At 71.3% G+C, this 47264-nt stretch carries 38 protein-coding genes and 1 riboswitch (1 of these 39 only partly in view); of the genes, 25 read left to right on the forward strand and 13 right to left on the reverse strand.

Annotated elements, in window-relative coordinates; translation table 11 throughout:
- The 8 genes from TsocGM_RS13025 to mce form a co-directional block, all read left to right on the forward strand.
- Positions 1-1549 carry the 3' portion of a methylmalonyl-CoA mutase family protein gene (locus tag TsocGM_RS13025; protein WP_126725808.1) on the forward strand. The gene continues 602 nt to the left of window position 1, outside the view, so the window shows 1549 of its 2151 coding nt (coding positions 603-2151); its start codon lies beyond the left edge, outside the window; the stop codon is at positions 1547-1549.
- Positions 1546-3750 (forward strand): methylmalonyl-CoA mutase, encoded by a 2205-nt coding sequence (gene scpA / locus TsocGM_RS13030; protein WP_126725809.1) that lies wholly within the window; start codon positions 1546-1548, stop codon positions 3748-3750. The genes TsocGM_RS13025 and scpA overlap by 4 nt, the downstream gene beginning before the upstream one ends.
- 7 nt (positions 3751-3757) lie before the next feature.
- On the forward strand, positions 3758-4816 hold the full coding sequence (gene meaB / locus TsocGM_RS13035) for a methylmalonyl Co-A mutase-associated GTPase MeaB (protein ID WP_126725810.1): 1059 nt from the start codon (positions 3758-3760) through the stop codon (positions 4814-4816).
- A gap of 85 nt (positions 4817-4901) precedes the next feature.
- Positions 4902-6416: a methylmalonyl-CoA carboxytransferase subunit 5S gene (locus TsocGM_RS13040; RefSeq protein ID WP_126725811.1), complete on the forward strand. Its 1515-nt coding sequence runs from the start codon at positions 4902-4904 to the stop codon at positions 6414-6416.
- A gap of 27 nt (positions 6417-6443) precedes the next feature.
- Complete coding sequence (locus TsocGM_RS13045; protein WP_233578824.1) at positions 6444-8015, forward strand: acyl-CoA carboxylase subunit beta; 1572 nt, start codon at positions 6444-6446, stop codon at positions 8013-8015.
- Positions 8016-8075: 60 nt separating this feature from the next.
- The gene (locus TsocGM_RS13050) at positions 8076-8369 is read left to right on the forward strand and encodes a hypothetical protein (protein ID WP_126725812.1); all 294 of its coding nucleotides are present in this window, start codon (positions 8076-8078) and stop codon (positions 8367-8369) included.
- Positions 8370-8513: 144 nt separating this feature from the next.
- A complete protein-coding gene (locus tag TsocGM_RS13055) occupies positions 8514-8915 on the forward strand; it encodes a biotin/lipoyl-containing protein (RefSeq protein ID WP_126725813.1) in 402 nt (133 codons plus the stop codon).
- Positions 8916-8992: 77 nt separating this feature from the next.
- Positions 8993-9409 carry a methylmalonyl-CoA epimerase gene (gene mce / locus TsocGM_RS13060; RefSeq protein ID WP_126725814.1) on the forward strand — a complete coding sequence of 139 codons (417 nt, stop codon included), beginning with the start codon at positions 8993-8995 and terminating at the stop codon, positions 9407-9409.
- A gap of 118 nt (positions 9410-9527) precedes the next feature.
- Here mce and TsocGM_RS13065 read toward each other — a convergent pair whose 3' ends face one another.
- Positions 9528-10382 carry a tetratricopeptide repeat protein gene (locus tag TsocGM_RS13065; protein WP_158633531.1) on the reverse strand — a complete coding sequence of 285 codons (855 nt, stop codon included), beginning with the start codon at positions 10380-10382 and terminating at the stop codon, positions 9528-9530.
- A gap of 217 nt (positions 10383-10599) precedes the next feature.
- Positions 10600-10828, forward strand: a riboswitch (cobalamin riboswitch).
- A 175-nt stretch (positions 10829-11003) separates the two neighbouring features.
- On the opposite strand from TsocGM_RS13065, the gene TsocGM_RS13070 reads away from it, so the two are divergent.
- The 4 genes from TsocGM_RS13070 to TsocGM_RS13085 all read left to right on the forward strand — a co-directional run bounded on the left by TsocGM_RS13070 (position 11004) and on the right by TsocGM_RS13085 (position 15026).
- Entirely contained in the window at positions 11004-11828 is an 825-nt protein-coding gene (locus TsocGM_RS13070; protein ID WP_126725816.1) for a DUF1559 domain-containing protein, read from the forward strand.
- Between the two features lie 70 nt (positions 11829-11898).
- Positions 11899-12777: a DUF4465 domain-containing protein gene (locus TsocGM_RS13075; RefSeq protein WP_126725817.1), complete on the forward strand. Its 879-nt coding sequence runs from the start codon at positions 11899-11901 to the stop codon at positions 12775-12777.
- A 199-nt stretch (positions 12778-12976) separates the two neighbouring features.
- On the forward strand, positions 12977-13921 hold the full coding sequence (locus tag TsocGM_RS13080) for a DUF4465 domain-containing protein (protein ID WP_158633532.1): 945 nt from the start codon (positions 12977-12979) through the stop codon (positions 13919-13921).
- Positions 13922-14000: 79 nt separating this feature from the next.
- On the forward strand, positions 14001-15026 hold the full coding sequence (locus TsocGM_RS13085) for a PEP-CTERM sorting domain-containing protein (RefSeq protein ID WP_126725820.1): 1026 nt from the start codon (positions 14001-14003) through the stop codon (positions 15024-15026).
- A gap of 10 nt (positions 15027-15036) precedes the next feature.
- Here the strand turns inward: TsocGM_RS13085 and trpS are convergent, their stop codons facing one another.
- The gene (gene trpS / locus TsocGM_RS13090; RefSeq protein WP_126725822.1) at positions 15037-16008 is read right to left on the reverse strand and encodes a tryptophan--tRNA ligase; all 972 of its coding nucleotides are present in this window, start codon (positions 16006-16008) and stop codon (positions 15037-15039) included.
- A gap of 236 nt (positions 16009-16244) precedes the next feature.
- Between trpS and TsocGM_RS13095 the strand changes: the two genes are divergently transcribed.
- The 3 genes from TsocGM_RS13095 (at position 16245) to TsocGM_RS13105 (ending at position 17885) form a co-directional block, all read left to right on the forward strand.
- Positions 16245-16433, forward strand: a complete 189-nt coding sequence (locus tag TsocGM_RS13095; RefSeq protein WP_126725823.1) for a hypothetical protein — start codon at positions 16245-16247, stop codon at positions 16431-16433.
- The gene (locus TsocGM_RS13100; protein ID WP_199756777.1) at positions 16430-17332 is read left to right on the forward strand and encodes an SDR family oxidoreductase; all 903 of its coding nucleotides are present in this window, start codon (positions 16430-16432) and stop codon (positions 17330-17332) included. The genes TsocGM_RS13095 and TsocGM_RS13100 overlap by 4 nt, the downstream gene beginning before the upstream one ends.
- A 121-nt stretch (positions 17333-17453) precedes the next feature.
- Entirely contained in the window at positions 17454-17885 is a 432-nt protein-coding gene (locus TsocGM_RS13105) for a hypothetical protein (protein WP_199756778.1), read from the forward strand.
- A gap of 198 nt (positions 17886-18083) precedes the next feature.
- On the opposite strand, the gene TsocGM_RS13110 is transcribed toward TsocGM_RS13105, so the two are convergent.
- Together TsocGM_RS13110 and TsocGM_RS13115 are read right to left on the reverse strand one after the other, a co-directional pair.
- Complete coding sequence (locus TsocGM_RS13110; RefSeq protein ID WP_158633533.1) at positions 18084-21515, reverse strand: ComEC/Rec2 family competence protein; 3432 nt, start codon at positions 21513-21515, stop codon at positions 18084-18086.
- Positions 21516-21829: 314 nt separating this feature from the next.
- A complete protein-coding gene (locus tag TsocGM_RS13115; RefSeq protein ID WP_126725828.1) occupies positions 21830-23245 on the reverse strand; it encodes a hypothetical protein in 1416 nt (471 codons plus the stop codon).
- A gap of 258 nt (positions 23246-23503) precedes the next feature.
- Here TsocGM_RS13115 and TsocGM_RS13120 point away from each other — a divergent pair, with 258 nt between their 5' ends.
- The 6 genes from TsocGM_RS13120 to TsocGM_RS13145 all read left to right on the forward strand — a co-directional run bounded on the left by TsocGM_RS13120 (position 23504) and on the right by TsocGM_RS13145 (position 29120).
- The gene (locus tag TsocGM_RS13120) at positions 23504-23743 is read left to right on the forward strand and encodes a ferredoxin (RefSeq protein WP_126725830.1); all 240 of its coding nucleotides are present in this window, start codon (positions 23504-23506) and stop codon (positions 23741-23743) included.
- A gap of 113 nt (positions 23744-23856) precedes the next feature.
- Positions 23857-24636: a phytanoyl-CoA dioxygenase family protein gene (locus TsocGM_RS13125; protein ID WP_126725831.1), complete on the forward strand. Its 780-nt coding sequence runs from the start codon at positions 23857-23859 to the stop codon at positions 24634-24636.
- Between the two features lie 3 nt (positions 24637-24639).
- Positions 24640-25482 (forward strand): diaminopimelate epimerase, encoded by an 843-nt coding sequence (gene dapF, locus TsocGM_RS13130; RefSeq protein ID WP_126725833.1) that lies wholly within the window; start codon positions 24640-24642, stop codon positions 25480-25482.
- A gap of 189 nt (positions 25483-25671) precedes the next feature.
- On the forward strand, positions 25672-26433 hold the full coding sequence (gene bioD, locus TsocGM_RS13135; protein WP_126725835.1) for a dethiobiotin synthase: 762 nt from the start codon (positions 25672-25674) through the stop codon (positions 26431-26433).
- 158 nt (positions 26434-26591) lie between these two features.
- Positions 26592-27713: a hypothetical protein gene (locus TsocGM_RS13140; protein WP_126725837.1), complete on the forward strand. Its 1122-nt coding sequence runs from the start codon at positions 26592-26594 to the stop codon at positions 27711-27713.
- A gap of 423 nt (positions 27714-28136) precedes the next feature.
- A complete protein-coding gene (locus TsocGM_RS13145; RefSeq protein ID WP_126725839.1) occupies positions 28137-29120 on the forward strand; it encodes an endonuclease/exonuclease/phosphatase family protein in 984 nt (327 codons plus the stop codon).
- Here TsocGM_RS13145 and TsocGM_RS13150 read toward each other — a convergent pair.
- The 5 genes from TsocGM_RS13150 to glgA all read right to left on the reverse strand — a co-directional run bounded on the left by TsocGM_RS13150 (position 29027) and on the right by glgA (position 36191).
- Positions 29027-29599, reverse strand: coding sequence for a hypothetical protein (locus tag TsocGM_RS13150; protein WP_126725841.1), 573 nt, complete (start codon positions 29597-29599; stop codon positions 29027-29029). The genes TsocGM_RS13145 and TsocGM_RS13150 overlap by 94 nt on opposite strands.
- Entirely contained in the window at positions 29596-30531 is a 936-nt protein-coding gene (locus TsocGM_RS13155; protein WP_126725843.1) for a DUF58 domain-containing protein, read from the reverse strand. The genes TsocGM_RS13150 and TsocGM_RS13155 overlap by 4 nt, the downstream gene beginning before the upstream one ends.
- Positions 30532-30562: 31 nt before the next feature.
- Complete coding sequence (locus TsocGM_RS13160) at positions 30563-31243, reverse strand: Uma2 family endonuclease (protein WP_158633534.1); 681 nt, start codon at positions 31241-31243, stop codon at positions 30563-30565.
- Positions 31244-31274: 31 nt separating this feature from the next.
- Positions 31275-33512 (reverse strand): alpha-amylase/4-alpha-glucanotransferase domain-containing protein, encoded by a 2238-nt coding sequence (locus TsocGM_RS13165; protein WP_126725845.1) that lies wholly within the window; start codon positions 33510-33512, stop codon positions 31275-31277.
- A 1188-nt stretch (positions 33513-34700) separates the two neighbouring features.
- The gene (gene glgA / locus TsocGM_RS13175) at positions 34701-36191 is read right to left on the reverse strand and encodes a glycogen synthase GlgA (protein ID WP_126725848.1); all 1491 of its coding nucleotides are present in this window, start codon (positions 36189-36191) and stop codon (positions 34701-34703) included.
- Positions 36192-36482: 291 nt separating this feature from the next.
- Here glgA and TsocGM_RS13180 point away from each other — a divergent pair, with 291 nt between their 5' ends.
- Both TsocGM_RS13180 and TsocGM_RS13185 read left to right on the forward strand, forming a co-directional pair.
- Positions 36483-37712 (forward strand): DUF1559 family PulG-like putative transporter, encoded by a 1230-nt coding sequence (locus TsocGM_RS13180; RefSeq protein WP_126725874.1) that lies wholly within the window; start codon positions 36483-36485, stop codon positions 37710-37712.
- 282 nt (positions 37713-37994) lie between these two features.
- Positions 37995-40838: a serine/threonine-protein kinase gene (locus TsocGM_RS13185; protein ID WP_126725850.1), complete on the forward strand. Its 2844-nt coding sequence runs from the start codon at positions 37995-37997 to the stop codon at positions 40836-40838.
- A 180-nt stretch (positions 40839-41018) separates the two neighbouring features.
- Here TsocGM_RS13185 and TsocGM_RS13190 read toward each other — a convergent pair whose 3' ends face one another.
- Entirely contained in the window at positions 41019-42131 is a 1113-nt protein-coding gene (locus TsocGM_RS13190; protein ID WP_233578826.1) for an acyl-CoA dehydrogenase family protein, read from the reverse strand.
- Positions 42132-42284: 153 nt separating this feature from the next.
- Between TsocGM_RS13190 and TsocGM_RS13195 the strand changes: the two genes are divergently transcribed.
- Both TsocGM_RS13195 and TsocGM_RS13200 read left to right on the forward strand, forming a co-directional pair.
- Complete coding sequence (locus tag TsocGM_RS13195; protein ID WP_126725852.1) at positions 42285-42941, forward strand: NUDIX domain-containing protein; 657 nt, start codon at positions 42285-42287, stop codon at positions 42939-42941.
- Positions 42942-43132: 191 nt separating this feature from the next.
- Positions 43133-43810, forward strand: a complete 678-nt coding sequence (locus tag TsocGM_RS13200; protein ID WP_126725854.1) for a hypothetical protein — start codon at positions 43133-43135, stop codon at positions 43808-43810.
- 235 nt (positions 43811-44045) lie between these two features.
- On the opposite strand, the gene TsocGM_RS13205 is transcribed toward TsocGM_RS13200, so the two are convergent.
- The 3 genes from TsocGM_RS13205 to TsocGM_RS13215 form a co-directional block, all read right to left on the reverse strand.
- Positions 44046-44594 carry an Ig-like domain-containing protein gene (locus TsocGM_RS13205; protein ID WP_126725856.1) on the reverse strand — a complete coding sequence of 183 codons (549 nt, stop codon included), beginning with the start codon at positions 44592-44594 and terminating at the stop codon, positions 44046-44048.
- A gap of 103 nt (positions 44595-44697) precedes the next feature.
- Positions 44698-45483: a class I SAM-dependent methyltransferase gene (locus tag TsocGM_RS13210; protein WP_233578828.1), complete on the reverse strand. Its 786-nt coding sequence runs from the start codon at positions 45481-45483 to the stop codon at positions 44698-44700.
- 63 nt (positions 45484-45546) lie between these two features.
- Complete coding sequence (locus TsocGM_RS13215) at positions 45547-46923, reverse strand: DUF1501 domain-containing protein (protein ID WP_126725858.1); 1377 nt, start codon at positions 46921-46923, stop codon at positions 45547-45549.
- Positions 46924-47264: the final 341 nt, after the last annotated feature.

Here is a 47264-nt window from a genome sequence, read left to right on the forward strand (position 1 = left end):
GATCGGCGCCCTGATGCGGGAGGGCCGCCTGGGCGTGCCGATCGACTCGGCGATGGCGGAGCTGGCCGACCTGGCGGCCTGGACCGCCTCTCGGTACCCGGAGGCGACCTCGGTGGAGGTCGGCACGGGGCCGTACCACCACGCCGGGGCGACCAGCACGCAGGATCTGGCGTTCGCCGTGGCCACCGGGCTGGAATACTTGCGGGCGATGACCGCCGCCGGCCTGGACGTGAACACGGCGGCCCGGCAGATCGCCTTCGGCGTGAGCCTGGGCACGCAATTCTTCCGGGCGATCGCCAAGCTGAGGGCGCTTCGGCTGATGTGGTCGAAGGTCGTCTCGGAATGCGGCGGAGACCCGGATTCGGGAAGGACGATGCGCCTGCGGGCCCGGACGAGCCGTCGGGTGCTGACGAGCGTCGACCCGTGGGTGAACCTGCTGCGGAACACCGTCTGCTGCTTCGCCGGCGCCGTGGGGGGGGCCGATTCGATCACGACGGCACCCATGGACGCCGCCATCGGTCTGAGCGACCACTTCTCCCGGCGCCTGGCGAGGAACACGCAGATCATCCTCCAGGAGGAATCGTACCTGAACCGGGTGATCGACCCGGCGGGAGGCTCCTGGTTCATCGAGAGCCTGACGGATCGGCTGGCCGAGGAGGCGTGGCGGATCGTGCGGGAGGTCGAGGCCCAAGGCGGGATGATCGCGGCCGCGGTTGGCGGCTGGGTTGGCGAGCGGATCGCGCAGGTCGAAGAGGAGAGAGAGAAGCAGATCGCGACTCGGAAGCTGGTCGTGACGGGAGTGAGCGAGCACCCTGACGTGCGCGAGGAGCGGCTGGTGCGTCCGAAGCCGGATCTCGCCCGGCTTCGGGCCGAGGCCTCGGCCCGGCTGGTCGCCTGGCGACGGGACCACAAGGGGAAAGACGCCCTGCGGTCGCTGGCCGAGTCGGCGCGCAACCCAGGCCGAGCCCCCGGCTCGCTGACCGGGATCGCGGTGCGGGCGGCCCGGGAGGGAGCGACGATCGGGCAGATGGCCAAGGCGCTGGCCGAAGCGGCGGCGGGCCGGCCGCCGGCCCAGGCGACCGCGCTGGCGGTCCACCCCTACGCCGCCGCGTTCGAGGAGCTGCGCGCGGCCGCCGACCTCCTCGCCGAGAAGACGGGGAGGAGGCCGAAAGTCTTCCTCGCGAACCTGGGCTCGCCGGCCGAGTTCATCGCGCGATCGACCTACGCCCTGAACTTCTTCGAGGCCGGCGGATTCGAGGAGGTAAACAACGACGGCTTCGCCGATCCGGAGGCGGTCGCCCGCGCCTTCGCCAGCAGCGGAGCCGCCATCGCCGTGCTCTGCTCGAGCGACGCGATGTACGAGCGGATGGCCGAGCCCTCGGCCCGAGCCCTGAAGGCCGCCGGCGCCCGGACGGTGGTGCTGGCGGGCAACCCCGGGGCGAACGAGGCGAGATATCGCGCGGCGGGAGTGGATCGATTCATCTTCATTCGGTGCGACGTCCTGGGGACGCTCCGGGACCTGCTGCGCGAGGAAGGGGCCCTGCGATGAGCGCGATCCCAAACTTCAAGGACGTGGGCTGGAACGGCGGCCCGAGGCCCTCGGCCGACCTGGGCCGCTGGCGGGCCGCCGCCGAGGCCGAGGCGGGGCGCCCTGCCGATCAGCTTGCCCGGCTGACGCCGGAGCGCATCCCCATCCGACCGCTCTACTCGGCCGCCGACCTCGACGGCCTGGCCCACCTCCAGACGATGCCGGGGATGCCGCCGTTTCTGCGCGGGCCGTACACGACGATGTACGTCGGCCGGCCCTGGACCGTCCGCCAGTACGCGGGGTTCTCGACCGCCGAGGAGTCGAACGCCTTCTACCGCCGCAACCTCGCGGCGGGGCAGAAGGGGCTCTCGGTGGCGTTCGACCTGCCGACGCACCGGGGGTACGACTCGGACAACCCCCGGGTGGTCGCCGACGTGGGGATGGCCGGGGTGGCGATCGACAGCATCCTGGACATGCGGATCCTCTTCGACGGGATCCCCCTGGGGGAGATCAGCGTCTCGATGACGATGAACGGGGCCGTCCTCCCGGTGATGGCGCTGTACATCGTGGCGGCGGAGGAACAAGGGGTCGAGCAGGAACGGCTCTCGGGGACGATCCAGAACGACATCCTCAAGGAGTTCATGGTCCGAAATACGTACATTTACCCTCCCGAGCCGAGCATGCGGGTGATCTCGGACATCATCCGCTACACGGCGGCGTACATGCCGAAGTTCAACAGCATCAGCATCAGCGGCTACCACATGCAGGAGGCCGGGGCGACGGCCGACCTGGAGCTGGGGTACACGATCGCCGACGGACTGGAGTACCTGCGCTGCGGCATCCGGGCGGGCCTGAACATCGACGACTTCGCCCCCCGCCTGTCGTTCTTCTGGGCCGTCGGCAAGGATCTCTTCATGGAGATCGCCAAGCTTCGGGCGGCCCGGCTGCTCTGGGCGAAGGTGGTCAAGGGATTCGCCCCGAAGAACCCCAAGAGCATGTCGCTGCGGACGCACACCCAGACGAGCGGCTGGAGCCTAACGGCACAAGATGTGTACAACAACGTGATCCGAACGTGCATCGAGGCGATGGGAGCCACGCAGGGGCACACGCAAAGCCTGCACACGAACTCCCTGGACGAGGCGCTGGCCTTGCCGACGGACTTCTCGGCCCGGATCGCCCGGAACACGCAACTCTTCCTTCAGGAGGAGACGGACACCGACCTGGTGATCGACCCGTGGGGAGGCAGCTACTTCATCGAGCGGCTGACGCACGAGCTGGCCCACCAGGCGTGGGCGCACCTGTACGAGGTGGAGCAGCTCGGCGGGATGGCCAAGGCGCTGGAGGCGGGCATCCCGAAGCGTCGGATCGAGGAGGCGGCGGCCCGGACGCAGGCGGACATCGACTCGGGCGTGCAGACGATCGTGGGCGTGAACAAGTATGTGCTCGAGCGTGAGGAACCGGTCAAGGTTCTGAAGGTGGACAACCGAGCCGTCCGGGAGGCGCAGGTCCGTCGCCTGGCCGAGCTGCGGGCCAGTCGTGACCAGGCGGCGGTCGATTCGGCACTGGAGGCGCTCACCGAGGCGGCCCGGACGGGAGAGGGGAACCTGCTGGAGCTGGCGATCGACGCGGCTCGGAAACGGGCGACGGTGGGGGAGATCAGCTTGGCCCTGGAGAAGGTGTATGGCCGGCATCGAGCGGAGCTGGTGGAGGTGACCGGGGTGTATGCCCGGCAGTTCGGCCAGGGCAAGGAGGCGATCGCCGCGGTCCAGCGCCGGGTCGAGCGGTTCCTGGAGCGGGAGGGTCGTCGCCCTCGGATCCTGATCGCCAAGCTCGGGCAGGACGGGCACGACCGAGGCCAGCAGGTCGTGGCGTCGGCGTTCGCCGATTTCGGGTTCGACGTGGACGTGGGCTCGCTCTTCCAAACACCGGAGGAGGCGGCTCGGGAGGCGATCGACAATGATGTGCACGTGGTCGGGGTCAGCTCGCTGGCCGCGGGACACTTGACGCTGGTGCCGGCGATCCGCAAGGCGCTGGACGACCAGGGAAGGGGAGACATCCTCGTGGTGGTCGGCGGTGTGATCCCGCCGCAGGACTACGACGAGCTGTACCGGTCGGGGGCCGTCGCCGTGTTCGGGCCGGGGACGGTGATCACCGACGCCGCGCTGAAGCTGCTGGACCTGCTCGACCCCGAGGGGGGCGAAGAGCCGGCGGGCGCCGCCTGAGGGAACCATGCCGAACCGACCCGGATCGCCGACCCCGCCGCCTCCCCGCCGCCGGCTTGGTGTGGAGCAATACGTCGAAGGAGTGCTTGCCCGAGATCGGGGTGTGCTCGCCCGGGTGATCACCCTGATCGAGTCGCGCCGGCCCGACGACCGGGAGACGGCCCGCCGGGTGCTCGACGCGCTGGTGCCGCACTCGGGCCGGTCGATTCGGCTGGGAATCACCGGGGTGCCTGGGGCGGGCAAGAGCACGCTGATCGAGGCGATGGGGATGAACCTGCTGGACGCCGGGCGTCGGGTGGCGGTGCTGGCGATCGACCCCTCCAGCCGGCTGACCGGCGGCAGCATCCTCGGGGACAAGACCCGGATGCCCCGACTGAGCACTCGGGACGACGCCTACATCCGCCCCTCGCCCACCGGGTCGACCCTCGGCGGCGTGGCCGGCCACACGAGGGAGGCGATGATCGCCTGTGAGGCCGCGGGGTTCGACGTGGTGATCGTGGAGACGGTGGGTGTGGGGCAGTCGGAGACAACGGTGGCGGACATGGTCGACACGTTTCTCGCCGTGCTCATCGCGGGGGCGGGGGACGAGCTGCAGGGCATCAAGCGGGGGCTGGTCGAGATGGTCGACCTGCTGGCGATCAACAAGGCCGACGGCGAGAACCGTCGCCCGGTTGAACGCGCCGTCGCCCAGTACCGCAACGCGATCCGGCTGTTGCACCCGCCGGAGAGTCCCTGGATCCCTCCCGTGCTGCCGTGCAGCGCTCGGGAGGGCTCGGGCCTGGACGCCCTCTGGGAGCAGGTGCTGGCGCACCGGCAGGCGCTGGAGCGGGCGGGGCTGCTGTCGGAGAAGCGGCGGTCGCAGGCGGTCCGGTGGATGTGGGATCTGGTGGACGATTCCGTGCGTCGGATGCTCCGGGAGGGCCCCGGGCTTCGGGACCTGGCGGAGGGCCTGGAGGCCCGGGTTCGGGACGGCGAGCTGACGGCCTCGACGGCGGCCGACCGGCTCCTCTCCGCCCTGGGCCTGTCGGCCGACCGCTCCGCCGTGCCGGCCTTCCCGCCGTCGTGACCGTCCCCAGTCGTTTCGAAGCATCGACAAAATCCGTTTTCTGGATGATTCTTCTCGTTTCTTTTTTCCGCCGGAGCACGATCTCATGGCACGCACGGTCGAGGTCACGGAACTGGCCCTCCGGGATGCCCACCAGAGCCTCCTGGCGACCCGGATGGCGCTGGAGGACATGGTCCCGGCCTGCGAGGACATCGACCAGGCCGGCTACTGGAGTGTCGAGTGCTGGGGAGGGGCGACGTACGACGCCTGCATCCGGTTCCTCAACGAAGATCCGTGGGAGCGGCTGCGGACCTTCCGCGCGCTGATGCCGAACACTCGGTTGCAGATGCTCCTGCGCGGGCAGAACCTGCTCGGATACCGGCACTACGAGGACTCGGTGGTCGACCGCTTCGTGGACAAGGCGGCCGAGAACGGCATGGACGTCTTCCGCGTCTTCGACGCGCTGAACGACATCCGCAACCTGCGTCGGGCGCTGGAGGCGGTCAAGCGGACGGGGAAGCACGCCGAGGGGACGATCTGCTACACGATCTCGCCCCTGCACACCGTCGACACGTTCGTCGAGATGGCGAAGCGGTTGCAGGACCTGGGCTGCCACTCGATCTGCATCAAGGACATGGCGGCGCTGCTCCGCCCGCAGCCGGCGTTCGAGATCGTCAAGGGGATCAAGCAGACGTGCGGCGAGGAAACCCTGGTGCACGTGCATGTGCATTCGACGACGGGAGTGACGCTGGTCAGCCTGATGAAGGCGATCGAGGCGGGGGCGGATCTCGTCGACACGTCGATCTCGTCGTTGAGCCTGGGGCCGGGGCACAACCCGACCGAGGCGCTGGTGGAGATGCTGGAGGGGACCGGCTTCGAGACCCGGCTCGACAAAAGCCGCCTGCTGAAGATCAAGGACCACTTCGCTCGGATCCGGCCGAGGTACGCGGAGTTCGAGTCGAAGTTCGTGGGGGTCGAGACGGAGATCTTCGACAGCCAGATCCCCGGCGGGATGATCTCGAACATGGAGAGCCAGCTCAAGCAGCAAGGGGCCGGCGATCGGGTGAAGGAGGTGCTGGCCGAGGTGCCGAAGGTGCGGCAGGTGGCCGGGTACCCGCCGCTGGTGACGCCCTCGAGCCAGATCGTGGGGACGCAGGCGGTCTTCAACGTGCTGATGGGCCCGTACAAGGTGCTCACGGGAGAGTTCGCCGACCTGATGCTCGGCTACTACGGCGAGACGATCGGCCCGCGCGATCCCGAGGTGACTCGCCTCGCCGCCGAGCACAACAAGAAGCCGCCGATCACGGACCGGCCGGCCGACCACCTGACTCCGGAGTGGGACGACCTGGTGGCGAAGGCCGCCGCGCTGGACGGGTGCAATGGGTCGGATGAAGATGTGCTGACCTACGCCATGTTCCCGCAGGTGGCGCCCAAGTTCTTCGCGAAGCGGTCGGAGGGGCCGAAGAACCTGGGCAAGGACCCGGTGACGGCCGCGGCCGCCGCCGCGGCGGCCAACCCGGCCGTGAAGGCCATCGACAGCCGAGGGCCCGTCACCAGCCCCATCACCTATACGGTCCGGATCGGCGACACGTCGCGCACGGTGACCGTCGAACCCGCGTGATCCGATCGAGAAAGGACAGGCGACGCGATGAGCGCCGACGCGAATGCGAAGAAGAAGTCGATGGACGATCTGGTCGCCGAGCTGCGCCAGAAGAAAGAGCACCTGCGCCAGGGAGGCGGCCCCGACCGCCTCGCCAAGCAGAAGGAGCAGGGGAAGCTCACCGCCCGGGAGCGGATCGACACGCTCCTCGACCCCGGCACGTTCGAGGAGTTCGGTCTGTTCGCCCAGCACCGGCAGGTTCACTTCGGCATGGCCGGCAAGGAGGTGCCGGCCGATGGCGTCGTCACCGGCGCCGGCTCGATCGACGGCCGACTGGTGCACCTGGCGAGCCAGGACTTCACGGTACTCGGCGGCTCGGCGGGGGAGATTCACTCGCACAAGGTCGCCGACGTGATGGAGATGGCCCTGCGGACGGGCACGCCGTTCATCTTCATCAACGACTCGGGGGGGGCCCGGGTGCAAGAGGGGATCGACTCGCTGTCCGGGTACGGTCGGGTCTTCTACACAAATGTGGAACTGTCGGGGGCGGTGCCGCAGATCTCGCTGATCTGCGGGCCGTGCGCCGGAGGGGCGGCGTACTCGCCGGCCCTGACGGACTTCATCATCCAGACGAAGCGGTCGCAGATGTTCATCACCGGCCCTCAGGTCATCCGGCAGGTGACCGGAGAGCAGATCACGGCCGAGGCGCTCGGCGGGGCCGAGGCGCACATGGGGCTCTCGGGCGTGAATCACTTCGTCGCCGAGAATGACGAGGAGGCGCTCTACCTCTGCCGCCGCCTGCTCAGCTTCCTGCCGGCGAACAACCTGGAGGACCCTCCCCGAGTCCCGTTCGACAACAACGTCGACCCGAATCCCGAGCTGGGGAAGATCGTCCCGGTCGAGCCGAAGCAGGGATACGACATCCGGGACGTGATCGGCGGCATCGTCGACCAGGGGGACTTCCTGGAGGTGCAGCAGGGGTACGCCCGGAACATCGTGGTCGGCTTCGCCCGGATCCTGGGACGGTCGGTGGGGATCATCGCGAACCAGCCGAGCGTGCTCTCGGGAGTGCTGGACGTGAACGCCTCGACGAAGGCGAGCCGGTTCATCCGGTTCTGCAACGCCTTCAACATCTCGCTCGTCACCTTCGTGGACGTGCCGGGGTTCCTGCCCGGCGTGGCGCAGGAGCACGGGGGGATCATCCGCCACGGGGCGAAGATGCTCTTCGCCTACTCGGCGGCCACGGTGCCGAAGATCCAGGTGATCCTCCGCAAGTCCTACGGCGGGGCGCACCTGGCGATGTGCTCGAAGGACCTGGGCGCCGACCGCGTCTTCGCCTGGCCGACGGCCGAGGTCGCCGTGATGGGGGCCGAAGGCGCCGTCGAGATCGTCTTCCGCAAGGAGATGGAGGCGGCCCAGGACAAGGCGGCGAAGCGGGCAGAGCTGATCGACCAGTACCGATCGACGTTCTCCACGCCGTATGTCGCCGCCGGCCGGAGACTGGTGGACGACATCATCGAGCCGGCCGACACGAGGAGGCACCTGGCCCAGGCGCTGGAGTACCTCCAGGCCAAGCGAGAGGTCCGGCCGCCGAAGAAGCACGGGCTGATCCCGCTCTGATCCTCGCGGTCGTTCTCCCCGAACCGTCTGGCCCCCGACCTGAGCGGAGGAAACGCCCCCATGCCCCCCGAGTCGAACGACCTGGCCCGACTGGCCGAGGCGGTCGAGGCACTGCGCCGAGAGGTCGCGCGGCTGTCCGATCGTGTGGCCGCGATCGAATCGGCCTCCTCCGGCGCCTCCCCGGATCCGGTGAGCCAGGAGCTGGTTTACGTGATCTCGGCCGCGGTGGCGGCCTTCCTGGGTAAGCGGGCTCACGTGAGGCAGATCCGCCTGCTCGGCTCGGCCGCCTGGGCGCAGCAGGGCCGGGTGACGGTGCAGGCGTCCCACCGGCTGGGAGGGCCGCACGGAGCCTAGCGGACGGTCGATGCCGAAGACCGATGCCGGAGGACGGGGGGGAGAAGGGCGACCCCGGGCCCTTCCCGCCCGACCCGATCCCTCCCCCCGACCAGCGGCCAAATCGAACCGAACCGGGCGGGCGAGGCCCTCGAGGAGCGAGCGTTGAAACTCAAGATCACCGTCGATGGCAAGGTGTACGAGGTCGATGTCGAGGTCGCCGAGCCGGAGCCGTACCGGCCGGCGTATGTGCCCGCCTCGGGCCACGCGCGGCTGCCGGCCGCCCCCTCGGCGGCGGCGGCGGCCTCGCCGCCGGCCTCCCCGACGCCGGCATCCGAGCCGGTCGCCGACGAGGGGAAGGTCTGCCGGAGCCCGCTGACCGGCGTCGTCTCCCGGGTCGAGGTGACGCCGGGCCAGGCGATCCAGGTCAACGACGTCCTCATCGTCCTGGAGGCGATGAAGATGGAAACCGTCATCACCGCCCCGGTGGCCGGCACCGTGGCCAAGGTCAACGCGAGCGTCGGCGACGGCGTTCAGCAGGGGCAGGTCCTCGTCGAATTCGAGTGACGGCGGCCCGCCCCGTGATGTTCGCCCCTCGCGTTCCCGACCGCTCCACCGCTCGATCGTTCCTGGGAGGCTCGACCATGACCCCAGTCAAGGCGCTCAATCATATCGGCATCGCCGTGCGGTCCATCGAAGACCACCGACCGTACTACGAGGAAACCCTCGGCGCCGAGTTCGAGGGGATCGAGGAGGTGGCCGACCAGAAGGTCCGCGTCGGCTTCTTCCGCATCGGCGACGTGCGCTTCGAGCTGCTGGAGCCGATCGACGAGTCGAGCACCATCGCCGGCTTCCTCGACAAGCGGGGGGAGGGGATGCACCACGTCGCCTTCACGGTCGAGGGGATCGAGGACCGCATCGCCGAGTGGAAGGCGGGGGGCCTCCGCATGATCGACGAGGCTCCCCGCAAGGGAGCGCACCACATGCGGATCGCCTTCGCGCACCCGAAGAGCACGCACGGCGTGCTCACCGAGCTGTGCGAGCCGGCCGGCGAGGAGTGACCCGACCCGGCCGGGGATCGGGGAGGCCGGCCCGGGTCTCCCACGATGGAGACGGTGGCTGAGTTGCGGGGCCCCGGGAAGACGGCGGCCTCGGCTCGAGGGCCCGGGCGCCGAGGGATCAGCGGCGGAGCAGGTCGGCCTGATCCCTGGCCGGTTCGGGGAGCGGGGGGAGTCCGGCGGCCTCGGCGCCGTCGGTGGGACCGTTGGGCTGCCCGGAGGCGATCGCCAGCAGCAGGGCGAGGTCGTCTCGACCGGGGAGCCGCTCGGAGGCGAAGCGGAGGTCGTCGACGGCGCCGTCGGTCAGGCCGAGGGCGAGGCGGGCCTGGCCGCGTCGGGCTCGGGCCTCGGGGTCGTCGGGGGAGAGCTCGACGAGGTGGTCGAGCCGGGCGAGGGCCGACTCGGGCTGGCTGCGCTCGAGGTGGATGGAGGCGACTCGCATCAGGGCCTCGGGGGTGTCGGGCTCGATGCGGAGCACGCGGAAGTAGGAGGCCAGCGCGTCGTCGGTCTGGCCGAGGGCTTCGAGGGCCCGGGCTCGGCCGAGGTGGGCGTCGAGGCGGCCGGGGTCGACCTCGATGGCGGCGTCGAGGTGGGCGAGGGCCTTGTCGAGGCGGCCGAGGTCGGCCTCGATGCGGGCCAGGCCGACGAGGGCGTCGACGTCGTCGGGGTCGCGAGCCAGGGCGTCGCGGAAGGCCTCGGCCGCCGCTTGAGGACGGCCCAGCTCGGCGAGGATCAGGCCCATGCGCGAGGGAGCCTCGGCCGATCGAGGGTCGGCCTCGGCCAGTCGGCCGAGCAGGTTGAGGGCTCGGCCGAAGTCGCGGGATTGGCTCGCCTGCCGGGCGGCCCGGGAGAGCTCCCGGCGCTGCTCCCAGGTCCGGGAGTCGGGCCAGAGTCCGAGCGTTGTCGGCCGGTCCATCGCCGCGCAGCCGGCGGAGAGGGCTGCGAGCAACCCGGCCAGGAAGGCCCGTCGCCCCATGCCTCCTCCCGAGGTCCCCGGCCCGCAGTGCCCGTTCGCGCCACCCGGGTCGGGCGGCGGCAGACTCACGCCATTCGGCGTCATCGGCCGTTCAGGCGACCGGCCTTGAGGATTTTCTCGATGATTCTTGGAGAATCGTCTGGGGGGCTCCTGAGATCGAACGAGCGAACGAGCGCGGGGGATTGACGCCGGAGGGGAGTCGTCGTTACCATCCGGCTTCCGTTGACAGGCGCCAGGTGGCCGGCTCCCGCGACCTGCGGGGGTCGGTGAACAGGGAACCCGGTGAGAATCCGGGACGGCCCCGCCGCTGTGACCGGGCGAGTTCAACGGGCCCCTCCCCTCCTGCAGCCATTGTTGAGTCTTCGGCCTGCGGCGCCGGGGCTCGATGAGAAGGCTCGGGGCCCGTGCCCGGGAGTCAGAAGACCTACCTGACGTCGCTTCCGGCCATGCTCTGCGAGGGACGAGCACGCCGGGCGGAATGCGTCGAGACGCTGACTTCGACCCCCGTTCCGAGGACCCGCCGGGGCGCGATCGCCGGTCGCCCACCCCTCCCTGCCCCGCTCTGATCGGCGTGGGGAGGCCGGGAGGGCCGAGCGCGTCCGTGTCCCGAGCCGCACGACCATGAGTTCACCCGACCCCCGCCGGGGCGCCCGAAGGCGCCCGAGCCGGGCCGTCGGCTTCACGCTGATCGAGCTGCTGGTGGTCATCGCGATCATCGGCGTGCTCGTCGCGCTGTTGCTGCCGGCCGTCCAGTCGGCCCGGGAGGCGGCCCGCCGCTCTCGATGCCTGAACAACCTGCGCCAGATGGGCATCGCCCTGCACGGCTACCACGACTCGGCCCGATCGTTTCCCCCCGGCGGCTGGCTACGCCGGCCGGGGGAACCGACGATGCGATGGCTCGCCTGGTCGGCGCTGCTGCTGCCGAACCTCGAGCAGTCGGCCCTCTACAACGGCCTCAACCTGGCCGTCCCCTTTAACCACCACGCGAACACCACGGCCGCCGCCACGGTGCTCGAGGTGTACCTCTGCCCCAGCTCCCGGCGCGAGGACGATCGCGTCGACGGCCGGGGGGCCTGCGACTACGGCGGGATGTACGGCGAGCGGATCACCTCGCCGAACAACCCGCCCAAGGGGGCGATGCTCTACGACCGGGCCTTCCCCATCGCGGCGATCCGGGACGGGACGTCGCAGACGATCTTCATCGCCGAGGATTCCGCCTGGGGGGACGGCCAGTGGCTCTACGCCCGCAACGTCTTCGACCAGGCGTTCGCCATCAACCGGGCCCCCGGCTTCGAGAACGACCTGCGCAGCGACCACCCCGGGGGGGCCCAGGCCCTCTTCGGCGACGGCTCGGCGCGGTTCCTCCGCGAGACCATCGCGCTGCGCCCGCTGGCCGCTCTGTGCACTCGGGCCGGCGGCGAGATCGTCTCGGCCGACCAGTACTGAACCTGACCCGACCGACCTGATCGGGGGAGGCCCCCCCGATCGCTTCGATCAGCACCAGGAGAGCCTGCCCATGACCGCCCGTCTAATCCTCGCCGCCTCGGCGATCCTCGCCGCCGGCCCGATCGCCGCCCGCGCCGATGTCGTCGTCGACTTCGAGGACCTGGCCCTGCCCCCGAACTCGTTTCACAACGGAATGCCCGATGCCCCGGTGGTGGGCGTGACCTACGACGGCTCATTCACCTCCGGCGGCGCCACCTTCAACAACACCTGGAGGCGCAGCCAGTTCGGCTCGTTCACGTTCGACTCGTGGTCGGGCTGGTCGTACTCGAATCTCGGGTCGACGATCACCGACCCGGGCGGCCTGACCGAATATTCCCGCTTCCAGTACCACAGCGCCACCGGGGGCGGGTTCGGAGGCTCGGGCAACTTCGGCGTGGCGTTCGGATCGTCGGCGATCATCGACCTCCCGTCCCTGGCGGCCGGGGCGGCGGCGATGAGCGTGCGGATCACGAATACGACCTATGCCGTGATGTCGATGCTCAACGGCGACCAGTTCGCCAAGAAGTTTGGCGGCGCCTCGGGGAACGACCCTGACTTCTTCGAGTTGACGATCATCGGGTTCGACGGCCTCGGCGCCACGGGCTCGATCATCGGCGAGGTGCCGTTCCTGCTGGCCGACTACCGGTTCGCCGACAACAGCCTCGACTATGTGGTCCGAGACTGGCGGCTGGTCGACCTGACGAGTCTGCTCGGCTCCCGAAGTCTGGGCTTCCGGCTGCGGTCGTCGGACGAGGGAGTGTTCGGAATGAACACGCCGGCGTATTTCGCGCTGGACGAATTGACGATCGTTCCCTTCTCGGCCGTGCCGGAGCCGGCGAGTATCCTGGCGCTGGCCGTGGGCCTCGCTGGTGTTTGGGTCGCCGCTTCGCGGCGATGTCACGACCTCTGATCGGCTGTGGTCCGGCCGGTCTTGGCTCGGCCGGATGCCAACATCGAGACGACTCGATTCTCCGTCTGACACACGGGGTGCCTGCTGTCGGGTACCCCGAGGTCCCTCGTCCGTCCGGTGCCCGTCCCGTCGACTCTGGATTGGGGCGATCGTCGTCCGCGCGGCGGGTACCCAGTCCCCATGGTATGAGGATCAGAACATGGCCTCTCGACTCTTCACCGTTTGCCGGAGCTTCTGGCCTGTCGCCCTCGCGATCTTCGTCTCGGCTCTTGGCCGGGCGGGCCGTGCCGACCAGATCGTCGACTTTGACGACCTTCTTCTCCCTCCCGGGTCCTACTGGAACGGGCCTGACCCCGGCGGCACGATCGTCGACGGCCCGTTTGGACCCGTGAACGTCGGCAGCTTCTCGAGTCGCGGCATCACGTTCGTCAATCGCTACGACCTGACGTTCGGGAGCTGGAGCGGCTTCGCCTACTCCAACTCCTCCGACACGACCACGCCCGGCTTCGTGAACCAGTTCAGCGCCATCACCGGCACCGGCCTGGGGCCCGGACAGGACACCTACGGCGTCGCGTTCGGCTACGACGACCTGGAGCCGAACCTGTCCGACCCCGACCCGTTCGACCCGACCGACCCGGCCGATCTGCTCGCCCTGCCCTACTTCGAGCTGCCGGAGCTGGCCCGAATCGAGGGGATGTACGTCACGAACACGACCTACACGACGCTCTCGATGCGTTTCGGCGACAGCTTCGCCAAACCCTTCGGCGGCGCGACCGGAAACGATCCGGACTTCTTCAAGCTGACGGTCTATGGGCTCGACGCTTCGGGCGTGCCGTTGGTTGACTCGGTTGAGTTCTACCTGGCCGACTACCGGTTCAACGACAACTCGCTTGATTACATCGTGACCGAGTGGGCCTATCTCGACCTCTCACCGCTGGCCGGCGCCCGGACGATCGCCTTCAATCTCTCCTCCTCCGACGTGGGAGCGTTCGGCATGAACACACCGGCGTACTTCGCGGTGGACACCATCCGATTCTCGATGGTCCCCGAGCCGGCGAGCCTGGCGATGTTCGGACTCGGCCTGATCGCCCCAGCGCTGGTCGCGTGGCGGGCGGGCTCCGCCCGGCGAGGCGGCGGGGCATGAGCCTCGCGGAATCGACCATCACTCAATCGGGATCGAAATATAAAATTATTTTTTAACAATAAGAGGAGCCATCGGCGCCATGAACCGGATCATCTCGACCTCGGCGGTTCTGATCGCCCTGCTGCCCGCGTCCGCCGTGTTTGGCGGGCCGTTCTCGAGTTTCTCGGGAGTGACGCCGGGCGCGCCGGACAACCCGATCGCCCGATCGCGGTTCTCGATCTTCGAGAGCCGGGTGATCTCCTACGACCCCGCCCCTGGGGTGGGGCCGAACTTCGGCAACTTCGAGAACGGTTTCGCTTCCCTGGGCGACCTGTACAGTCCGGTCACCCGGCCGTCGGGGCCGAACACGCCGTTCGACAAGCGCTTCCACCCCGAGCCGGGAACCGAGCCCAGCCCCTTCCACAACGGCAGCGTCAACAACAGCCCCTTCGGGGGTGATCTCTTCGACCCGGACGACAGCTACGGCTTCATCGGGATTGACCAGCCCGGCTCGATCACCCTGGGCTTCGACCCGGACCTGGTGATCTTCGACGGCCCGGGGGCCGACTTCGCCGTCTTCGAGAACGGCTTTTCGTTCGGCGGTCCGACCAGCCTATTCCTGGAGCTGGCCTTCGTGGAGGTTTCCAGCAACGGGACCGACTTCGCCCGTTTCGACTCCGTCTCGCTGAACACCGCCCCGACGGCCATCGCCGGTACCTTTCAGGGCTACGATGTGACGAATGTCTACAACCTGGCCGGCAAGCACGCGGCGAACTGGGGGACGCCGTTCGACCTGGCCGAGCTGGCGTCGCACCCGTTGGTGGCCCAGGGGTTGCTGGACCTCTCGAGAATCCGCTATGTCCGCTTGGTCGACGTGGTCGGCAGTGGCCCGCTGTTCGACACCAGCGGCGACGAGATTCCCGGCATCGCCCGAGATTCGCTGGGCAACCCGATTTTGGACAATTGGGTGACGTTCGATTCCGGGGGCTTTGACTACGTGGGCCTGCGAATCGGTGCGGTGGGTGTGGTGCACGCGATGGTGGTTCCCGAGCCGACGACGTTGTTCCTCGCGGGCCTGGGCCTGGTGGGCGCGGTGGCGGTCGCCGCCCGGCGCCGCGCACGCTGATCGACCCTGGTTAGCCGACGCCGCAGGCGGCTCGAGCGCGGTCGAGGACGATCCGGGCCGAGGCTCGGGCACGCTCGGCGCCGGCGGCCTTGACGGCGGCGACGCGATCGGGCTGGGCGAGCAGCTCGGCCCGGCGCTGGCGGGCCTCGGCGAAGCGGTCGATGATCAGCTCGGCGAGGCGGGCCTTGACGGTGCCGTAGCCGAGGCCGCCGGCGAGGTAGCGGGCTTTGACGTCCTCCCACTCGTCGGGCTCGGCGAAGAGCCGGAAGAACTGGAAGAGGGGGAACTCGTCGAGCTTGGCCGGGTCGCCGGGCTCCTCGGGAGGGCGGCTGTCGGTGACGAGCCGCTTGCACTTCTTGGTGATCTGCTTCGGGTCGTCGAACAGGTCGATCGTGTTGCCGTAGCTCTTGGACATCTTCCGTCCGTCGATTCCTGGCACCACGGCGACGTGGGGAAGGATGTATGGCTCGGGCAGCTTGAACGTATCGCCATACGTGTTGTTGAAGCGCTCGGCGATGTCTCGGGTGATCTCGAGGTGCTGCTTCTGGTCCTGGCCGACGGGGACGAGGTCGGCGTCGTAGAGCAGGATGTCGGCCGCCTGGAGCACGGGGTAGGCGAACAGGCCGTGCTCGGCGGGGAGCCCCTGCTGGACCTTGTCCTTGTAGCTGACGCACTTCTCCAGCCATCCCATCGGCGTGACGGTGGTGAGCAGCCAGGCCAGCTCGGTCGTCTCGGGCACGTCGGACTGAACGAACAGGGTGACGAGGTCGGGGTCGATGCCCAGGCTCAGGAGCGTGACGACCACGTCGTCGGTGTACGCTCGGAGCGTCTGGGCGTTGCGGACGCTAGTCAGGGCGTGGTAGTTGGCGACGAAGTAGAAGACCTCGTTCTCGCGCTGCAGCTCCAGGTACTGTCGGATCGCGCCGAAGTAGTTCCCCAGGTGCAACGGGCCGGACGGCTGGATTCCGGACAGGACGCGCATCGGTGGCTGGCTCTCTCGATCGATCGGTCGGTCGCCGCGGGAGATCCGTCGGGATCCCCTGGCCGGGGCGCATCCCGAGGAGGTCGGCCGAGTCGGCCGACGCGAGTTCCCTAATCTAGCAGCACTCCCCGCCGTCGGCCAAGGCGGGGCGGAGGCGGCCGGCGCGCGTCGGTGTATGATCAGGGGGCCCGAACGATCGGAACGGTTCTCAGACGACCGAGCCCGGGAGCGATCCGATGCCTGTCCGACTGGCCGCGCCGCTCTTCCCATCGATGGCCGAGACGGCGGCGGAGGGTCGGCCGGCCGGGCCGTCGTCGCCCCTGGCGGCGATCGTCGCTGTTGACGAACGCCCCGGTTCGGCCCCGGCCCGTGTGGCCGGAGGGGGCGATCCGGACGAGGTGCGGAAGGGGGGCGATCAGCGATGAGCGGCGCGTCGGAGCGACTGGACGGCGGCCGGGCGGTGGTCGTGACCGGGGCTTCCTCGGGGATCGGCCGAGCGACGGCGGAGGTCTTGGCCGGGCGGGGGGTGCTCGTCTTCGCGGGAGTCCGGCGGCAGGAGGACGCCCGGTCCCTCTCGGAGGCGCTGGGCGAGCGGGTCGTCCCCGTGATGCTGGACGTGACCGACCCGGGCTCGATCGCCGGGGCGGCGGAGGAGGTCGACCGCCGGCTCGGCGGCCGGACCCTGTTCGGCCTGGTGAACAACGCGGGGGTGGCGATTCCCGGCCCGCTGTCGTACCAGCCGATGGAGGAGATCCGGCTCCAGTTCGAGGTGAACCTGTTCGGGGCACTGGCGGTGTCCCGGGCGTTCCTGCCGCTGCTGGGGGCGGATCGCTCCCGGATCGGGGCGCCGGGGAGGATCGTCAACGTCAGCTCGGTGGGGGGGAAGATCGCGGCGCCGTTTGTCGGCGCCTATGCGGCGGCGAAGCACGCGCTGGAGGGGATGGGGGAGAGCCTGAGGCGCGAGCTGATGGCCTTCGGCATCGACGTGATCGTGGTCGCCCCCGGGGCGGTGGTGACGCCGATCTGGGAGAAGGCCGATCGCGCCGACCTGTCTCGGTACGACCGCACGCCGCTGGCCGGGCCGCTCCGAGCGTTCCGGGAGTTCGCCCTCTGGGAGAGCCGACGAGGCTACCCCCCGGAGCGGATCGGAGAGGCGATCCTCTCGGCGCTGACCGCCCGGCGTCCCCGGGCGAGGTACGCGGTGGTTCCCGGCCGCCCCTGGAACTGGACGCTGCCGATGCTGCTGCCGACCCGGCTGGTCGACCGGATCATCGCCGCCCAGCTCGGCCTCTCTCCCCGGACCTCGGGCGCGCCGGGCCGGTGAGTCCTCCCCGACCCGCTCGGCCCCACCCCTGCCGGTCCGGCCGGCGTGGCGGGGCCGGGCGCCGCCCTGTTACGATGGCCGGGGTCGATCGGGCACGCGGAAGACGACAGGGCTCGCCATCATGACCGGGATCTACGACGACCACGGCATCCGCTTCGAGTACCCGGGGGACTGGGAGGTCGAGGTCGACACCGACGGCGAGAAGACCACCGTTTCCATCCACTCCCCGGACGGCGTGGCGTTCGCACTGGTCGCGCTCGATGAGAGCTGCCCCGAGCCGTCGGACGTCGCCGGCCAGGCGCTCGACGCGATGCGGGAGGAGTACCCCAACCTGGACTCCGTGCCCGTGCTGGAGACGATCGACGGCCACCGAGCCGTGGGGCACGACGTCGAGTTCATGGCCCTGGATTCAACCAATTCCTGCTCGATCCGATGCTTCCGCACCCCGAGGAGGACGGTCATCGTCTTCGGCCAGTGGTCGGATCTGGAGGGGGGCGACCCGGAGTCGCAACTGAAATCGCTCCGGGACTCGCTGGAAGAAACCGACTCCTGAGCTCGGATCGCCCGGAAGGCGGACGGAGGGAGGGCAGGGAGGCTGAGGTCCGCCGCAGCCGTCGGTTCGGCGGCTCTCCCCTCGGGTGGATGCCCCGAGTTGTCTTCCACCCGAGTCGAGGCCGACGATCGTACGGGTTCCTCAGACGGAACCCGTGGCACCCGAACCCCGGCCATCCAGAGTCGAGGAGATTGGCCATCAGGCGTCGAGGCGATGCGGATCCGCCCCGTCGAGCCGAAGGAGGAACGAGGAGAGGCGGTCGATTAGGGCGGGCCCTCCTGAGTCGAACACGTTGGAGTGGCCGGCGCCGGGGACGGAGACGATCTCGGGAGGATGATCGGGGGGGAAGGCGTTGGCGAGGAGGCGGATCTCGTCGGGAGGGGTGATGGGGTCGGCCTCGCCCTGGAGGATCAGCGTGGGGGAGGAGACGAGGGGGGCGAGGTCGGTTGGGCGGGGGCGGTCGAGGGGGACGCCGGCGATCCGGGAGGCTTGAGCGAGGACGGCGCCGGCCAGCATCGAGGCGCCGGGGAGGGGGAGGCGGGCGAGTCGAGCGGCGGTGGCGCGGCGGAGGTCGGCGTAGGGGGCCTCGAGGATGAGGGCGGAGATCCGGGTGTCCTCGGCCGCGACTCGGAGCGAGACGGCCGCCCCCATCGAGCGTCCCCAGAGGAGGACCCGGGCGCCGGGACGGCCGGCCCCCAGGGCGTCGAGCCAGCGTCCGATATCGTCGGCCTCCCGGGTGCCGAACGAGGCGCGGTCCCCTTCGCTGCGGCCGAAGGAGCGGTGGTCGGGGACCAGGACCGACCAGCCGAGGCGATGCAACGTCTCGGCCCGGGCCCTCATGCTCGCCGACGACTCGGCCAGGCCGTGCAACACCAGGGCGATCCGACCCCGGGAATCGTCGGCATCGAGCCGCCAGCCGGAGAGACGGAGGCCGTCGCTCGCGGTGATCGACTCCGGCCGCCACGGAGGAGGCAGCCCCTCATCGTGCCCGGTCCCCCGACCCGGCAGGACGAGGGCCCAGGCCCCCCAGCGGATCACCGCCATCGCCAGGCAGAGCCAGGCACCCAGGGCCAGACCGGCGACCGCCGTCAGCGCCCGGATCAGGGGAGCCGAGGGGGGGCCGGCGAGGATCATCGCCGACACTGCTCGAGAGGAGACCGCCGGGGGAATCGTCCCGGTCGGGCCTGTCGGCCCGACCCAGCCGGAGGCGAGGAGGACGGGGCCCGAGGAGGCGGGATCGAGCCATCGGACCAGCACGGCGCCGTCTTCCCACGTGCGACGAACGGCGACGCCGGCCTCGGCGACCGGCCGCAGGGCATCCGACGTGCCCGCCCGGGGCGCCCGCTGGCTGACGACGACGAGGGCGGGATCGGCCCAGTCGTACAGCCAGGCCGGGTTGGCCGACCGGCCGCCGTGGTGCGGGGCGAGCAGGACGTCGACCGGCCGCCGCGGCCGGGAGACCAGCTCGGCCAGGCCGGCGCCATCGAGGTCGCCGGTGAGCAGCAGATGGCGGCCCCCCCGATCGAGGTCGAGGACGAGGCTGCGGTCGTTGTCCGGCGCGTCGGGGAGCCAGCCGGCCCCGGGGTGGAGGACGAGGGCGTCGAGGCCAGGGACGATCGGGAGGCGGTCGCCGGCGGAGGCGAATCGGATCGGGATGCCGAGGGCCCGGGCGCGGTCGAGCACGCCCTCGGCCCCCGGGTTGTCGGGCCCGCCGAAGCCGTCGGGGACGACAAGCCGGCCGACGGAGACGCGGTCGAGCAGGTCGGGGACGCCGTTGTAGTGGTCGGTGTCGGCGTGGGAGATCACCAGGCATTCCAGGCGACGGACGCCCCGGGCCCAGAGCGCCGGGGCGACGATCCGACGGCCGATCGAGGGATCTCCGGACCGTCCGCAATCGTACAGGGCGGCCGAACCGTCGGGCCCCTGGATCACCGTGGCCAGGCCGTGCCCGACGGCGAGGAACTCGACCTCGAACGAGGGAGGCCGGCGTGGCGTCATCGTGATCGCCGAGGTGATCGCCCCGACCACCGCGACCCCGACCCAGGCCGTCCGACAGGCCGGCGAGGGCCATCGGGCGACCAAGGCGCGGACGGCGAGGGCAAGCGTCCCATACAGGGCGATCAGCCAGGAGGTCGGAGGAGCGGGCACGAAGGCGTGGCCCAGGGGGATCGCCTCAGCCCGCTCGACGAGCGTCATCGCCATCGAGAGCGCCCAGGAGCAGACGCGGGAGGCCGGCCAGGCGATCGGCTCCCAGAGGACGGAGAGCAGCAGCGCCGTCCCTCCCGAGAGGACCGCGATTAGGATGAGCGGGATGATGGGCAGGTTCAGCAGAATCCCGATCGGCGCGACCACGTGGAACCGCCAGGCCACCAGCGGCGCCGTCGCCAGCCAGACCGCCGCCGAGACCGCCAGGGCGGCGACGGTGCCGAGCGCGATCCGCCGGGCAGCCCGCCGCCAGGGCGGTTCGAGCCGGCGTTCGAGCAGGTCGAGGGGGTCGCCATCGGGGTCGGGGGAGGTCAGCCGATCGATCCCTCGGCCGATCGGCCGGGCGACGAGGGCGAGCACGGAGACGGCGAGGAAGGAGAGCATCCAGCCGACCCGGAACAGGTCGCTCGGGTTGACGGCCAGGGTGAAGAGGGCCGCCAGGGCGAGGGTGTTCGCGGTGCGATAGGGGCGGTCGACCAGCGTGGCCAGGGAAGCGGCGGCGACCATCGCGGCCGATCGGCCGACCGAGGGGGACCAGCCGACGAGCGTCGCGTAGGACGCCGTCGCGACCAGCACCAGCCGGGCCGCCCCCTTCCGGCCGAGCCCGGCGACGCAGGCGAGCACCCCGATCGCGCCGGCCACGGCCGACAGGTGCAGGCCCGAGATGGCCAGCACATGAGCCGCCCCGGTGCGGGTGAAGGCGTCGGCGGTTTCCTCGTCGATGCCGCCGCGACGGCCGAGCAGCAGGGCGAAGGCCATCGGGGCGACCCGATCGCCGAGCAGGGCGGAAAGCCGGCGCTCTCCCCCGGCTCGGATCCGACCGAGCCAGTTCCAGAAGGGGGCCGGTCTGCCGGTCGGGTCGAGGGCGATGCCCTGGGGAGTGTCGACCGACAGGCGGAGGCGGATCCGCCGGGAGCGGGGGAACTCCCTCGCGTCGCGCTCTCCGGGGTTGAGCGGGCCGGCCAGCAGGGCGAGCTCCCCGGCGGCCTCGATCGGATCCCCCATGCCCAGATCGGTGCGGTCGCCGCCGACGGAGACGACCACACCCCCGGAGGCGGGGTGCCAGCATCGGCCGTCGCTGGAGGCGGTCAGCCTCAGCTCGAACCGGGTGTGGCCCGGGTCGTCGGTACGATCGGCGAGGGGGCCCGGGCGATACTCGGGGACCGTCGCGATCAGGCCCCGCACCCAGGCCGGTCGGGGTTCGGTGGCGGCCGATCGCGCCAGGTCGTCGGCCGGCAGGTCCGACCAGCGGCGATGGTGCCAGGCGCCTCCCATCGCCGCCAGGGCGACCAGCAGGGCGGGGATCGCCGTCCTCGGGGAGCGGTTGGCGATCAGGGCGATGATCGCGGCGGCCAGCGCGATCAGGGCCCAGGTCGCCGTGCCCCACGGGTCGAGGAGGCGATCGGCGACGATTCCCCCCGCCACCGAGATCGCCACCGGGGCCAGGGGGGGGACTCTCCCCGGCTGGGCCCGATGGCCCGGTGTGAACGGCCGGGGCGGGGAAGGACCGTTCGGAGGCGGGGGGACGGGGACGGACATCGGGGGGTGAGAGCTGTTGGCCGATTCCGCAAGGCGGAGGACGGAAGATGAAGGAGCCGGTCGGCGATCGGTCGGGGACGTCAAACCGGGTGTCTCCTGGTTCTGATCGGAGCCTGCCAGGCAACGCCCGCCGACCGCCTCTTCCCTCCGAGGGGATCCGCCAGCAACGAACCGGGATCTCGAGGAGCCGGACGGGGGGATCACCAGCCTCGGACGTTGCGACGGAGCGACTGGATGAGGTTGATGACCTCCTCGGCGGTGTCGACGGCGGTGCCGATGGCGTCGCCGAGGCGGGACTCGATCTCGATCTCGACGTCGATCCCCGAATCGCCGCCCTCGATGCCCTGATCCCCTTCGGGGACGTCGTCGCCGGGGTCGTCGTCCGAGTCGGGGCTGAAGTCTCGGGAGAGTCCTTCGATCAGGTCGATGATCTGCTCGGCGAGGTCAAAGGCCTCCTCGACCGCGTCGTCCCCCTCGACCTCGACGTGGACCTCTCCGGAAAGGCCGTCGCGGTCGGGGCCTCCTCGCTTCACTTCGACCGAGACGCCGTCGTGCTCGCGGTCGAAGCGTCGGATGAGGCCGAGGATGCGATCGGCGGTGTCGACGGCGGTGTCCAAGGGGTCGGACCCTTCCCCGTCGCCGTCGCCGTCGCCGTCGTGGTCGTGGTCGTCCGGGTCGTCCCCGAGCCGATCGCGGTCGCGGTCGCGGTCGCGGTTACGATTACGATCCCGGTCGCCATCGCGGTCGAAGCGTCGGATGAGGTCGAGGATGCGGTCGGCGGTCTCCACGACGTCCTCGACCTCGATGCCGTCATCCTCATCCTCGTCCTCGTCGTCCTCCTCCGGCTCGCGGAGGACGCGGGAGAGGCGGTACTCGGCCTCGATCAGCTCGGCCCGGGCCTGGGCGATGCCGGCCTCGGCCTCGGCGATGGCGGCCTGCTTCTCGAGCCGCAGGGATTCAACCGGCTCGCCCGAGCGACCGGCTCCCGGAAGACCCATCCGTCCGAAGGAGAACTCGGGACGCGCCCCGATGGCTTCGAGACGGGCCTCGGCGGCCCTCAGCCGGGCCCGGGCGGCCTCGACGCGGGCCTCGGCGACGGCGACCGGGCCGGGGCCGTCTCGGCGCTCGATCGGTTCGGCCTCCGAGTCTCGGGCCTCGGCCCGCTCCTGGGCCTCGCTCTCGAGGAGTTCTCGCCGGGCCAGGTCCTCGGGCGTGCGGGCCTCCTCGCGTTCCCGGTCCTGGAGTTCGAGGCGGTCGCGACGCTCCCGCTCGAATCGTTCCATTAGCTCCCGGCGTCGAGCGTCTCCGGGGCGTCCTGGGGTGGCCTCGGGGCCGGCCTGAGGGCCCAGGCGCTCCCGGAGGCGGCGCTGAAGGTCCGGGTTGCGTTCACGATCGGCGTCGAGGGAGCGGCGTAGGTCGTCGAGCTCCCGGGAGAGCCGCTCGATCCGGCGCCGGGTCTCCTGATCGGCGTCGGGGCCCTCGCGATCCGGGGAAGGCTGATCGGGGGTCGGCCGGCGGGGGTCGGTCGGGTCCTGGGCGACGGCCGGGGCGAAGCCGGCAAGCGCGGCCAGCAGGCCGGCGCTGAAGATGGCGGCGAGGTTCCATCGCGGCAGCATCGGAGTGGTCTCCCTGGCGTCGGGCGATCGACAGGAAGAGATCGGCCCCACGCCAGGTCCGTTCCCCTCGACGATCGCGCCGCGATTATAACCGGCCCGGCGGCGCCGACATGAACGAATTCGGGGATTGGGACAGCCCGATGACGCCCCGAAGGCGGTCCCCAAGGGCGGGGACCGCGCTATAATGAAAGTCCGGACGCCCCGGCCGATCGGGGCGGAGAGATGCCCGATCGCTCCGGTCGAACCCCGCCGAGACTCATGGCCGACCCGACGAACAAGGTGCCCGAGAACGTGTCGGGCCGCTACTACGTCGACGATACCTGCATCGACTGCGAACTTTGCCGAGAGATGGCCCCCGGACACTTCGAGCGCTGGGACGCCGGCCGCTACTCGTTCGTTTCCCGGCAACCGAGCGGACCCGACGAGGAGGCCTCCTGCCGGGCCGCGATGGACGAGTGCCCCGTCGAGGCGATCGGATGCGACGGCGACGACGAGTGACCAGCCTCCCCCTGCCCTGCTCTGTTCTGTTCTGTTTTGTTCTGTTCTGTTCTGTTCTGTTCTGCGCTGCCTTTCCCTGCCCTGCCCTGCCCTGCCCAGGTCGCCGATCGCTCATGCCGAACATCCCCGAAGACCTGGCCGTCCGGATCGACCGGGACGGCTTCGCGGTGGTTCCGGACGTGCTCAACGGTCCCGAGGTCGCGGAGCTGATCCTCGCGGTCGATCGGGCGGAGCTGGAGGCCGATCGTCGGGCCGACCCGGCGGCGCTGCGGCGGGGCAAGAGCGTCTACGGCCTGCGCGACCTGCTGGGCCGGGTGCCGGAGGTGCGTCGGCTGTCGGTGTCGCCGGCGATCCGGGAGCTGGTCGAGCCGGTGCTCGGCCCGGGGGCGTTCGCCGTGCGCGGGCTCTGGTTCGACAAGACTCCTGGGGCGAACTGGAACCTGCCCTGGCACCGGGACCTGACGATCGCCGCCCGGGAGCGGGTCGACGCCGCCGGCTTTTCCTGCTGGACGACCAAGGCGGGCATCCCGCACGCGCTGGCGCCTCCGGGGGTGCTGGAGGGGATGCTCACCGTCCGCCTGCATCTCGACGCCGCCGGCCCGGACAACGGCCCGCTGCGCGTGCTGCCGGGCTCGCACCGGCTCGACGGCCGCGATCCGACCGAGGTCGCCCCGTGGCGGGGGCGATGCCGGCCGGTCGAGTGCGCCGTCGGGGCCGGGGGGGCGGTGCTGATGCGGCCGCTCCTGCTGCACGCCTCGAACGCGGCGGAGGCCCCGGGCCACCGCCGGGTCGTCCACCTGGAATTCGCGACGGCGCCGCTGCCGGGGGGCGTCGAGTGGTATGATCGGGTCCTCCCCGGCGACGACGCCCGCCCTGCGATCAACCCCCGGTGACCCATGGCGCTCCGCTTCACAAAAATGCACGGCCTTGGCAACGATTACGTCTACGTCAGCCTGTTCGACCAGGCCTTGCCCGGCGACCCCTCCCCGCTGGCCCGGGCGATGAGCGACCGTCACTTCGGGATCGGCTCCGACGGGCTGATCCTCATCGCCCCGTCGGAGCGGGCCGACGCTCGGATGCGCATGTTCAACGCCGACGGCTCCGAGGGGGAGATGTGCGGCAACGGCGTTCGTTGCGTGGCGAAGTTCGTGCATGATCGCGGGATCGCCCGCAAGGACCGCGTGACGATCGAGACGGGCCGGGGCGTCCTGACGCTCGACCTGGAGATCCGGGGCGGCAAGGCCGAGCGGGTGCGGGTCGACATGGGCCCTCCCATCCTCCAGAGCTCCGACATCCCGACCACGCTCCCTGGCGATCCCCCGATCGACGTGCCGGTCGAGGTCGGCGGGAGGGTCCTGCCGCAATCGGCCGTCTCGATGGGCAACCCGCATGCGGTCGCCTTCGTCGATGACGTGGCGGGCTTCCCGCTGGAGACGATCGGCCCGGAGTGGGAGCGGCATTCGGCCTTCCCGAGGAGGGTGAACGCCCACGTTGCGCAGGTGATCCGTCGGGGGGAGGTCCGGATGCGGACCTGGGAGCGCGGCTCGGGGATCACCCTGGCCTGCGGCACCGGGGCGTGCGCCGTCTGCGTGGCGGGGGTGCTCTCCGGCCGGACGGAGCGGAGGATCGTCGCCCACCTGCCCGGCGGCGACCTGGAGCTGGAGTGGCCGGCCGACGACGCCTCGGTGTTCATGACCGGCCCGGCCACCGAGGTCTTCTCCGGCGAGTGGCCGGGCTGAGGCCGTCCCTCCCCCCGGAACCCATCCCGCCGGCTGGGGAGAGCGACGGCGCCCCTCCGCTCCGGTTGCCCTGCCGCGTCGAGGCCCCCCGGCGGGCCGCCGGGAGACCGCGAGCCAACCGAGGCGCCCGGCGATCGGGCGTCGAGCGGAGGGACGGATCGCGATTCGATCCAGAGGAGGGCAGAGACGATGACCGGGCTGCGGGGGCTGTTCGTGACGGGGACCGACACGGGGGTGGGCAAGACGAGGGTGGCGGCGGCGATCGCCTCCGTGCTGGCGAACCGGGGCGTGCGCGTGGGCGTGCTGAAGCCGGTGGCGACCGGGGCGGAGCCGGTCGGTGACGGGTGGCGGGCGGAGGACGCCGAGCTGCTCATCTCGGCCATTGGCGGCCGGGTGCCAAGCGATCGCGTCTGTCCGATCGCCTTCCAGCCCCCGCTTGCCCCGCCGGTGGCGGCCCGGCTGTCGGGGGAGCCGCTGGGGTTCGATCGGGTGCTGGCCGAGACGCGAACAGCGCTCGACTGGTGGGCCGGGCCGGGGGGAGCGGAGCTGGTGGTGGTCGAGGGGGTGGGCGGGCTGCTCTGCCCGCTGGCGGAGGGGGCGACGGTGGCGGACCTGGCCGTCTCCCTGGACTTCCCGGTGCTCGTGGTGGCGCGCCGGGGGCTGGGGACGCTCAACCACACGCTCCTGACGGTGGAGGCGGCCCGACGCCGGGGCCTCCGGCTGGCCGGCGTGGTCCTCAACGGCTCGGAGCCGACGGTTGACCCCCTGGCCGAGCGGACCAACCCGGGGGAGCTGGCTCGATGGCTGGGAGACGTGCCGCTGCTGGCCGATCTGCCCCACGGGGCCGGGCTTGCCGCTTTGCTTGGCGGCATGATTGACCTAGACTGGAACGGGAGGGCGTTGACGCCCCGAATCGTAGGCATCCCGGATCGGCTGGCGGGGGGGCCGTGACGGGTTCGGACTCGGTCCGAGAACGGGGGGATCGTGCCGATGGCCCAACTGCCAGCCCGACCCCTCCTCGCCGTCCCTCCTCCCTCATTCGAACCGATCCCACATGACGTGAACTCCCCAGGACGTCGCTCGTCCGGGGACGGGGAGGACCACCCCCGATGACCGTCCCGACCGTTTGCCCGCACTGCGGGCGGGGCCTCCTGACCGATCCAGGATCGGATCCCCCCCGGACCGACCGCGATTCCCACGAGGAGCCCACCGCCGCTCCCCCCGCCGAACCGGCGACGGGAGGCCCCGAGCAGGCCGAGCAGGGGGACTCCGGGCCGTCCCGATCGGATTCGATCGCTTTGGGACACGGGACGGAGGAGCCGATCGCGTTGCCGTTCCACATCGACCTGGGGGCGGGGCCCCCGTCATCGCTCTCCGGTCGGAGGCCGGCCGAGGCCGACCCGGCCGCCCGGGATCCCCGATCGAAGGAGAACGAGGAGGAGGACGACGACGGCCTGGAGGGACGCCGATCGGCCTGGCCGGTCGCCCTGCTGGCCAGCTACGCCAGCGCCATGACCCTGGCCTGCGGCTGGCTCTGGTGGTCCGGCCATCGAGGCCGGGCCGAGGGGGGACGCCCAGACCTGTCCTGGTCCGCTGGCATCGACGCCTTGGGAGCGGAGGGGAGCCTGGGCGCCGATGCCGGCCAGAGGGACGGGGAGTCGATCGTCGTCGAGCGCCCCGAACCGATCGGCGAGGGGCTCCGGGTCGCGCTGGGCGAATCGCTCGAGGTCGGCGCCCTGGAGCTGACGCCGCTGGACGTCTCCTCCGGGCCGGTCGAGTTGAGCCGGACCCGGGTCGACGGCAAACCCGAGCGGCGTCGGGAGCCTGGGGAAGCGCTTCGCCTACGGTTGCGGCTGCGAAACACCTCGGACGAAGTCGTCTTCGCCCCGCTGGATGAGGCGTTCGTCCGAGAGCCCGACCGCCGCCTCCCCGAGACCTTCATCGAGGACCGCTCGGGGACCCGACTCTACGCCTTCCGCCTGCCGGTGGCGAGCGAATGGGGGATCGTGGGGCAGGAGTTCCGGGCGCTGCGCCCCGGGGAGTCGCTGGAGACGATCGTCGTCAGCGACTCGACGGGCTGCAACCACCTGAAGGGGCCGCTGACCTGGCGGATCCGGGTCCGAACGGCCCCCGAGGAGACCGCCGTGGTGGGGGTGGCCTTCGGGGCGGAGGAGATCGGCGGGCGGAGGGAAGCCGGAGGGACCTCGACCGAAACCTCGGGGGGAGAATGAGTGCCTTGGGGGGCATCCCGCGCGCTGCCGACCCCCGCGCTGGGGCATATTCCCGAAGATCGCGGAAGGCGGGCGAGGGGAGCGAGGGTCGGGCCGGGCCGGGCCCGGTTCGGGACGTCCCCGACGCCGGGGTCGACACGAGCCTCCCTCCCCAGGACTCAAGCCCTCAACCATCCGAGAACTCCGGGATGAGGGCCGCTCCGGGACTGGCCCGGCTCCCCGGCGTCGAGCCTGGACGGAAATCGGCAGGAAGGGCGGTCGATCGGTAGGCGGTCGCGTAAGCTAGTTCTGGGAGCCGACTGACGGGAACCCGGGGAGGGTCCCGGGTCCCGGAGCGACCGCGACGGGGGAACCGCGTTGGCCATCGCCGATCCCGAAGAGACGACCTGCCCCCCCCGGCACTGTTCCCGTCGGAGGCGCGGGATGGCCGTGGCGCTGGCGATGCCGGCCTCGGTGCAGCCGATCGGAAGGGTCCTGGCTCGGCTCGACTGGCGGGCCGATCTGGTGACGCATTTTCAGGTGCCGGCGCTGATGGCTTCGATCGTCGCCGCGGTGGCGCTCTGGACCCTCGGCCGGAGCCGATGGGGGGCCGCGGCGATGGCCGGGCTGGCCGTGATTCAGGCGGCCGCGTTGGTGCGGTACGACCTGGCCGCTCCTCCGGTGGCCCCGGCTCCGGAGGAGAAGGCCCGCCTGAAGGTGCTCTCGGCCAACGTGCTGGCCAGCAACCGGGAGCACGAGCGACTGATCGGGCTGGTCGAGCGGGAGCGACCCGACGTGGTCGCGGTCCTCGAGTTCGACCTGAGGTGGCAGGGGGCGATGGGGCCGCTCCGGGACGTCTACCCGTACTGGATCGAGATCCCCGACGGCACCCGGGGCATCGGCCTCTATTCTCGGGTACCGATCGGGGACGACCCGGCGCCGGTGGTTGTGCGGCCGCTCGGCGACGGCAACCCCGCGCTCTGCGTCTCGATCGCCTTCGGCGACGGGAGGCTGAATCTGTGGGTGGTCCACCCGCCCAGCCCCCTCGGCCCCCAGGGCCGGGGCCGGGGCCGGGCCGAGCTGATGGCGCTCGCCCGGGAGATCGCGAGCCGGCCGGGGCCGACGCTGGTTGTGGGGGATCTCAACCGCACGGAGGGCTCTCCGATCTTCGCCGACTTCCTTAGAGCCACCGGCTTGCGCGACAGCCGGCCGGGCTTCGGCCGGCAGGAGAGCTGGCCGTCGTGGTTGCCGATGCGCCTGCCGATCGATCACGCCTTCCTGGGGCCGGAGCTGGCGGTTGTCGATCGCCGGCTGGGGCCGGAGATCGGCTCGGATCACCTGCCGATGCTGGTCGAGGTGGCCCCGGCGGCGGACAGCGCGGCGAGAATCTCCGCGACCCAGCGATCGAGGTCCTCGGGATCCCCCTGATCCTCGGAAGGGACCTCGCCGGAGAACTTGACCCGATCCGCCTCGGCGAGGAGGGCGATGACTCGGCAGGAGCGATCGGCCCCGATGCGGTCGGCCAGCTCGGGGGAGGAGGCGAGCTCCTCGGTCGTTCGGGCGGCCCAGGAGGGGCCGAACGCGGTGATGATCGCCTCTCGGATCGCCTCGGCCCGCGCCACCAGCCGATCGGCCGGCGAGGACGAGGAGGACGGCCGGGTGGCCGGAATCGCCGAGGACACCCGCGCAGGGTGCGATCGTCGCCGTCGGCGCGCCCGGAGGGCGATCCCGAGGCCGACGAGCACGATCGCGGCCGAGATCGGGACGGCCCACCAGCCGTCGACACCGGGGCCGTGCCAGGGCTCCGGGCCGGGGTTGGGCCGGGGAGGGAGCAGCGGGAAGCCATCCGGCGATCCGAGAACCGACAGCGCTTCGGTGGTGGCTGTGCCCTGAAAAGTCGGGGTCATCGCGAGGCCGTCCGGCGGCCGGCCCGTCCGCGGAAGTAGCGGAGCAAGGGGCCGAGGGGGTCGTCGTCGGTGGAAAGTTCCAGGCCCGCGACGCCGGTGGCGTCGCACCAGGACCGGAAGGAGCGGCGCCGGGCCTCGGCCGCCCGGGCATACGCGGCTCGGAGACGCTTCGAGCCGGTGTCGATGACGCGGCGGCGGCCCGTCTCGGCGTCCTCGAGGGCGAGGATGCCGGCCTCGGGCAGCCGCTCCTCGCGGGGGTCGCTGACGCGGACGGCGACGACCTCGCCGCGGCGGGCGAGGCGACGCCAGGGGCCGACCGGCTCGGGGGAGAGGAAGTCGCCGAGGACCACGACGAGCCCCCGACGGGCGAACCGCCGGGGGCGGGCGACGGCGGCGGTCAGGGCGGTCTTCCGGGAGCTGGTGGGCGAGGCGACGAGCATCCGGAGCAACCGGGCCAGGTGCCTCGGCCCGCCTCCGGGGGGCAGCTCGGCCTCGACCCGGTCGCTGACGAGGGTCAGGCCGGCTCGGTCGCCATTCTGGATCGCCGCGGCGGCCAGCAGCGCGGCGGCCTGGGCGGCGCGGTCGGCCTTGGTGCGGCCGTCGGGGCCGAAGCGGAGGGAGGCGGAGACGTCGACGATCAGGCGGAGGCTGAGCGACCGCTCCTCGACGTAGCGCCGGACGAACGGCCGGCCCTGGCGGGCGGTGACGTTCCAGTCCAGGTGTCGGACGTCGTCGCCGGGCTCGTAGGCCCGCAGCTCGGCGAAGGTCAGGCCCGTTCCGGGCCGGGCGCCGTGGTAGGCCCCCGCCAACTGGGCCACGGCCGTTGGCCGGACCCGGAAGCGCAAGCGGCGGGCGCGGCGGACGATCGCGGCGGGATCGACCTCGGGGGCGGACGGCTCGGGGCGTTGTCTGGAGAAGAAACCGAAGGGCATGGGGGCGGCCCGGGGACGTCGGGAACGGTCGTCAGGCCTCCTCGCGCGGAGGGTCGGGCCGGGGGAGGGCCTCGGCGCGGACCCACTCGCGGAAGGCTCGCCGCCAATCAGTCTCGCTCCTCGTCTCGTAGCGCCGAAGAAACTCGATCACGACCTCGGGAGGACGCATCGGCAGCCAGGGGCTGCGATCGACCCAGGCAGAGGAGCCGTCATCTTGGCGCACTCCGATGAGCAATCGCCTCCCGTCGCATCGCCAGATCTCCGGGACCCCGAGCGCGGCGTAGATCCCCAGCCGGTTCAGCGCCCGATGGGAAACCTCGACCTCGATCGCCAGATCGGGCGGCGGGTCGACCTCCGGGTCGTGGTCAGACCTGCCCCGGAGGCGCGGCTCGTCGGCGATCCAGAAGCACTCGTCTGGCTGCCGCCCCATTTCGAGCCCCTGTTTCCGCAAGGTGGTCGACCTGCCGGTTTTCACGGCAAGCCCGATCTCCTCGGCGAGGATCCCGATCATCACACCGATTAGCGTTCCGTACACCTCGTGCCGGAAGGAGGGGGAGATGATCTCCAGCCTTCCCCGATCGTACGTGAGGAAGGTCTGGCGATCCTCGAAATCGCGGAGGATCGCGGCGTAGGTGTCCCGGCTGATCCCATCGAGCAGGATGGAGCGCTCGGGGGCCGAGAGGTCTCGGCGGAGCGGTGACGCGACCGACATGGGGACGACTCCATCGGGGTCGGACGGCCGATCAGCGGGCCGCCGAGGCTCCCGCCACGCGAGGAGCGTGCTCGGCCGGGCGATCAGACCATCGGGAGTCGCCGTCGCCGGGATCCTCCCCATCGGGCCGGGAGAGGCCGAGGGACCAGGAGAGGCGGACGGTCCAGCGTCGAGACTCGTCGGCGGTGATCCGCCAGTGCGGGATGACGGCGGTGGACTGGTAGATCCCCTCGAAGCCCCCCTCGGACTGGCTGGCGGTCTCGATCGGGAAGCACCAGAGCGAGCCCGGGACCGACCACCGGAGGCAGATGCCGAGATCCAGCCACTCGTCGGTCAGGTCGAGCCCCTCGGAGTGGGGAAGATCGAGCCGGGCGTCGAGCAGGCCGAGGCGATGGCCGAGCGGGTCGGAGAGGAAGCGGTCCTCGGCGTGGCCGGCCATGGCGGCCAGGTTCAGCTCGACACCGAAGTGGACCGGCTGGCCGACGGGAAGGTCCTCGAGCATGTAGACGACCTCCAGCGCCGGGCGGCCGGCCTCCATGGCGATCGTCTTGTGGACGCGGATCAGGTGGCCGTCGGCCAGCCCCTGGCGCTCCATCATCAGGGCGACTCGGCCGCCCTCGCGGTGGGCCTTCGAGAGATACGTCCCCGAGGCGAAGTCGCCGCGCTCAACCTCCCGGCAGCAGGTCAGGTCGTCGAGGCTGACGTCGAGGGGGAAAAAGTGGTCGACCAGCGCCTTGCGGGGGGAGCGGTCGTAAACCAGGAGCCGGTCCATCCCCGATTGCTTGAGGATGACCCGGTCGTGCAGGTTCGAGGGGCCGTCGAAGGCCTGGGAGGTCGGCTCGGCCTGGGCGGCGGTGGCGATGGCGGAGTGGTACGACTCGGGGCGGCGGTCGAGCGTGGCCAGCACGTTGACACCGGCTCGGCGGACGTCCAGCTCGTAGATGTGGCCGCCGGCGGCCGGGCGGACGTAGGCGACCAGGCGGTCGTTCTCCAGCCGGGCTTCCAGGCGGGCGTCGAGGTTGTAGTCGGCCACGTCGAGGGCCACTCGGGGGCCGAGCTTCCCCTCGGCGCGGTCGAGGGCGTCGTGGCAGGCGATCAGGTGCTTGTAGATGGCGTTGCGCAGGTGGGGCAGGTACAGGCCGCCGAAGGCCCCGTGCCAGTAGGGGCAGTTGCACTGGCCGCGGTAGAGCTCTCGGCGGGCCTCGTCGAGGGCCTCGGCGTCGGCCTCGCCGGCCTCCTCGAGCGCGTCGAGGCGGCGGGAGAGTTCGAGCATCCGGGCGTACATCTCGTCCGTCTCGGCGTACTTGTTCTTGAAGTTGCGCCAGAAGCCGCCGGCGCGGACGAACGGGCGGATGGGAGCGACGGCCTCGGCTCCCTCCGACCGCTTGATGGCCGCCTCGTACGCCGAGAGCTGGCCGGCGGGCAGGACCCACTCGGTCATCTCTCGGTAGGAGCAATCCGGCAGGTAGACCTTGCCCAGGGGGACGGTCGAGTCGACGACGGCGCCGAAGGTGGTGGGCTCCAGCCAGTCGCGGTTGCCCATGATCATATCGCAGAAGCGGCGGAGCCATCCCTTGGCGAAGATGTGCTCGTGCGTCTCGGGCCAGCCGCCGAACTTCTCGCCGTCGTCGGCGCAAACGACCACGGCGCCGGGGCGGGTCTGGGCCAGGCCCCGGAGGTACTCGTAGGAGGCGTGGGGCTCCTGCCAGGGGATGAGGTAGCGCATCGGCTCGCTGTTGGGGAAGACCTTCAGCAGGTGCCCCTCGTCCTCGGTCAGGTAGTAGCCGAAGAGGTCGTCGGCGGCGGTGCCGGCGCGCTGGAAGTGGAAGTCGTCGAGCACGGTGAACTCGATGCCGGCCTCCACCAGGGCGGAGGCGAGGTGCTGCTCCCACACCCGCTCGGCGATCCAGGCGCCCCGGATCGGCTGGCCAAGGACCTCCTCCAGAAACGCGGAGTAGGAGCGGATCTGTCCGACGCGGTCCCGGTGGGGGATCATCGTCAGGATCGGCTCGTAGAAGCCGCCGCCGAGGATCTCGACCCGGCCGGCGGCCGCCATCGCGCGGAGCCTGGCCACGTACTCCGGGCGGTTCGCGACGAGCCACTCCATCAGCGGGCCGGAGGTGTGCAGGCTGAACGGCAGCTCGGGGTACTGCTCCATCAGCTCCAGGAACGGGAGATAGCTGTCGCGATAGGCGGCCTCGAAGACCGAGTCGAAGTTCCCGACCGGCTGGTGGTCGTGCAGCGCGAAGATCAGGCGGACGCGCGACATGGTGGGGCAGGTCCCGATCGGGGGAAAGCCCGTCGTCGTGACGGGCCGGGGCGATCCGGTGCGGCCGTCGGGCCGGGCGAACGGTCGGGGAACCGGTCGGCCGACATCGCCATTATCGGATGATTCCCGGGAATCTCCAATGGCGACCGGCATCGAATCCAGGGGGATCGGAGGCCATTCCCAGAAGAATAGCTCAGCCAGGCGCCGGCTCGCGGCGAGACCGAGCCCGGGCCCGCTGGCGGGCCGCCCGGCCGAGCAGCCCCGCCAGGCCGATTCCCAGCAGGATCAACCCCGGAGGCTCCGGCACGGCGCTTCCGCTCGGGTCGCCGTCAGAGCCGACCGGAGTTCCACCATGATTGCCTCCATTCGACCCGGAGCCGGAACCTCCCGCAGCGCCGCCATTGCCCGGCGGCGGAGGGATCGTCGAGCTGCCCGCATCCTCGCCGGGAAGGGTTCCCAGTTCTCCGGAATCATCCGAGGGGAGACTCGGCGTTTGAGCGCCCGGCCCCGTTGGAGCGAGCGGCCCCGATCCGCCGGCCGGGAGGGGCGTCGCCGGTTCGTCCACCGGCGAGGAAAGGGAGCCTCCTCCCGGCAGGAGGTTGCCTGATCCGCCGGCCGAGCCCCCAGCCGAAGAGGAGGTGCCGTCAATCGGAGCGTCGGGGAGAAAATCGTCGAGCAGGTAGGCGAGGACCGGGTGATAGGAGTCGAACCGACGAGGGTTTAGCGCTCGTCGGGCTTGAAGACCGTCGATGCCCAGGCGAAGGGCCGAACCGAGTCTCCCGTGCGAGCGATCAAATCGCATCGGGTTTTGCGCCCGACGATCGATCAGCTCCGGCAGGGTCCAGGATTGGCCGGCGAACCGCACGGCGTTCATCCCGTCTTCCCGGGTGAACCGAGAGCCCAGGCTCTCGGCGGATGCGGGACGGCCCGAGGTCGAGAAGACGACCGCCAGGGCGAGCGTGAATCGAGAAGAGAGAGACATTCGTGCTCACATCCCGAGAAAAAAGCCGTCATCCCTGAGATCAGTGGGAGGCTAAGGAGGGGTCGCGGCCTCGGGTGCTCCGAACCGCGAGCGCGTCTCCCGCCCCATACAACGGAAGAACAGATCGCCTGTGACGATCGTACCGCGTGCGGATCTCCGGACAAGCGGCCGGTCTCGAAGACGGCTTCTTGGCCGCTCCCGTCCGGCTATCCGGCTGAGCGCGAGGAGCGGAGGCGTTGGGCTTCGTCATAAAGCTCGACATAGGCCCGGGCGCTGCGGTGCCAGGTCCAGTCGGCGCGCATCCCGGAGTCGACGAGCCGGGCCCAGGAGTCCCGGCAGCGCCAGAGGGCCAGGGCGCGGTCAACGGCGGCGATCAGGGCCTCGGCCGAAGGCTCGACGAAGGAGAACCCGGTGGCGGAGCCGTCCCGAAGCGCCTCGGGGGTGGCGTCAACGACCGTGTCGGCCAGCCCCCCGGTGGCCCGGACGAGCGGGACGGTGCCGTAGGCGAGGCTATAGAGCTGGTTCAGGCCGCAGGGCTCATAGAGGCTGGGCATCAGGAACAGGTCGGCGCCGGCCTCGATGCGGTGCGCCCGAGGTTGGCTGAATTCGAGAAAGGCACGAAGCTGGCCGGGATGGGCTGCGGCCAGGCGATCGAGGGCGCGTTCGAAACGGGGATCGCCGGTTCCTAGGACGACCAGTTGGAGGTTTCGGGAAAGGAGCGCCTCGGCCCCTTCGATGATCAGGTCCCACCCCTTCTGGACATCGAGCCGGCCGATGGCCGCCAGCAGGGGAAGCTCTGGACGAGGGTCGAGGCCGGCCTCGGCCTGGAGCTGGGCCTTGTTGGCCTGCTTTCCCGCGGGCCAGGTCCGGACGGTGTACCGGGCGGCGAGGTGGGGGTCGATGGCCGGGTTCCAGGCGGTCGGGTCGATGCCATTGACGATCCCGTGCAGACGACCCCGACGGGCCCGGAGCAGGCCGTCCAGCCCCCGGCCCCCCTCGGGGGTCTGGATCTCCCGAGCGTAGGTCGGGCTAACGGTGCTCAGCACGTCGGCGTAGACCAGCCCGGCCTTCAGGAAGTTCAGCAGCCCGTGCGCCTCCAGCCGAGCGGGGTTGAACAGCGACCAGTCGAGCCCGGTCAGCGGCAGGTCCAGGTGCCAGAACGCCCCCTGATAGGCGAGGTTGTGGATGGTCATCACCGTGCCCACCGCGCGGAAAGGGGAGCCGGGCTGGCGGCGATAGACCTCCTCCAGGTAGACCGGCACCAGGCCGGTCTGCCAGTCGTTGCAGTGGATGACGTCGGGGCTCAGGCCGAGGACTCGGATCGCCTCCAGCGCGGCGCGCTGAAAGAAGACGAACCGCTCGCAATTGTCGGGGTAGTCCTGGCCGTCCTCGCCGTAGAGGCCGCGGCGATCGAAATAGGAGGGGCGGTCGATGAGATAGACCGGCACGTCCCCCGGGGGCAACGCGGAGGCCAGGATGCGGCCTTCGACCGATCGCCGAGCGATCGGCGCGCGAACGATCGCGCCGGTGTCCCGGATCTCGGGGCCCGCGGCCAGCGCTCGGCGGTAGGCGGGCAGGATGACGGCGACCTCGTGCCCCAGGTCGCGCAACGCCCGGGGCAGCGCCGCGGCGACGTCGGCCAGGCCGCCGGTCTTGGCGAAGGGGTCGACCTCGGCGGAGAGCAGGAGAACCTTCATCGAGGCTCGGTCGATCGGGTGCGGGCTCGGCGCCAGGACGGCGGCGCCGATGCGCCTCGTCCGCCGGCACGAGGCGGACGACCATCGGCCGCCCCGGCCCGGAGCCCGGCGGAATCCCCCCCCAGCTTAGCGGACCTCCCCGGCCCAGAGACACCCCGCCCCGGGGGCCGCCGGGCAGTCTCGGCTCAATCCCGCGACTGGCGCGTTGATCAAATCAAGTATGCGGGATATCCTGAGTGCACGCTGGCATGTTGCTGGCGTCCTTGAATCGACCCCGGGAGATTTTCTCCGATGGATCGAACCGCTTCCCGAAGGGGCTTCACGCTGATCGAGCTGCTGGTGGTCATTGCGATCATCGGCGTGCTGGTCGGTCTGCTGCTGCCGGCGATCGGCGCCGCCCGAGCGGCGAGCCGCCGGACGCAGTGCATGAACAACCTCAGGCAGTTGGGGATCGGGCTGGTCGAGCACGTCAACGTCCACGGCGCGTTTCCGAACGCGGTAACGTATGCCGAGCTTGCCGATGCGGAGCAATTCGACCCCACCGACCCGAAGACCTCGAGCTGGGACCGGACCTACCAGGGTTACTTCAACGAGTCGGGAGGGCTGCACAGCTGGGTGGTGGACATTCTGCCGTTCATCGACCAGCAATCGCTGGCCAACGATTATGACACGACGCGCGGTTACCTCGACGCGTCGCCGACGGATCCCTCAGCGGCGAGTAACCTGTACATCAGCAACACGAACATCTCCGTGCTCTCCTGCCCGGACGATGATTCGATCGACCCGAAGCGGGGGAATCTGTCGTACGTGGTCAACATGGGGTTCAGCCTCTGGCATGCGGTGGGGGCCAAGTCGAATGCCGCCTATGGCTGGATGGGGAGCGAATCGGACTCCACCTCGACTGGGCCGACGTGGACGCGGCCGATGGACTGGGGCATGGAGGTCTCGAAGCGGACGGGCCTGATGTTTGTCGGGTCCAGTGGGGGCCGGATGCCCTGGGACATGGGGCACACGATGGCGACGATCGCCGACGGGGCGAGCTTCACCGTGATGCTCTCGGAGAACGTCAGGGCGGGCGGCTCGGGGGGCAACCGGCTGTCCAACGGCATGCCGACCAACTGGGCGACCCCGCACCCCAACTTTGTTGGGTTCATTGGCTCGGACAACGTCTGCGGCGGCACCAACTCAGACCAACGCCTGCCCGGCATCGGCACCTGCAGCCAGGAGCGGGCCCTTCGCCCGCTCGCGGGAGCCCAGGACGGATCGGCCTGGGCCGACGCCAACGTCAAGGGTTCCGGCGAATCGATCAATTCGGGACTGAGGCTGATCGAGGAGGGGGCGTCCCCCTTCCCGAACGCCCAGCACTCGGGCGGCGTGCACGTGACGATGGTCGACGGCTCGACCCGATTCATTCGGGACACAATCGACGGCATCGTCTGGGCGAAGCTCCTCACCCCGGCCGGGCACCGGCTGCCGTCGCAATACCGGCAACTGCCGCTGGATGAGTCGCGGGTTGAGTGATCCCCGACTCGGGGACGCCCCCGCCCGGCCGCTCGGATCTCTTCCGGAGGGGATCGGTACGGGGCGTCCCCGCTTGTGTGACCTAGGCTTGCGATGCTGCCAGCCGGAGTACCCCCCGGATGGTGGTGCGGGCCCGCGCCGGCGGGTTGCGACGGGCCGGAACGTAGGGATAAGATTGGGGGCGACCTGACGGTGTCCGAACTCACACTAACGTCCCCATCGACTGCGCCCCCTGCTGGCCGACCCCCATCGTCGTGCGGGCGCCCGGAACCATCCCGACTCATGGCGATCGACCCGCGGACGTCTCGATTCTGGCAGGAGACGCTGCGCAGCGGGCTGCTCGACGAGCCGACGCTGCGCGAGTGCTGGGAGGCGATCCCGGAGGGGAAGCGGGAGCCCGAGGCGATCGACCGCCGCCTGGCGCGCCAGGCCGTCACGGCCAACCACCTGACGCTCTGGCAGGCGCAGCAGATCCTGGCCGGGCGGGCGATGGCCTTGAAGATCGGCAAGTACGTCGTGCTCGACGTGATCGGCCGCGGCGGCATGGGCCTGGTCTTCCTCGCCCGGGACACCCGGCTGAAGCGGCTGGTGGCGGTGAAGGTTCTCTCCCGAGAGCGGATGAGCAGCCCCCGCGCCCTGGCCCGCTTCGAGCGCGAGGCCAAGGTCGGCGCCCAGTTGCAGCACGACAACCTCGTGCGGATCTACGACGAGGGGGAGCACCGCGACCTGCGCTACTTGGTGATGGAGTACATCGAGGGGCGCAATGTCGCTCAGATCCTCGCCGACGTCGGCCGGCTGCCGCCGGCGCTGGCGGCCTCGATCGCCCGGCAAGTGGCGATGGGCCTGGAACACGCCCGGCTCAAGGGACTGATCCACCGGGACGTCAATCCGCAGAACATCCTGGTCACCTACGACGGGACCGCCAAGCTCGCCGACCTCGGCCTGGCGATCGACCTCGGGGACCCCGACGACGTCGTCACTCGGGACGGGGCCACCGTCGGCACCTTCGACTACATCAGCCCAGAGCAGGCCCGGCACCCGAGGTCGGTGGACACCCGCAGCGACCTCTACTCGCTTGGCTGCACGCTCTACCACATGATCGCCGGCCGGGTCCCGTTCCAGGCGGCCAGCCTGCCGGAGAAGCTTTACGCCCACCAGTTGCAGATGCCCGAACCGCTCTCGCAACTGGTGCCGGGGGTGCCCCCGGGGCTGGAGGCCATTGTCTTCAAGATGCTGGCCAAGGCGCCCGACGACCGCTTCTCGACCCCGCTGGGGGTGGCCGAGGCGCTGGCCCCCTACGCCGAGCAGGCCCAGGCGGTCGCCTCGATCCTTCGCCCCGAGCCGGAGGCGAACGACGCCTCGGACGGCCGGCGGCCGCAGGACAGCGTGATCGCCCCCGATGTCCGATCCGACACCAACGGCGATCGCCTGGGCCCCGAGGACGAGTCGCCGGGGATGACGCCGACGCGGACCTCCTCCGCCCTCCGCCCCGGCTCCTCGTCGGGCGCTGGGCCTGGGCCCGGCGCCCGACCTGCGGCCTCAGCCCTGGCGGATCAGGCCCAGTCCGACTCCGATCCGGGGATGGGGGGGAACGGCCCGGGAGAGCGGGATGTGCCGCCGACCGAGCCCGAGCCCGAGTCCGAGCCGATTCCCCGAAGCCCCGGGGCCAGCGGCCTGGGACTGGTGATTGACCTCGGCCCCGAACCCTCGCTGATCGAGACCCTTGGGGCATCCCGGAGTCGTACCCGAACCTCGCTCTCGAGGTCCGAGAGCGTCACCCGGTCGACCGACCGCGCCCGCAAGGTTGGGGAGGCGACCGGGGTGACGCTCGACGGCGGTCGCCGGCGCTGGCTGCTCATCGGCTTGGCCGTCGCCGTGGTGATGGTGGGGCTCCTCACGCTGCTGTTCCGAGGGCCCAGCGGCGGTCCGACCGGGCCGGGCGGGCCGGTCGAACCGGGAAGCGCGGGGGGGGAGCCCGCGCCGGTCCCTGAGCCGGGAGGGGGCGACCTCGCTACGAACGGTGCCCATCCGGCCCGATCCGGCCCGGCCTTCGCCGTCGGGCCGGAGGACGGCTCCCGGCTGATGGAATGCGACAGTCTGGAGGCCGCCCTGAACTTCGCGCCCACCAATGGCGGCACGGTGTTCATCGGCGACCCCGGGGGGCCGGTTCGGATCGGTCCGGGGTCTCCGGCGATGCTGGTCCCCGGGGCTTCCATCGTCCTCCGCCCCATGCCCGGGACCCGGTGCCAACTGACGATCTGGCTCGAAGGCCGGGATCCGTGGCTCCGCCAGCGGACCGGATCGATGCGGATCGAGGACCTGACGCTGCTGGTCCGCTATGGCAGCCAGGGGGCCGGGGCCCGCCCTCCGCTGATCGAGACCGACGGCAACCTCACGCTCCAGCGCTGCACCTTCTCGGTCCAGTCGGGAGACGGGCAAGAGACTCGGGCGGTGCGGGCCGGAGCCTCGACCCGAGTGGAGGGCTGCCTGTTCCGGGGCTTCGACCGGCCCCTGGATCTGCTGGCCTACCCGGGGATGGTGGACGAGGTGGTCGACAGCATCTTCGTCTGGCCCCGGGGCCAGTCCGGGGCCCGTCCCGGGTGGGCGATCCGGGTGGCGGTCCGGGCCTCTGGCCAGCCCAGGCCTCCCCAGTTGACGATCGAACGCTGCTCGGTGCTCCGGGCCGCCGGGCTGGTCGAGACGACCTCGCTGATGGCCGAGCCGAGGCTGGCGATCCGGGTCGCCGGCTCGGCCGTCCGGGCCGACCACCTGGTCTGCTGGACCCCCCCCGCCGGGGAGGACGCGTTTCCGAGCGGCCTGCGGTGGACCGGCCAGGGGAACCGCTACGACATTCAGGGGGCCTCCTGGGTCGTCTCCTCCCCCGACGGCCTGGCCTCGCCCCCCTCGGCCCCGACCGACCTGGCGTCCTGGGGCTCGGCGATCGAAGGGAACGGCGAGGACGACTCGGCCCGATCCGCCATCGCGCTGGCCGACGAGTCGGCCTTTGAGTCCGGGTCGCTCGACCCGGCCCGCTTCGCCGCCTCGTCCGACGGCGATCCCATCGGCGCCGACCCGACCGAGGTCGGACCCCCCGCCCCGGCGACCAGCGCCACGGCGGTCGAGTGAGTCGAGCACGCCCCGGCGGCGCCAGGACGGCCGGCGGCCGGTCTCGCAAGTGAGCGACTGAGGCACGCGAGGGAGGACCGGCGCACCCTTCCCTGGAGCGGGGAGGCGACCCCGACGACCGATCGCGATTCCGGGGGATTCGGACTCGGGCCCTGATCCGAGGACCGAGGCGGTCGGCGATCAGAACGGGCAGATCCCAGCGAAGTCGAGCAACGCGGCTCGGGCGACCGGGCCGGGGCAGGACCAGACGAGGAAGAACATCGCCTGGCGCGCCCAGCGCTGGGCCGGCTCGGTGCGGAGGAAGCCGGTCCCCTTGCGGGCGGTTAGGTAGGCGTGCGTCGCCCGGATCACGAAGGGGTTGGCCCGGCTGCGGAGCTGTGCGGCCGTCGGCGCGTCGGGGCGGCCCTCGGCGGCGGCCAGCAGCGCCGAGGCGAGTTCGAGCCAGGAGGCTTCGAGCGCCTCGACCGGCTCGTCGAGGTCATCCCGGTGCGGCGCCAGGTCGCGGAGGGCGCGCAGGGCCGCCCTCGCCTGGCCGACGGCCAGGGCGGAGGTTTCCAGGCTGCCGGCGCCCCCGCCGTCTCCGGCTTGGGCCATGACGTCGGGATCCGGGCCGAAGAGAATCTCGCCGGAGGACACTAGGACGCCGTCGCAGGAAACCTCCGCCGTGCAGGACGCCTGCAGGGCGGCCAACGGCAGAGGCGGGCCGACCGACAGGCCGGGGCGGTCGGCCGGCAGCGCGAGGAGCAATTGCCCGCCGTCCTCCAGCACGGCCCCGGTGACGAACACGTCGGCCCGGGCCGCGGCGGTCACCCAGGGCATGGCCCCCCGGAGGCGGTAGCCGCCGTCTCCTTCCGGTTCGGCGGCCAGGGCTCGGGCTCCCCGACGCCGGGAGGTGGTCAGCTGCGAGGTGCCGATCGTCGGGAAGGCTCGGCCGGCGGCGACCTCCCGGAGCCAGCCGGCGGCGGCTTCGTGGCCGAGATTGGCGGCGGCCACCAGCCACCGGGTGGCGGCGCTGAACTGAGAGAAGATGAAGGCCGCCGTCAGGCTGCCCTCGGCCAGGGCGGTCTCGCGCCGGACGAGGGTCGGACGGTCGAGCCCCTCGCCGCCGAAGGCGGCCGGCACCGGCCAGCGGTGGACGCCGGCCTCGGCCAGGGCGGACCAGAGGGCGTCCGGCCAGGCTCCCAACTCGTCGGCCGGGCCGTCGAGCGCCGCCAGTCGGCAGACAAGACCGGCGGACTCCGGGTCGTCGAGCAGGGCCAGGGGGTCGTCGGCGGTGGGGCCTCGGTGGGTCATGGCGGCGATCCGATTGGCGTCGCGGGGGGCCGGGTCCGGGACGGGAGATGCTGCGGTGGACGACAACGCCCACGTGCTTATGATGGACGATCACGGCGTCGACGGCCAGTCGGTTGAGGCGGCCCCGGCGCCCGGACGCAGGACGCCCCCCCGATGCCGAAGCCGTATTGCTACGACCACCCCCGCCCGGCGGTCACGGTGGACACCGCCGCCTTCGTTCTCGACGGCCCGACGCTCCGCGTGCTGATGGTCAAGCGGGGCAGGCCTCCCTTCGAGGGCCGCTGGGCCCTGCCCGGTGGGTTCATCGACCTGGACGAGGACGCCGCCCCGGCCGCCCGCCGCGAGCTGCTGGAGGAGACCGGGATCTCCCCCGGCCCGAGAGCCCCCTTCGAGCCGATCGGCTTCTACGCCGCCCCCGGCCGAGACCCCCGAGGCCGCACGATCAGCCTCGTCTTCGCCACCGCCATGCCGGGACCTCCTCCCTCGCCGACCGGCGGCGACGACGCCTCGGACGCCTCCTGGGTCGTCGCCGATCCCGCCCCCGGGCCGCTGGCCTTCGACCACGAGGCGATCCTTGCCGACGCCCTGGCCTGGCTGCGGCGGGGGGTCGAGGCCGGCCCGGTCGGTGTCGGCATGCTCCCCGACCGGTTCGACCGCGACGACGCCCGGGCCCTCTTCCACGCCGTCGGGCTGCCGCTGCGGCATTCAGCCCGATGGCTCGGCCGCTGCGAAAAGGAGGGGCTGATCGAGCCAGCCGGGGGAGAGTCGCAGCGGTATCGGGTGATCGGGGCCCCACCAGGGGAGGGATGAATCCGGAGGCCCGGTCGGGGACCGATCACCCCCCTCCGGCCGGATGGTTCGGGCCCGGCGCGATCCGAATGCCTGGCATTGCCTCCCCGGGGGGCCGCTTCCCGCAAGCGTCGGTCTCCCGGCTGAGCAACGTCCGCTGGGTCGCCGTCGAGCCGAATCGGGCCCCTCACCCCTGCCTCGGAGCATCACCGATGCCCCTCCCCTCCCCTCTCCCAATGGCCGAGACGGTCGCCGGAACCTGGCGGCCGGGCATCGGCGACCCGACCGTCCTGGGATGGGCGACCGCGGCCTCGTACCTCGCCGTGGCGGTCGCCTGCGCCCGGATCGCCTGGCGTCCAGCCGGTCGGCCCGGCTCGGCCGGTCCCCGGTCCGCCGCCTTCTGGGGGATGCTGGCCCTGGGGATGTTGCTGCTGGGGATCAACAAGCAGCTCGACCTGCAAAGCCTGGTGACTGACCTCGGCCGCCGGCTGGCGAGGGAGCAGGGATGGTACGACGTCCGGCACGAGGTGCAGCGTCTCTTCATCCTCGGCGTGACCGGGGCCGGGCTCGGCCTGCTGGCGGCGGTCGGCGTCGTGTTCCGCTCCGAGGCGCGACGCCGGCCGATGGCACTGCTCGGGATGGGCTTCCTGGTCGTCTTTGTCGTGATCCGGGCGGCGTCGTTCCACCGGGTCGATCTGCTGCTCGGTCGGGGGTGGATGGGGGTGCGGGTCAACTACCTGCTGGAGCTAGGGGGGATCGCCTGCGTGGGGCTCTCCGCCCTGCGCCGTCCCCGTCGGGCCGACGAGGGAGACGGCGCGTCTCCTTCCCGGTTCGATCGCGACCTGGGAGTGATCGTCGTCGACGACACCCGGGGAACGGGACCGGCATGACCTTGGCTCCCGGCCGGATCGGGAGGGAATCGGGGGCCCTACGAGCCGGGGGCGATGACGAGCGTGATCGGAGGAGCCGCCGAGTCGGTGCCGGCGGCCTCGACTCGGCCGACGGCGAAGATCGGGCGCTCCTGGGGAACGACCCACGGCTCGGCGTGGAGGAAAACGGTCCGTTCCGTCTCGGATTCGGTGATTTCCGGGAGGAGACGAGGAACAGGTCGGACCATTTCTGGGTCTAGGAATCGACGAAGGCCTCGCTCCCGAGCAGCCGGTCGACGAGCTTCGATCGCTTGTCCGGGTCTGGGTCGGTGAGGAAGGCGTCGACCTCCTCGGGGAAGGTCTTGCCGGCCGCGGCGCCGTGGCAGGAGCCCTGGTTGCACCCGGTCTTCGTGAGCACCGGCAGGACGTGATTGCGGAAGCTCCAGGGCTCGGCCCTCGAGGAGCCGACGACGGTGACGATCGCCTCGATCGACTGCTCGCCGACCGTCGCCCGGAGGGTGGTGACGCCGTCCGAAACCGGCGTGACGATGCCGTCGGCCGACACCCGGGCGATGTTCGGGATGCTCACGGAGAAGGCGACGCCGCCGGCCAGATCGCCGGCGAAGGACCCGTCGTCGCCGAGCCGCTCGACCAGGAACCGCTGGGAGGCCCTGGAGCCGTCGAGCGTGGCCGAGGGGGGGAGCAGCGCGAGCCCGTCCCGGGCCTGGGCGGCTCCCGGCGGGATCGCAACGGCGAGCAGCAGCGTCAGGGCAAGGAGCGTCCCGGAAGGGCGCCGGCTGGTCATGGTCGGTCGCTCGGAGGGGAGAGGGCCTTGGCGGGGTCGTGCTCCGGGGCGGGACGAGGCGGATCGGATTGACGAGGGGGGCGATGGTCGGGGGGAGCGGCCGTCAGCGCCCGGTCTTGATCCCCCGGGCGGTGGCCCGCCAGCACTCGATGAGGATCTTCCCGTCGGCCTGCTGCCGCGGGCGGAAGCCGTGGGCGAGCGGGCCGCCGAGCAGCAGGCCCCGGACCGCCTCCTTGGTGGCCTGGGGGGAACCGCGGTCGAACCACTCGTCGAAGTCGAGGGTGAAGGTTTCCTCCATCATGCGAACCGACTCCAGGCCGACGGAGGTCAGCAGGTCGGCCAGCTCGCCGGGGGTGGCGTTGGAGGTGTGGGTACGGTCCCTCAGCCGCTCGACCCGCATGTGCCAGGAGCGGGCCTCGGGGTCGGGGTCGGTGGTGTGGTCGCTGAGCACCAGGATGCCCCCGGGGCGCAGGAGCGTGGCCTGACGGGCGACGAACAGCACCGGATCCTGGATGTGGTGCAAAACGTAGCGGGAGACGCTCGCGTCGAAGGGGGCGAAGGCGCCGACCTGGGGATCGTGGATCGAGCCCAGCAGGAAGGTGGCCCGGTCGCCGAAGCGGTCGCAGCGGCGGCGGGCGCGGTCGATCATCTCGTGAGAGAGGTCGACGCCGACGATGCGATGGCCGGCCGAGAGCAGGGCCTCGGCCACCAGGCCGGGGCCGCAGCCCGCGTCGAGGACCAGGCTGTCGGGTGGCAGGTCGGCGGCGGCGACGAGCTTCGCCAGGGCCGCCGGATCGGTTTGAACCGGGGCCCGCTCGAAGCGATCGGCCTGGTCGTCGAAGGCCGAGGCGAGGTCCCGGTCGTGGGATCGCAGGACGGGATGGCTCATGGACGGGGTGGTCCTTCAAGCCGACGGAGGGAGCGGGGCGCGTCGGCCGTCGCGATGCCTCGGTCAGAACAGCTCCCGGATCGGCTCGACACCATGGTCGACGACCCGGATCGGTCGGCCCTGCGGGCCGGGCAGTTCGGTTTCGAGGTCGATGCCCAGCCCGTGGAAGACGGTGGCGGCGATCTCGGCGGTGGAGACGGGGCGGTCCTTGGGGGCGTGGCCGATCTCGTCGGAGGCCCCCACCACCGTGCCGCCTCGCACCGGGCCCCCGGCGAAGAGAACCGACCAGCACGCGGGGTGGTGGTCCCTCCCCCCGGCCGGGTTGATCTTCGGCGTCCGGCCAAACTCGCCGAAGGCCAGGATCATCGTCGTCTCCAGCATCCCCCGCTCGTACAGGTCGGTCAGCAAGGCGGTGTAGGCGGTGTCGAAGTTCGGGCCGACCTCGTCCTTGTAGCAGGAAATCGGGCTGAACGGGGCCGAGCCGTGGATGTCCCAGGTGATCTCGTTGAAGACCGTCTCGAACATGTTCACGGTCACGAACCGGACCCCGCGCTCGATCAGCCGGCGGGCGAGCAGGCAGCTCTGGCCGAACCGGGTGCGGCCGTAGCGGTCCCGGACGTCGGCTGGCTCGGCCTCCAGCGCGAAGGCCGCTCGGGCCTCCTTGCTGGACATCAGGCCGTAGGCACGCTGGAAGTTCTCGTCGAGGAGCCGGGCGTCCTCGGAGGCCTCGAAGTCTCGCGTGGCGCCGTCGATGGCCGCTCGGAGGGAGCGGCGGCGCGACTCCCGGATGCCGGAGACGTAGTCGGGGGGCAGCAGGTCGGGGACCTTGAAATCCGGGGCGCTGGGGTCGGCGCCAAGGACGAACGGATCGTGGCTCTTGCCCAGGAACCCCGCGTCCTGGCCGTGGGGCATGTTGCCGCCGGTGTTGCCGATCGGCCGGGGCATGACGACATGCGGCGGCACGTCCCCGCGCGGCCCCTTGAGGAACGACAGCACCGACCCCACGTGCGGATACCGGATCGCCCCGTTGCCGAACAGCCGGCCGGTCTGCATCATCTGATGGCCGGTGTCGTGCACGGCGGTCGCGTCGTGGTAGACGGAGCGGACGACGGCGACCTTGTCCATCTGGCCGGCGAGTCTCGGGAAGATCTCGCTGACCTGGATGCCGGGGACGTTCGTCTCGATCGGCCGGAACGGCCCTCGGATCTCGGCCGGGGCGTCGGGCTTCATGTCCCAGGTGTCGAGCTGGCTGGGGCCGCCGACGAGGAAGAGCATGATGCAGTTCATGTCGCGGTCGCGGTCGACCGCGCCGCGGGCCTCCATCGCCCGGAGGCCGGGCAGCGTCAGGCCGAGCGCCGCCAGCGAGCCGGCGTGCAGGAAATCGCGACGGGTCAACCCGTCGCAAAAGTGGACGGGCGTTTGCGCGTCGAGCCGATACATGGGCGAGGACCTCGACTCCGGTTCGGGCGCCTTGGGGATGGCCCGGCGCGAGACTGGGGCGCGATTCGCCCTAGGCTATCATGGGGGATCAATCCCGGTCAAACGTCCGCATCCGGCGATCGGCCCCGCGCGGCGGCCCGGTTCGAGCCGCCCTGGGGAGGCCAGCGCCGGGGACGGCCCGCTGGACCGCATTCGCGCTCGTCCACACGCTGGTTGTAACCGTCCGATGAACCGCGTCTGGAAAGCGAGCTGAGTCGACGCGACGATACCCGCGGCGGGTCCGATCGCCCCGCCCGGGAGCCGCACCCATGCCGCGTCAGGCATCCGACGACGCACCGTGG

It is taken from the genome of Tautonia sociabilis, assembly GCF_003977685.1.
In the GTDB taxonomy this organism is placed as follows: domain Bacteria; phylum Planctomycetota; class Planctomycetia; order Isosphaerales; family Isosphaeraceae; genus Tautonia; species Tautonia sociabilis.

Bases quoted from the DNA above. Each gene is read 5' to 3' on its own strand.
- scpA (WP_126725809.1), top strand. From the start codon at position 1,546: ATGAGCGCGATCCCAAACTTCAAGGACGTGGGCTGGAACGGCGGCCCG.
- meaB (WP_126725810.1), top strand. From the start codon at position 3,758: ATGCCGAACCGACCCGGATCGCCGACCCCGCCGCCTCCCCGCCGCCGG.
- TsocGM_RS13040 (WP_126725811.1), top strand. From the start codon at position 4,902: ATGGCACGCACGGTCGAGGTCACGGAACTGGCCCTCCGGGATGCCCAC.
- TsocGM_RS13045 (WP_233578824.1), top strand. From the start codon at position 6,444: ATGAGCGCCGACGCGAATGCGAAGAAGAAGTCGATGGACGATCTGGTC.
- TsocGM_RS13050 (WP_126725812.1), top strand. From the start codon at position 8,076: ATGCCCCCCGAGTCGAACGACCTGGCCCGACTGGCCGAGGCGGTCGAG.
- mce (WP_126725814.1), top strand. From the start codon at position 8,993: ATGACCCCAGTCAAGGCGCTCAATCATATCGGCATCGCCGTGCGGTCC.
- TsocGM_RS13065 (WP_158633531.1), bottom strand. From the start codon at position 10,382: ATGGGGCGACGGGCCTTCCTGGCCGGGTTGCTCGCAGCCCTCTCCGCC.
- TsocGM_RS13070 (WP_126725816.1), top strand. From the start codon at position 11,004: ATGAGTTCACCCGACCCCCGCCGGGGCGCCCGAAGGCGCCCGAGCCGG.
- TsocGM_RS13075 (WP_126725817.1), top strand. From the start codon at position 11,899: ATGACCGCCCGTCTAATCCTCGCCGCCTCGGCGATCCTCGCCGCCGGC.
- TsocGM_RS13080 (WP_158633532.1), top strand. From the start codon at position 12,977: ATGGCCTCTCGACTCTTCACCGTTTGCCGGAGCTTCTGGCCTGTCGCC.
- TsocGM_RS13085 (WP_126725820.1), top strand. From the start codon at position 14,001: ATGAACCGGATCATCTCGACCTCGGCGGTTCTGATCGCCCTGCTGCCC.
- trpS (WP_126725822.1), bottom strand. From the start codon at position 16,008: ATGCGCGTCCTGTCCGGAATCCAGCCGTCCGGCCCGTTGCACCTGGGG.
- TsocGM_RS13095 (WP_126725823.1), top strand. From the start codon at position 16,245: ATGCCTGTCCGACTGGCCGCGCCGCTCTTCCCATCGATGGCCGAGACG.
- TsocGM_RS13100 (WP_199756777.1), top strand. From the start codon at position 16,430: ATGAGCGGCGCGTCGGAGCGACTGGACGGCGGCCGGGCGGTGGTCGTG.
- TsocGM_RS13105 (WP_199756778.1), top strand. From the start codon at position 17,454: ATGACCGGGATCTACGACGACCACGGCATCCGCTTCGAGTACCCGGGG.
- TsocGM_RS13115 (WP_126725828.1), bottom strand. From the start codon at position 23,245: ATGCTGCCGCGATGGAACCTCGCCGCCATCTTCAGCGCCGGCCTGCTG.
- TsocGM_RS13120 (WP_126725830.1), top strand. From the start codon at position 23,504: ATGGCCGACCCGACGAACAAGGTGCCCGAGAACGTGTCGGGCCGCTAC.
- TsocGM_RS13125 (WP_126725831.1), top strand. From the start codon at position 23,857: ATGCCGAACATCCCCGAAGACCTGGCCGTCCGGATCGACCGGGACGGC.
- dapF (WP_126725833.1), top strand. From the start codon at position 24,640: ATGGCGCTCCGCTTCACAAAAATGCACGGCCTTGGCAACGATTACGTC.
- bioD (WP_126725835.1), top strand. From the start codon at position 25,672: ATGACCGGGCTGCGGGGGCTGTTCGTGACGGGGACCGACACGGGGGTG.
- TsocGM_RS13140 (WP_126725837.1), top strand. From the start codon at position 26,592: ATGACCGTCCCGACCGTTTGCCCGCACTGCGGGCGGGGCCTCCTGACC.
- TsocGM_RS13145 (WP_126725839.1), top strand. From the start codon at position 28,137: ATGGCCGTGGCGCTGGCGATGCCGGCCTCGGTGCAGCCGATCGGAAGG.
- TsocGM_RS13150 (WP_126725841.1), bottom strand. From the start codon at position 29,599: ATGACCCCGACTTTTCAGGGCACAGCCACCACCGAAGCGCTGTCGGTT.
- TsocGM_RS13155 (WP_126725843.1), bottom strand. From the start codon at position 30,531: ATGCCCTTCGGTTTCTTCTCCAGACAACGCCCCGAGCCGTCCGCCCCC.
- TsocGM_RS13160 (WP_158633534.1), bottom strand. From the start codon at position 31,243: ATGTCGGTCGCGTCACCGCTCCGCCGAGACCTCTCGGCCCCCGAGCGC.
- TsocGM_RS13165 (WP_126725845.1), bottom strand. From the start codon at position 33,512: ATGTCGCGCGTCCGCCTGATCTTCGCGCTGCACGACCACCAGCCGGTC.
- glgA (WP_126725848.1), bottom strand. From the start codon at position 36,191: ATGAAGGTTCTCCTGCTCTCCGCCGAGGTCGACCCCTTCGCCAAGACC.
- TsocGM_RS13180 (WP_126725874.1), top strand. From the start codon at position 36,483: ATGGATCGAACCGCTTCCCGAAGGGGCTTCACGCTGATCGAGCTGCTG.
- TsocGM_RS13185 (WP_126725850.1), top strand. From the start codon at position 37,995: ATGGCGATCGACCCGCGGACGTCTCGATTCTGGCAGGAGACGCTGCGC.
- TsocGM_RS13190 (WP_233578826.1), bottom strand. From the start codon at position 42,131: ATGACCCACCGAGGCCCCACCGCCGACGACCCCCTGGCCCTGCTCGAC.
- TsocGM_RS13195 (WP_126725852.1), top strand. From the start codon at position 42,285: ATGCCGAAGCCGTATTGCTACGACCACCCCCGCCCGGCGGTCACGGTG.
- TsocGM_RS13200 (WP_126725854.1), top strand. From the start codon at position 43,133: ATGCCCCTCCCCTCCCCTCTCCCAATGGCCGAGACGGTCGCCGGAACC.
- TsocGM_RS13205 (WP_126725856.1), bottom strand. From the start codon at position 44,594: ATGACCAGCCGGCGCCCTTCCGGGACGCTCCTTGCCCTGACGCTGCTG.
- TsocGM_RS13210 (WP_233578828.1), bottom strand. From the start codon at position 45,483: ATGAGCCATCCCGTCCTGCGATCCCACGACCGGGACCTCGCCTCGGCC.
- TsocGM_RS13215 (WP_126725858.1), bottom strand. From the start codon at position 46,923: ATGTATCGGCTCGACGCGCAAACGCCCGTCCACTTTTGCGACGGGTTG.